The sequence below is a fragment of the Komagataeibacter melomenusus genome, assembly GCF_013155395.1.
Lineage (GTDB): Bacteria > Pseudomonadota > Alphaproteobacteria > Acetobacterales > Acetobacteraceae > Komagataeibacter > Komagataeibacter melomenusus.
In genome coordinates, this window is the sequence record NZ_JABJWC010000008.1 from 57,319 (window position 1) to 113,900 (window position 56,582).

At 57.4% G+C, this 56,582-nt stretch carries 55 protein-coding genes and 3 pseudogenes (2 of these 58 only partly in view); 19 read left to right on the forward strand and 39 right to left on the reverse strand.

Annotated features, from left to right (window positions below):
* From HNW77_RS17650 to HNW77_RS05165, 12 genes and pseudogenes are all read left to right on the forward strand, one after another.
* Nucleotides 1-109: the final stretch of a DUF2946 family protein gene (locus HNW77_RS17650; protein ID WP_228122168.1), read on the forward strand. It extends 263 nt beyond the left edge of the window; the window shows 109 of its 372 coding nt (coding positions 264-372); the start codon falls outside the window, past its left edge; the stop codon is at nt 107-109.
* A gap of 145 nt (nt 110-254) precedes the next feature.
* A complete protein-coding gene (locus HNW77_RS05120) occupies nt 255-2,435 on the forward strand; it encodes a TonB-dependent receptor domain-containing protein (protein ID WP_082770917.1) in 2,181 nt (726 codons plus the stop codon).
* Between the two features lie 126 nt (nt 2,436-2,561).
* A complete protein-coding gene (mbnA, locus tag HNW77_RS18060; RefSeq protein ID WP_172155839.1) occupies nt 2,562-2,660 on the forward strand; it encodes a methanobactin in 99 nt (32 codons plus the stop codon).
* Nucleotides 2,661-2,714: 54 nt separating this feature from the next.
* Nucleotides 2,715-3,536 (forward strand): methanobactin biosynthesis protein MbnB, encoded by an 822-nt coding sequence (mbnB, locus tag HNW77_RS05130; protein ID WP_010517450.1) that lies wholly within the window; start codon nt 2,715-2,717, stop codon nt 3,534-3,536.
* On the forward strand, nt 3,523-4,098 hold the full coding sequence (mbnC, locus tag HNW77_RS05135) for a methanobactin biosynthesis protein MbnC (RefSeq protein ID WP_010517452.1): 576 nt from the start codon (nt 3,523-3,525) through the stop codon (nt 4,096-4,098). Before mbnB ends, mbnC begins: the two co-directional genes overlap by 14 nt.
* Nucleotides 4,095-5,000: an MbnP family copper-binding protein gene (locus HNW77_RS05140; protein ID WP_157132976.1), complete on the forward strand. Its 906-nt coding sequence runs from the start codon at nt 4,095-4,097 to the stop codon at nt 4,998-5,000. The genes mbnC and HNW77_RS05140 overlap by 4 nt, the downstream gene beginning before the upstream one ends.
* Before the next feature lies 1 nt (nt 5,001).
* A complete protein-coding gene (locus HNW77_RS05145; protein WP_143221966.1) occupies nt 5,002-6,177 on the forward strand; it encodes a methanobactin export MATE transporter MbnM in 1,176 nt (391 codons plus the stop codon).
* On the forward strand, nt 6,174-7,514 hold the full coding sequence (locus tag HNW77_RS05150) for an aminotransferase class III-fold pyridoxal phosphate-dependent enzyme (RefSeq protein ID WP_172155841.1): 1,341 nt from the start codon (nt 6,174-6,176) through the stop codon (nt 7,512-7,514). Before HNW77_RS05145 ends, HNW77_RS05150 begins: the two co-directional genes overlap by 4 nt.
* Before the next feature lie 99 nt (nt 7,515-7,613).
* Nucleotides 7,614-7,991, forward strand: a complete 378-nt coding sequence (copC, locus tag HNW77_RS05155; RefSeq protein WP_010517558.1) for a copper homeostasis periplasmic binding protein CopC — start codon at nt 7,614-7,616, stop codon at nt 7,989-7,991.
* The gene (locus HNW77_RS05160) at nt 7,988-8,878 is read left to right on the forward strand and encodes a CopD family protein (RefSeq protein WP_034931184.1); all 891 of its coding nucleotides are present in this window, start codon (nt 7,988-7,990) and stop codon (nt 8,876-8,878) included. The genes copC and HNW77_RS05160 overlap by 4 nt, the downstream gene beginning before the upstream one ends.
* Before the next feature lie 179 nt (nt 8,879-9,057).
* Nucleotides 9,058-9,249 (forward strand): annotated as a pseudogene (locus HNW77_RS18145) (LysR family transcriptional regulator); the annotation flags it as partial.
* Between the two features lie 84 nt (nt 9,250-9,333).
* A complete protein-coding gene (locus HNW77_RS05165; protein WP_228120804.1) occupies nt 9,334-9,978 on the forward strand; it encodes a LysR family substrate-binding domain-containing protein in 645 nt (214 codons plus the stop codon).
* Nucleotide 9,979: 1 nt separating this feature from the next.
* On the opposite strand, the gene HNW77_RS05170 is transcribed toward HNW77_RS05165, so the two are convergent.
* From HNW77_RS05170 to HNW77_RS05225, 12 genes are all read right to left on the reverse strand, one after another.
* The gene (locus HNW77_RS05170; protein ID WP_007397926.1) at nt 9,980-10,219 is read right to left on the reverse strand and encodes a DUF2274 domain-containing protein; all 240 of its coding nucleotides are present in this window, start codon (nt 10,217-10,219) and stop codon (nt 9,980-9,982) included.
* A complete protein-coding gene (locus HNW77_RS05175) occupies nt 10,216-11,415 on the reverse strand; it encodes a TrbI/VirB10 family protein (protein ID WP_029329795.1) in 1,200 nt (399 codons plus the stop codon). Before HNW77_RS05175 ends, HNW77_RS05170 begins: the two co-directional genes overlap by 4 nt.
* Nucleotides 11,412-12,413, reverse strand: a complete 1,002-nt coding sequence (trbG, locus tag HNW77_RS05180) for a P-type conjugative transfer protein TrbG (protein WP_007397924.1) — start codon at nt 12,411-12,413, stop codon at nt 11,412-11,414. Before trbG ends, HNW77_RS05175 begins: the two co-directional genes overlap by 4 nt.
* Complete coding sequence (gene trbF / locus HNW77_RS05185) at nt 12,410-13,093, reverse strand: conjugal transfer protein TrbF (protein ID WP_007397923.1); 684 nt, start codon at nt 13,091-13,093, stop codon at nt 12,410-12,412. The genes trbG and trbF overlap by 4 nt, the downstream gene beginning before the upstream one ends.
* A 5-nt stretch (nt 13,094-13,098) precedes the next feature.
* Nucleotides 13,099-14,526: a P-type conjugative transfer protein TrbL gene (gene trbL, locus HNW77_RS05190; RefSeq protein ID WP_034933517.1), complete on the reverse strand. Its 1,428-nt coding sequence runs from the start codon at nt 14,524-14,526 to the stop codon at nt 13,099-13,101.
* Nucleotides 14,527-14,531: 5 nt separating this feature from the next.
* Nucleotides 14,532-15,335, reverse strand: coding sequence for a P-type conjugative transfer protein TrbJ (gene trbJ / locus HNW77_RS05195; protein WP_034933520.1), 804 nt, complete (start codon nt 15,333-15,335; stop codon nt 14,532-14,534).
* Nucleotides 15,332-17,785 carry a conjugal transfer protein TrbE gene (gene trbE, locus HNW77_RS05200; protein ID WP_172155843.1) on the reverse strand — a complete coding sequence of 818 codons (2,454 nt, stop codon included), beginning with the start codon at nt 17,783-17,785 and terminating at the stop codon, nt 15,332-15,334. The genes trbJ and trbE overlap by 4 nt, the downstream gene beginning before the upstream one ends.
* A 15-nt stretch (nt 17,786-17,800) precedes the next feature.
* Nucleotides 17,801-18,079: a VirB3 family type IV secretion system protein gene (locus HNW77_RS05205; protein WP_007397919.1), complete on the reverse strand. Its 279-nt coding sequence runs from the start codon at nt 18,077-18,079 to the stop codon at nt 17,801-17,803.
* Entirely contained in the window at nt 18,079-18,447 is a 369-nt protein-coding gene (locus HNW77_RS05210) for a TrbC/VirB2 family protein (protein WP_034933525.1), read from the reverse strand. The genes HNW77_RS05205 and HNW77_RS05210 overlap by 1 nt, the downstream gene beginning before the upstream one ends.
* Nucleotides 18,444-19,448 (reverse strand): P-type conjugative transfer ATPase TrbB, encoded by a 1,005-nt coding sequence (gene trbB / locus HNW77_RS05215; RefSeq protein ID WP_082770880.1) that lies wholly within the window; start codon nt 19,446-19,448, stop codon nt 18,444-18,446. The genes HNW77_RS05210 and trbB overlap by 4 nt, the downstream gene beginning before the upstream one ends.
* A gap of 145 nt (nt 19,449-19,593) precedes the next feature.
* Entirely contained in the window at nt 19,594-20,040 is a 447-nt protein-coding gene (locus tag HNW77_RS05220; RefSeq protein ID WP_010517994.1) for a hypothetical protein, read from the reverse strand.
* A 7-nt stretch (nt 20,041-20,047) separates the two neighbouring features.
* Nucleotides 20,048-22,039 carry a conjugal transfer protein TraG gene (locus tag HNW77_RS05225; protein WP_010517992.1) on the reverse strand — a complete coding sequence of 664 codons (1,992 nt, stop codon included), beginning with the start codon at nt 22,037-22,039 and terminating at the stop codon, nt 20,048-20,050.
* Between the two features lie 288 nt (nt 22,040-22,327).
* Between HNW77_RS05225 and HNW77_RS05230 the strand changes: the two genes are divergently transcribed.
* Both HNW77_RS05230 and HNW77_RS05235 read left to right on the forward strand, forming a co-directional pair.
* Nucleotides 22,328-22,582, forward strand: coding sequence for a type II toxin-antitoxin system Phd/YefM family antitoxin (locus tag HNW77_RS05230; protein WP_010517990.1), 255 nt, complete (start codon nt 22,328-22,330; stop codon nt 22,580-22,582).
* Nucleotides 22,582-23,010 carry a type II toxin-antitoxin system VapC family toxin gene (locus HNW77_RS05235; RefSeq protein WP_007397912.1) on the forward strand — a complete coding sequence of 143 codons (429 nt, stop codon included), beginning with the start codon at nt 22,582-22,584 and terminating at the stop codon, nt 23,008-23,010. Before HNW77_RS05230 ends, HNW77_RS05235 begins: the two co-directional genes overlap by 1 nt.
* A gap of 13 nt (nt 23,011-23,023) precedes the next feature.
* On the opposite strand, the gene HNW77_RS05240 is transcribed toward HNW77_RS05235, so the two are convergent.
* From HNW77_RS05240 to HNW77_RS05300, 13 genes are all read right to left on the reverse strand, one after another.
* On the reverse strand, nt 23,024-24,763 hold the full coding sequence (locus HNW77_RS05240; protein WP_172155845.1) for a relaxase/mobilization nuclease domain-containing protein: 1,740 nt from the start codon (nt 24,761-24,763) through the stop codon (nt 23,024-23,026).
* 289 nt (nt 24,764-25,052) lie between these two features.
* Nucleotides 25,053-25,730, reverse strand: coding sequence for a lytic transglycosylase domain-containing protein (locus tag HNW77_RS05245; RefSeq protein ID WP_241694312.1), 678 nt, complete (start codon nt 25,728-25,730; stop codon nt 25,053-25,055).
* A 43-nt stretch (nt 25,731-25,773) separates the two neighbouring features.
* Entirely contained in the window at nt 25,774-26,112 is a 339-nt protein-coding gene (locus HNW77_RS05250) for a DUF736 domain-containing protein (RefSeq protein WP_172155849.1), read from the reverse strand.
* A 1-nt stretch (nt 26,113) separates the two neighbouring features.
* Complete coding sequence (locus tag HNW77_RS05255) at nt 26,114-26,671, reverse strand: S26 family signal peptidase (protein WP_172155851.1); 558 nt, start codon at nt 26,669-26,671, stop codon at nt 26,114-26,116.
* On the reverse strand, nt 26,668-27,165 hold the full coding sequence (locus HNW77_RS05260) for a DUF2840 domain-containing protein (RefSeq protein WP_172155853.1): 498 nt from the start codon (nt 27,163-27,165) through the stop codon (nt 26,668-26,670). Before HNW77_RS05260 ends, HNW77_RS05255 begins: the two co-directional genes overlap by 4 nt.
* Nucleotides 27,162-28,247 (reverse strand): replication initiator protein A, encoded by a 1,086-nt coding sequence (locus HNW77_RS05265; RefSeq protein ID WP_196781822.1) that lies wholly within the window; start codon nt 28,245-28,247, stop codon nt 27,162-27,164. Before HNW77_RS05265 ends, HNW77_RS05260 begins: the two co-directional genes overlap by 4 nt.
* A 7-nt stretch (nt 28,248-28,254) precedes the next feature.
* On the reverse strand, nt 28,255-28,506 hold the full coding sequence (locus tag HNW77_RS05270; protein WP_007397904.1) for a helix-turn-helix transcriptional regulator: 252 nt from the start codon (nt 28,504-28,506) through the stop codon (nt 28,255-28,257).
* Between the two features lie 219 nt (nt 28,507-28,725).
* Nucleotides 28,726-29,274 (reverse strand): DUF2285 domain-containing protein, encoded by a 549-nt coding sequence (locus HNW77_RS05275; protein ID WP_241694306.1) that lies wholly within the window; start codon nt 29,272-29,274, stop codon nt 28,726-28,728.
* A gap of 19 nt (nt 29,275-29,293) precedes the next feature.
* Nucleotides 29,294-29,512, reverse strand: coding sequence for a transcriptional regulator domain-containing protein (locus tag HNW77_RS05280; RefSeq protein ID WP_039732312.1), 219 nt, complete (start codon nt 29,510-29,512; stop codon nt 29,294-29,296).
* Between the two features lie 139 nt (nt 29,513-29,651).
* Complete coding sequence (locus HNW77_RS05285; RefSeq protein ID WP_062272368.1) at nt 29,652-29,915, reverse strand: DUF2285 domain-containing protein; 264 nt, start codon at nt 29,913-29,915, stop codon at nt 29,652-29,654.
* Between the two features lie 129 nt (nt 29,916-30,044).
* A complete protein-coding gene (locus HNW77_RS05290) occupies nt 30,045-30,329 on the reverse strand; it encodes a helix-turn-helix domain-containing protein (protein ID WP_039732310.1) in 285 nt (94 codons plus the stop codon).
* 183 nt (nt 30,330-30,512) lie between these two features.
* On the reverse strand, nt 30,513-30,650 hold the full coding sequence (locus HNW77_RS05295) for a hypothetical protein (protein WP_165829200.1): 138 nt from the start codon (nt 30,648-30,650) through the stop codon (nt 30,513-30,515).
* Nucleotides 30,651-30,989: 339 nt separating this feature from the next.
* Nucleotides 30,990-31,313, reverse strand: a complete 324-nt coding sequence (locus HNW77_RS05300) for a DUF736 domain-containing protein (RefSeq protein ID WP_007396851.1) — start codon at nt 31,311-31,313, stop codon at nt 30,990-30,992.
* Nucleotides 31,314-32,181: 868 nt separating this feature from the next.
* Between HNW77_RS05300 and HNW77_RS05305 the strand changes: the two genes are divergently transcribed.
* Nucleotides 32,182-32,784 (forward strand): plasmid pRiA4b ORF-3 family protein, encoded by a 603-nt coding sequence (locus HNW77_RS05305; RefSeq protein ID WP_241694307.1) that lies wholly within the window; start codon nt 32,182-32,184, stop codon nt 32,782-32,784.
* 201 nt (nt 32,785-32,985) lie between these two features.
* Here HNW77_RS05305 and HNW77_RS05310 read toward each other — a convergent pair whose 3' ends face one another.
* From HNW77_RS05310 to HNW77_RS05330, 5 genes are all read right to left on the reverse strand, one after another.
* Nucleotides 32,986-33,921: a DUF2493 domain-containing protein gene (locus HNW77_RS05310; protein WP_172155857.1), complete on the reverse strand. Its 936-nt coding sequence runs from the start codon at nt 33,919-33,921 to the stop codon at nt 32,986-32,988.
* Between the two features lie 328 nt (nt 33,922-34,249).
* The gene (locus HNW77_RS05315; protein WP_172155859.1) at nt 34,250-35,311 is read right to left on the reverse strand and encodes a DUF7146 domain-containing protein; all 1,062 of its coding nucleotides are present in this window, start codon (nt 35,309-35,311) and stop codon (nt 34,250-34,252) included.
* Nucleotides 35,298-35,738 carry a hypothetical protein gene (locus HNW77_RS05320; RefSeq protein ID WP_172155861.1) on the reverse strand — a complete coding sequence of 147 codons (441 nt, stop codon included), beginning with the start codon at nt 35,736-35,738 and terminating at the stop codon, nt 35,298-35,300. Before HNW77_RS05320 ends, HNW77_RS05315 begins: the two co-directional genes overlap by 14 nt.
* 83 nt (nt 35,739-35,821) lie before the next feature.
* Nucleotides 35,822-37,024 carry a DUF932 domain-containing protein gene (locus HNW77_RS05325; protein ID WP_172155863.1) on the reverse strand — a complete coding sequence of 401 codons (1,203 nt, stop codon included), beginning with the start codon at nt 37,022-37,024 and terminating at the stop codon, nt 35,822-35,824.
* Nucleotides 37,025-37,162: 138 nt separating this feature from the next.
* The gene (locus tag HNW77_RS05330; RefSeq protein WP_172155865.1) at nt 37,163-39,241 is read right to left on the reverse strand and encodes a ParB/RepB/Spo0J family partition protein; all 2,079 of its coding nucleotides are present in this window, start codon (nt 39,239-39,241) and stop codon (nt 37,163-37,165) included.
* 342 nt (nt 39,242-39,583) lie between these two features.
* Here HNW77_RS05330 and HNW77_RS17655 point away from each other — a divergent pair.
* The 3 genes and pseudogenes from HNW77_RS17655 to HNW77_RS05345 all read left to right on the forward strand — a co-directional run.
* A pseudogene (locus HNW77_RS17655) lies at nt 39,584-39,739 on the forward strand (integrase); the annotation flags it as partial.
* 166 nt (nt 39,740-39,905) lie between these two features.
* Nucleotides 39,906-40,640 (forward strand): annotated as a pseudogene (locus HNW77_RS05340) (IS91 family transposase); the annotation flags it as partial.
* Between the two features lie 517 nt (nt 40,641-41,157).
* The gene (locus HNW77_RS05345) at nt 41,158-43,443 is read left to right on the forward strand and encodes an nSTAND3 domain-containing NTPase (RefSeq protein ID WP_172155867.1); all 2,286 of its coding nucleotides are present in this window, start codon (nt 41,158-41,160) and stop codon (nt 43,441-43,443) included.
* Nucleotides 43,444-43,580: 137 nt separating this feature from the next.
* Here the strand turns inward: HNW77_RS05345 and HNW77_RS05350 are convergent, their stop codons facing one another.
* The 5 genes from HNW77_RS05350 to HNW77_RS05370 form a co-directional block, all read right to left on the reverse strand.
* The gene (locus HNW77_RS05350; RefSeq protein WP_172155869.1) at nt 43,581-46,343 is read right to left on the reverse strand and encodes an AAA family ATPase; all 2,763 of its coding nucleotides are present in this window, start codon (nt 46,341-46,343) and stop codon (nt 43,581-43,583) included.
* Nucleotides 46,344-46,481: 138 nt separating this feature from the next.
* On the reverse strand, nt 46,482-47,477 hold the full coding sequence (locus HNW77_RS05355) for a restriction endonuclease (protein WP_172155871.1): 996 nt from the start codon (nt 47,475-47,477) through the stop codon (nt 46,482-46,484).
* Nucleotides 47,478-48,055: 578 nt separating this feature from the next.
* Entirely contained in the window at nt 48,056-48,901 is an 846-nt protein-coding gene (locus HNW77_RS05360) for a hypothetical protein (protein WP_172155873.1), read from the reverse strand.
* A complete protein-coding gene (locus HNW77_RS05365; protein WP_172155875.1) occupies nt 48,895-50,604 on the reverse strand; it encodes an ATP-binding protein in 1,710 nt (569 codons plus the stop codon). The genes HNW77_RS05360 and HNW77_RS05365 overlap by 7 nt, the downstream gene beginning before the upstream one ends.
* A 296-nt stretch (nt 50,605-50,900) precedes the next feature.
* Nucleotides 50,901-51,656: a TIGR02391 family protein gene (locus HNW77_RS05370; RefSeq protein ID WP_172155876.1), complete on the reverse strand. Its 756-nt coding sequence runs from the start codon at nt 51,654-51,656 to the stop codon at nt 50,901-50,903.
* A gap of 417 nt (nt 51,657-52,073) precedes the next feature.
* Here HNW77_RS05370 and HNW77_RS05375 point away from each other — a divergent pair.
* A protein-coding gene (locus HNW77_RS05375; RefSeq protein ID WP_172155878.1) for an IS3 family transposase occupies nt 52,074-53,260 on the forward strand; the annotation gives its coding sequence in 2 pieces (ribosomal slippage) (nt 52,074-52,344 and nt 52,344-53,260; 1,188 coding nt in all).
* 773 nt (nt 53,261-54,033) lie between these two features.
* Here HNW77_RS05375 and HNW77_RS05380 read toward each other — a convergent pair.
* The 4 genes from HNW77_RS05380 to HNW77_RS05395 form a co-directional block, all read right to left on the reverse strand.
* Nucleotides 54,034-54,999, reverse strand: coding sequence for a quinone oxidoreductase family protein (locus HNW77_RS05380; RefSeq protein ID WP_172155879.1), 966 nt, complete (start codon nt 54,997-54,999; stop codon nt 54,034-54,036).
* A gap of 45 nt (nt 55,000-55,044) precedes the next feature.
* Nucleotides 55,045-55,446, reverse strand: coding sequence for a nuclear transport factor 2 family protein (locus HNW77_RS05385; protein WP_172155881.1), 402 nt, complete (start codon nt 55,444-55,446; stop codon nt 55,045-55,047).
* 41 nt (nt 55,447-55,487) lie between these two features.
* Complete coding sequence (locus HNW77_RS05390; RefSeq protein WP_172155883.1) at nt 55,488-56,228, reverse strand: SDR family NAD(P)-dependent oxidoreductase; 741 nt, start codon at nt 56,226-56,228, stop codon at nt 55,488-55,490.
* Between the two features lie 89 nt (nt 56,229-56,317).
* Nucleotides 56,318-56,582 carry the 3' portion of a TetR/AcrR family transcriptional regulator gene (locus HNW77_RS05395; RefSeq protein WP_172155884.1) on the reverse strand. Its footprint extends 308 nt past the window's final position, so only the last 265 of its 573 coding nucleotides appear in the window; its start codon lies beyond the right edge, outside the window; the stop codon is at nt 56,318-56,320.

Below are 56,582 nucleotides of genomic sequence, written 5' to 3' on the forward strand. Positions count from 1 at the left end.
GTTTATTCGTTGGCAACGCCACGTCAACATCGTTAACCCCCGTGCTCCACCTGTCATCACACTTGGTGTTCCTTTCTCCTGTGGCCCCCCTGTGTCTGCGGTCTTCTAGCGCCCGCAGGCCGTTTAAGCTGTCATTCATCGACCGTACGCGTTCACTTAACGCATAGTGCGTCGCTGACGTCATAAACTAATGACGAAAAAGACAATGACCGTCCTGCTGGCTGAACGATATTCTCAGCTCAGGATCAGCTTCCATGTCTTCGACACATGTTTGCGCACACACGTTCCACCGCGCGCACTTACTTTCTGCCGCCGCAATTTTTCTTATCCCGTCCTTCGCGGCGCATGCCAATGAACTGCCCGGAAAAGAGCGTGAGAGTGCCGCATCAACCAGGCAGGCAGCGATTAAAAAAACTCCGGAACAGTCATCACGAAACACGTCAAAACAACTCGGCGCTCACGTAAAAACAGGAGCAGCCGTCCCTATATCCAGCAACGCAGCTGAGCGGCTCGTTGTCACAGCCACGCGAACGCCACAGCAGATCCAGGACGTTCCCGCCTCGGTCAGCCTGATAACACGTCAGGACATCCAAATGAGGCAATCTTCCACGATTTCAGATGCCCTCAATCGCTTGCCTGATGTCGATATGGTCGGCACGGCGCGTATGGAAGGTCAGGTTCCCCAAATCCGTGGGTTTGCGGGACGCGAGATCATTTTGATGGTCGATGGCGCACGGCGTAATTGGGATTCCCAAGGGATTGAAGCGCCGCTTTATATCGATCCCGCCTTTATCCAGAGTGTAGAAGTTGTCGCCGGATCAGCGTCCACTCTTTATGGAACAGGTGGTCTCGGCGGAGTTATGTCAATTAAGACTATTGACGCAAAGTCCCTTCTGAAACCGGGTCAAGGCTTGGGCGGAGAAATTGATGGCGGCTATCAAAGCGCCAACGGAAATGGGAAGGGATCAGCAAAAATATACGGAAAATGGGGCAAGTTCGATGCGCTTCTTGCTTATTCTGGGCAAACCTTCAACTCGATACGATTAGGGGGCGGCGAGAGACTTTCACCCAATGACGGGCAAAGCCACAGCGCACTACTTAAACTTGGATATGACATCAATGACCGAATTAGAATAGATTTTGGTCAGCAATTTTATCTTGATGAAAACTATAGATCTTCAGTGCCACAAAAAGGTCCTTCCACTTACCACTGTTCTACCTGCCAAGAGCAAAATGTCCGACAGGACGAGTCAACATTGCACCTCACAACACGTAACGAGCAAGGCGAGGAAGATGGAAGGCTGACCCTTTACAGAACGAAAATGGCCTCAAAGCAGGTGCCGAACAGCATGGACTCTAATGGCGGGTCCACTGTCCTTGAGACCTATGGTTTCGACTTACAAAAATCATACTTTCGTAATTTCGGATTGTTTGGAAGACATAAATTTACTGGAGGCGTAAATTACTACCGCGATTTTTATACGTACACCACATCTGGTTCAAATACACCCAACGCACAACAGCAGGTATATGGGGTTTACGGGCAAGATGAAATAAAATTTCGCCACCATGTCACTCTTTCCCCTAGCTTGCGTTACGATAGATACAATACCTTTCCTGAACACGGGAAAGGTCTCTCAAATAGCTCAAACGGTGCTATTCTTCCAAAAATAACATTATCGTGGCAACCAACACGCGAATGGATGATATATCTCAGTTGGGGGAAAGCTTATAATGCTCCCACCCCAGCGCAAAGCGACATGGATTTGACAGGCAATCAATGGTTCGCAAATTTTGTTTCTAACAAAAATCTAAAACCCGAATCTGCCAAAACATACGAAGGCGGATTTACTTATACAAAGAGCGCACTGTTTAGCGAGCACGATCGTGCGAGCGTCCGCGCTACAGGTTTTTACGAAGACGTAACCAATCTCATTCAAGAAGTTGCTATCGGGCGTTTTAATGGAAAATATGGGAAAAACAGACCCATTTATCAATATCAGAACGTTGGACACGCCACACGTTACGGTATTGAGCTACATAGTAATTACGACATAGGAAACTGGGGGTTTGATCTGAGCTTCAGCCACATAAGAGTCACAAACGCTCGGACCGGTGCTGGGTTGTACTCGCCTCCAGATAAAGTTGCCGCTGATATGCGTTACCGTTTTCCGAACATCGGACTGACTTTAATGTACAGCCTCATGGCCGTAGACGCTCAGAACTACGATGCAACTATTATTCGTCGGCGTCCCGGCTATATGGTGCACGACATACTCGCAACCTGGGCACCTCCTCGCAAGCCTTGGCGAATTAATTTTGCTGTTACCAACTTATTCGACAAGGAATACAGTATGTATAAAATGGCTTCCACAAACGTTGATTTTCCTGAAGTAGGTCGCAGCTTTCGCTTTGATCTATCATATAGATTTTGACAATCGCCAGGAGGTTATTCTGAAATAAATCAAATTATTACACGTAATTCCATTGATTTATTTCCTGTTTTTTACGTATAATTAGACGCCACATAGAATGTCTATTGTGGTTACTGGAGGTATGAAATGATTATTACTATAACTATACTTAAAACCAAACAAATTTCTGTACCTGTCCGGGCCGGACTGCAGTGTGGTTCGGGTGTCTGCGGTTATAACGCTTAAAACAATACAGAGACTGGCGCCTTTCCGCGCCAGTCTCGCCCTAGGAGGTATACGATGTGTAACGGTTCTATTGGCATAAATTTCACTGGCGGCCAATCTTACTCATCTATTATGTCCCTTATTGACGAGGGACATATAGATTACGTCGAACTCCTGATCGACAATTTTTTACATCTCAATCCAACAGAAATTGCAAAGAAATTTCCTTGCCCTGTCGCATTCCATATTATGCAATCCCGTTTTTTGGAGCGAGGTGAGGAAGAATTAAAGTATATATCAAGCAGAATAACGCAAATGTCTGAGGCGTTTCAGCCACTTTATATTTCCGATCATATCGCACTTTTCGAGCATAACGGAACTAATTTTTATCAACTCGCCGAAATAAATTATGCAATAGGGTCAATATATTTTGATAAAATTCGGCGATGGCAGGATATGCTTGGTCATACTCTATATTTAGAGAATTATCCTTCACTGCTCGACGGTTCTTATGAAGCTCCAACTTTCTTCGAGCATATATCAAAGAAAACTGAATGTAATGTGTTGTTTGATATATCCAATGCTGTTTGTGCCTCTAGGAATACGGGCGCAGACATAGACGACTGGAAGAATGTAATATCGAAAACGCTACACTATCATGTTGCAGGATACACTCCAGCACCAAGCGATAATAATATTTTAATTGATTCACATTCGGAGCAGATTTCATCAGAAACGGAGATCTTCATAGATCGTTATGCTGATCTGTTTTTTCGTGAAAATACTACAATTACTTACGAACGAGACGGAAATTTTGATTACGACCTTATAGTGGAAGATTTAAACAGCCTTCGCTTGAAATCGAAAAACCAGAGTGTATACAATGAACAATCATAGAAAATATTTGCGTGATATCGATGTCATAGACTTTATGTCGCGCCCAGATCAGTTTTCTTTGTTTTCTGACAACAGGCGCGCGTTGGTGCGATTAGATATTGCGTGGCGCGGTTATTGGCATGCTCTTTATGATCCATGTCCGTCCCTACTGGATTTTTCTGGTGATCAAGACGGATTCAATATTTTTCGGCCCTTTATGAGGTGGGGTTCTGAGCGAAAAATTTGTTTTGGTTGGCCATTACACCTCTGGGTTATCATTTGGTTGCAAGAAAATGAGATGCTGAATAGTTCTAATTCCGAAATCATTCTATCGGAATTGGCGGGAGCTGCAGCTGCTCGGTGGGCCATATCTGATCGCACAGAAGCACTAGGCATCGCCATTTACCGCGGTATCAAACAAAACTGGACTGTCGGCTGGAAGTGCCGTGCGGTAGATCTGCAACGAGAAATTCAAGAAATTGAAATTGGTGCGGATTTAAGCCCGGAAGATGATATTCCGTCGTATTTCCTTATTTTTGATAACAAAATTTCTGTATTCCCTGGATGGAGCCGCATACTGTGAGCAATTTGACCTATGCGCCGTCAGTGTATAGAATAAATTTTTTTTTGTTATTCATTGGGATGGGTCTATTTATTTTCCCGGCCTTTTCTTCAAACGAAGCCCACGCAGCACCAAAGCTCGGGCGCCTTACTTTCCAGGCGGCATTCGGAAACCAGCCGGTAAGTTGTGCTAGAACCATAAGCCCGGTGGGGACAAGCGACAATACGGTCCGCATCAACGATCTACGCTTCTACATCCACGATGTGGCGCTGCTCACGAAGGACGGCCGTGCGGTGCTGGTCAAGCCAGGGCCGTCCGGCCTCTGGCAGCGTGACGGGATAGCGCTGATCGACCTGATCGATCGCAATATTCCATGCAGCGATACGACTCCGTCGCCGAACTCGGCTATCAGTTTTGTTTGGCCGCAAGGCCATTTCACCGGCCTGCGCTTCACCGTTGGGCTGCCTATGGCCGCCAATCACGGCGATCCTACGATTGCACAGCCACCACTGAACATGACGAGCATGTTCTGGACCTGGCAGTCAGGATATCGTTTTTTCACGCTCGACATCACGATGATTCCGAAGCCTGGCGACAAAGCGCGACCGCACGGCTTCCCTGTCCATATCGGGAGCACCGGCTGTGAGTCCGCCAGCGCGGTCGAGGCGCCGAAGGGCGCGTGCACGGCCCCGAACCTCGTCACGGTCACGCTGCCGGAGTTCGATCCGGCGCATCAGACCGTGAAGCTCGACATAAGTCGACTGCTCGCTCTGAGTAATGTCAGCACCAACCAGATTAATAGTGCGCCAGGTTGCATGTCTGGACCGGACGACAAGGATTGCGCAGGTGTGTTCCGTGAGTTCGGCCTGCCATTCGGATCAGAGACCTCTCCGCCGGCTCAGTCGGTATTTCGGGGTCGATAAGATGCGCACGTTATTTCGCAAAGTTCTCCAGATGGCCCTTCTGGGTGGGGGGGCGCTGCTTCTATCGGCCGCAACCCGGCCCACGACGTGGCATTGGGACATCCCCTCCTGGGCGCCTGCGCCAGTCGTCCCGTCCGACAATCCGATGAGGGCAGAGAAGGTCGCACTGGGGCGGCGGCTGTTTTATGACAAACGGCTATCGGAGAATGGGACGCTCGCCTGCGCGTCGTGCCATCTCCAGAAACTGGGCTTTGCCTCTGGTGTCCCGACGCATGTAGGCGCGCATGGCGAGCCGGGACTACGCACGCCGATGCCACTGGCGAACGTAGCCTATCTGCCGAGCTACACCTGGGCCAATCCACAGCTCACCACTCTGGAAAAGCAGATGCTGATCCCGATGTTCAGCGACCAACCGGTCGAGCTGGGCATGGGCGGCCAGGAAAAGGCGCTGTTCGCCCGGCTCTCGGATGATCCCTGCTATGCGCGCCTGTTCCGTGTCGCCTTCCCCGAGGCGAAGGGCGCGATCACACTCTCCACGGTCACGAAGGCGATTGCATCCTTCGAGCGCACGCTGCTGTCCTTCGACAGTCCCTACGACCACTCGCTGCATGGCGACAAGACGGCGCTGTCCCCGGCCGCGCAACGAGGCGAGGCGCTCTTCTTCGGCGAGAAGCTCGAATGTTCGCATTGCCATAATGGCCTGAATCTGACCGACAATATCCGCGCGGCTAACATGCCCTTTCCAGAAACAGGCTTTCACAATACCGGCTTGTATAACGAGGACGGCAAGGGGGCCTATCCTGCCAGTGATCACGGGCTGCGGACAGTGACAGGCAATGCCGAGGACGAGGGGAAATTCCGCACGGAAAGCCTGCGCAACGTCGCTCTGACGGGTCCCTATATGCATGATGGCTCCATCGCCACGCTGCACGACGTGCTGGCAGCACATTACTCGAAGGGAGGTCGGTCGGCGACAGGGCCACACGGAGAGAACCCGTTGCGCGACCAGTTCATAGAGCCGTTCGATATCAGCGAGGCGGAGATCGCGGACGTGATCGCCTTCCTGAACTCCCTGACGGATCAGAGCTTCCTCACCAACCCGGCGTTCTCAGATCCGGGAAAGACCTGCCCTTTGGCTCTGCCCTCAGCCTCTCCCTCTGGTAAAGGCGCACAATGATGACTTCGCGACTGGTGTACGGCTTATCGCATCTTAGCAACTCCGCCATGTCATCAGGCGTCGATATGGTATCTGGATCTGGTGTCTTCGTCTTCGATTCTTCGGGTAAAGACTATATCGACGCGGTGTCGGCACTGTTTTGCGCTACGCTCGGCTTTCATAATGAACGCCTGATCGAAGCCGCCACACGCCAGATGCGAGAGCTGCCAGTCTATCCCACCGCGCTAAACCGGACGGTCCCTGTCGTCCACGCGCTTGCGGACGCGCTCAGCGCGGCAGCGCCGATACCGGACGCTCACGTTCTTTTCGCCACAACCGGATCGGAAGCTATCGAAACTCTCATTAAAACGACTTGGTATATCAATAAACAACGAAATCCAAAACGGCATAAAATAATCACGCGTCGGGGGAGCTACCATGGATCGACGATATTTGCCACGAGACTTGGCGGGATCGAAAGCATTATCAATTCATTCGATCTGACGGGTGACGATATTCTGTATGCTGCGCAACCCCGCTGGCCACGTGACGCGTTGGCTGGAGAAACAGAAGAAGATTATGCACATCGCCTGGCGCTGGAACTGGCAGAACTGATAGATCACACGGGTGCCGAAAATATCGCGGCCTTCCTCTGCGAGCCAGTCTCGATTGCTGGCGGCATGTACCCAGCGCCGGAAGGATATTTTGAAGCAATACGCAACGTCTTGTCGATGCGCGATATTCCTCTTTATTTCGATGAAATCGTGACGGGCTTCGGTCGAACCGGAAAGATGTGGGGAAGCCAGACCGTCAACCAGACGCCCGACTGCCTCGTCGCATCGAAGGGGCTTTCAGCGGCCTATCAACCGATTTCGGCGGTCGTCATGAATGATGATTTTCACTCCGCATTGGTGGACTGCTCGATTATGCACCATGGGTTTCATCATGGCGGCACATATCACGCACATCCTGTTGCCGCTGCCGTCGCCCTTGAAACGCTAAAAATCTATGAGGATGAAAGAATAGTAGATCATGTGCGGGATATTTCAGAACATTGGATAAAGATGATTTCGAAACTTGCGGCACACGAACTGGTCCGATCCACACGGACAATCGGATTATTAAGCGCGATTGAAGTCGGATTCCGTAGCTACAGGGAGCTTGATTTCCGAAATGATGAGAAGAGAGACATCAAACGGTCAGTTGTGAAAGCATGTATGGAACACGGCGTCCTGATAAGAATCTCACACGATAGCATAATTTTAGCACCACCTCTCATTATTTCTAAAAAAGACATTGATGAGCTTGAGCAACGCATGGCGAAAGCTTTCAATACTATTCTGTTTTCAACAGCATAGCTGCGTCGAAGGTATCCTTTTCGTTGGTCAATAAGAGACTTTTTTCTCTGAAAATATTTGTCTTTCTGCTGTAATTCACACCAAGCAAGGAAAGTAAACATGACTTCTATCCGTAAAATCGTTGCCTCTATGTGTCTCGCAGGGAACTTCGTTCTGCAGATGGCGGACCCTGCCTATGCACATGCCCACCTGAACGCCGAAATACCCGCTGCGGATAGCACGGGAACGGCGCCGCAGAGCCTGACGCTAGGCTTTACTGAAGCAGTAGTTGTCAAGCTCACCGGCGTCGTTGTCACTGGCCCCAAGGGTAATGTTATAGAAACAGGAAACGTTTCCCTGTCGGATGACGGCAAGACTCTGACGATCCCGCTCAAAATTGACCTCGTGCCTGGACGATATTCCGTAACCTGGCACGCCCTTGCCGTCGATGGACACAAGACTCATGGCGTCTACGGGTTCACAGTTACTAACCGATGACACCGGATGCTTTCCTGATCCTATGTCGCGCCGCACGAGACAGCCTGGCGCTCTTTCTTACAGGTAGCCTGCTTTTTGCAGGGTGGCTGGCTCCGCGCAAACTCGGAAACGCACTCTCTGCCCGCCTGGGAAAGTTTTGGGCATGGGGGAGCGTTTTTACGACGGTAATCGTCGTTGCAACACTGCCAGCCGAAGTCTCCGAGGTCGGAGATGGATGGCAGGATGCCTTCTCGCCGACTTTAAGCAAAGCCGTGCTTGTTGACACCACCATTGGACAGGCATGGATCATTCAGGCCGTAGCTGGCGTCTGTCTTCTACTTCTAACTTGGCGTAAATGCGGCGCGGTCCTGTCGGTCATACCCGCATGCGTGCTTCTGACGGCGACAGCCTTGACAGGTCACGTGCGCATGATCGGTGTGGGCGCGATGTTCTTCCAGGCCGTGCATTTGCTTGCAGGTAGTTTCTGGTGCGGGGGCCTCATCCCCGTTGCCATGCTTGTCAGTGATACACGAAAAAAGAAGTGGGATTGCTCCATGCAAGTGGCGTTAGCACGGTACTCGGCTGCGGGGCATATCGCGGTGCTTCTGGTCCTGCTTACCGGCTCTGGACTCGGCCTGAATATCCTGGGGGGATGGCCGAAGCATGTCACTGTCTATTCTACACTACTCATTCTCAAGCTGGGATTAACGAGCGGTATGGTCTGTATCGCCTGCGTCAACCGCTATGTATACGTGAAAAATCTACGCCAGAAAAGAAACATTACGGTTAGCCTTAAATATCTTCAACGCGGAACAATAGCCGAAATTGCACTTTCTATTGCTGTTATTGCAATTGTTGCCGTTGCTGGGAGAATGGACCCGACAATCTTATCTCTGCCTACAAACTAGAGTCATGCGCGCATATCTATAGATGCGAATAAATATATCTAGGTATTAATTGTGGTATATAAGACACATATAAATATTACATTATATTTTTCATGTATACATAAATTATATTATTGTGCGTTACAACACTCACACTACAAACTGTCGAATTTTAATTTGTATGAGAGGAAAGAAATGGAATGGTAAGACACCCTCCTCTTGATCTACGGGAACTGCAATGCGTATGCGCAATTGCTCTTCAAGGAAGCATCCATGGCGCGGCACGCGCTCTAAATTCCAAACAGTCCGCAGTCAGTCGTTCACTTCGGCTACTTGAGGAGCGCGTCGGAATTCAGCTTTTCCGCAGGACATCATCTGGCACAACGCCTACGCCAGTCGGCGAAGCATTCCTCCGACAAGCTGAGGCTCTGTTGCACGACACAAATGCTCTTTATGAATATACTCGGAGATGCGCCTTGGGTGAAAGCGGTATCGTATCAATAGGAATACAAAGTAATGTACCGCCAGGACGGGTGTCGGCCTTCATCGAACCGTATAGAATTCTTTATCCCGGTATTTCGTTTATATATCGTGACGTATCCAAGAGAGATGTAATTTCGGCTCTTTTCGACGGTATCGTTGATTTAGTAATTATAGCCCTTCCGCTGAACGAATCTTGCGCAGCTACCTTACCACTGTGGAGCGATCGAATTGTCGCTGTGACACCGACAAACCATCCTCTTGCTTCGTCTGTCACGACATGTTGGAGCGATTTACGGGAAGAAACTTTTGTCTTCGGTAACGATGATACAGGAGAGGACATGTCTACACTGTTAAAACGCAAAGCAAGCATTGCTGGCTTTCTACCAACAGTGTGTAGGGAAGAAATCATAAGTCTGCGGACGATCGCTCTCGTCATTAACGGACATGGTATTACGCTCATGCCGGCTGGCTGGCTCGCATTTTTTCCAGGTACGATCCTTGAGCAGGTAACTGTGCTAGAAGTGCGCGACGGCGACGGTTTTTCACATCTTGATTACGGCATTGGATGGCGCGATAGAAATTTGTCGACCGTCGCACATAAAATACTTGTTTTCTTGGGAAAGCAGAATCTCGAATAGACTAAGTTTCTCTGCTTACTATCTGCTTAGCTCGCGCACGCTTAAGCTTCGCGAAAGCTCGATCAGATGCAATGAATCCACGGATCATGTGCGGCACGAGACGGGTTGGATCGACGGGCTGACCATTCTGGCTGACCAGTGCTGCGTAAGTCACCAGATCACGATGGAGGTCCGCCGGTAAGTCCACGGGCATGCGGACCGGCTTTTCATCCGGAATTTCAGTGATGCGCAGCGTTGTCATGGTGCTGTTTCCTTTGCGTGGCGAGGTTGCAGGACAAGGTCGCGGTTAAGGATCAAGGTGAAAGGCAGCCCCGGCCGGTCGGTTAGGGTCGGCTGGATGTTGAGGCTGCGATCAACCAACCGGTTACCAACCATGGAAAACCCATTGCTGGCCCCAGAACGGATGGCCTGCGCCAGATTGTTCTCGCTCTGACTGGTTCCGGCCTCTGATCCGACGCTCAGGAGCGTGGTCACGATGGCAGCCCTGAAAAGCTGGCCCCAGTGGTTGTTCACTTCATCGGACAGGCCGGACTGGCCGATGGCGTCGCCACCGGGCAGTTTTTCCAGCACCAGGCTCTCGCCGTTCGGGTAAATCAGCCGGGTCCAGATGATCTGGGTACGCTGCTGCCCGAAAGAAATGCCGCTGTTATAGGCCCCGAACAGCAGGCTTCCCTGCGGGATCAGCAGGAAACGACCGGTCGGGCTGTCATAGACGTTCTGCGTGACATGGCCAGTAATCTGACCCGGAAGGTCAGAGCTGATTTTCGTGTTCAGCGCCCCCGCGATGACAGTGCCCGCCTGAAGGATATAAGGCGAAGCTGACGGCATGATGCGATCCGGGCTGGTCGTCGCGCGGTCAGGCTGGCCTGCCAGAAAGGCACGGTTGCCTGATTGGGCGTCGGTCGAAGAAGATGGATTTGCCTGGGACGCAGATGCACCCGATGTGGGCGGAGTTGCCTGGTCGGTACCCCGGTCGCGTTCTCCCGTCTGCACGAACAATTTGCTGGCGATTGCGGCCTCGACCTCCTGCGCGGCACGGCGGTCGTCGCCACCCGAGGCTGCCTTTCCCTGCTCCTGTGCGTGGAGGATGGTATGCCCCAAATCACCGGGCAGCGCTGGTCCCAGCTTCGGCACATCCTTGCCGACATAGTCGGACGGCAGTCCCGCCAGCCCGTCGGCAGAGGGACGCACATCCGCGTCCTGCGCGGCAGGCGTGGATGACACCCGATGGCTTGCCTGAAGGGCATAGCCCAGCGCGAAGGCCACCGCGATCATGCCAACCCCGCCCAGCGACCAGACCACGGTGCGGGAAAGCCGCACGACACGCGGTCGTTCCGTCCGCAGACGCAGATCAGGTGGCGGCGGTGATGCTGCGGAATTTCCCCCTGTGGCCGGAGCCGCAGAATTTTCTCCCACTGTGTGAGCCTGCCCGGTCATGACTTCCTGCCGTCAATGCGGACAATGCGCACCCGCTGCTCGGAATGCTTATCGCCCAGCCGCAGTTCAGCGGCGGCGAACAGCCGATCCACGATCATCCAGTTCTGCCGCACCCGGTAATTGACCAGTTCCGGGCCGCCATCCGCCCCCAGCACGAAGAGCGGCGGCAGTTCCCCCTGCCCGATCCCGGATGGAAAAGCGATATAGACCTTGTGACCGTCATCAAAGGCCCGGCCGGGTAACCAGGGCGGCGTGCCGCCTTTCACCGGCTGGATGGCATAGCGGAAATTCAGGGTATCGAGATTCAGCCCCGCGTCCACTGGGGCAGAGTCATCGGCCGCGTCGTCCTGCCGGTGCAGGGCAATCAGATCGTCCTCGGGATAGTTCCACGAGACCGACGCCATGTATGTGGGGGGTGTTGACCTCAATTCCGCCAGATAAGTCCGTCGGTCAGTATTGATGATCAGATTAGTGGTCAGATCCGGCCGGGTCGGCTTCACCAGGATATGGATGCGTTTGGTCGCCCCTTCTCCGCTTTCGGTGTCACCGATGACCCAGCGCACCGTATCCCCAGCAGCAACTGGGCCGGTGCCCACCAGTTTTTCACCCTGCTGGAGCATGATGTCCGTGATCTCGCCTGGCGAGGTATAGACCTGATAGAGGGCACCCGGAGAATAGGGATAGACCTGCACCGCATTGATGAAACCGGCCCGCGTCGGCTGGATGCGCGCCGCCAGATTAGCCTGGGTCACGCGCGTGGTCGGATCAGTAACCTCGGGGACCGGATGGGCCGTGCGTCGTGACGGCAGTGGCTTGAACTGGCCCGGCAGAGGAAGTGGCTGTGGCACCTCCACCACCTGCACGGGCTTCGGTGGATCGGGAATTCTCGTCGCGCGCGCGGCGTCATCGTACCGGATGACGGGCGGATGGTAACTGCCCGCGCAACCGGCAAGCGAGAGCAGCGCCACAGGAAGGGCTGCGAAAATGAAGCGCGTCATTGACCAAGCTCCTTCGACCAGTTGATGGCGGAGACGTAGATTCCGAGCGGATTTTTCCTGAGATGGTCGGCATCGCGTGGCGTGTGCAGAACGACCGACACGATGGCGGTCCAGCGTTCGGTGCCGGTGAACGCGCCGTCGCGGTAATGGCGCTCGCTCCAGGCGACACGGAAGCTGCCGGGAGACGCCCGGATCACCGAGGCGATGTCCACCTCGACCTGCTCATGCCCGATGCGCGAGAACGGATCATTGAGGCGGGCATAATCGTTAAGCGCCTGAGCGCCCGACGTGGTGGTGAAATCATAGGCGCGTAGCCAGTTCTGCCGCACCACCACAGGGTCCGACGACAGAGCGCGCACGTCATGAACGAACTGCGCCAGATACCAAGCGATCTGCGGATCGGCGGGCATATAGCCCGCTATCGCGGGGGCCACGACCTGCGCCTGCCCCAGCCGATCGACCTGCACGACCCACGGCGTGATGGTACCGCGCGCGGACTGCCAGACCAGCCCTACGCCAAGGCCTGCGGACAGAAGCAGAGAGCCGAACGCCATCAGCCGCCAGTTACGGGCCTGTACACGGGCGGAGCCGATGCGCTCGTCCCAGACTTGCGCGGCTTTCTGATAGGGCGTGACAGGCTCGGGCGTGGTCCCGTAGCGGGTGGTGGAGCGACGGAACATCGTCCTCATTCCTTTTCCGACAGATCGATGGAGGAAGATCCGCCCCCGCCATCGGCGGAGCGGATAACATGGGCGGCCTCAGCAGCATGAGCGGCGGCATTGCGGCGCTTCATCTTCTGAGCCCAGCGGGGCGGTTCGCCGGAACCGCCACCATCTCCACCAGACGGACCCTCACCGGTAGGGCCGCCACCCGTGGGGCCATCCCCTTCTCCGGCAGGACCACCGCCTCCAGAAGGTGCCGGTCCGTTATCCCCGGCTCCGCCTTCGCCTCCCTCCCCCATCCCGCGCGCGGCCCAGCGTCCACCGGCGGCATAGCTTTCCTTGAGGGATGAACCGGCACGCGAAGCCGCCCCTTTGACGGCATTCGCGACATTTCCACCGACGGCCCGGCCCATGCCTCCGATCCCGGCGGCCATGCTGCCCGCGCCGCCAGACGCGCCTGCGGCTCCGGCCGAATAGGCGGAGGTAGCAGCCCCGGCAATCGCGGCCCCTCCCCGCGCGGCGGCAGCCGTGGCGCCGAGGGCTGCGGCACCACCGGAAGCAACAGCCCCGACACCGGCCGCCGCAGCAGCACCCATGGCGCCAACCGCCATGCCGGTACCGACTGCCGCTCCCGCGCCAAGCTGCGGTGCGCCGGAAATCAGCCCATTGGCGATGCTGCCGCCAAAAATGGACAGGCCGACAATTGCAAGGGAGGCCAGCACCACCGAGACGGACTGCCCGATCGTGGGAACGTCGCTGCCGTAGGAGGTTGAGAACTGGGCGAACAGAACCGACGCGATAGCGGAAATGACCGCCAGCACCATGATCTTCACACCCGACGAGACGACATTGCCCAGCACCTTTTCCGCCAGAAAGGCGGTGCGGCTGAACAGGGCGAAGGGGATCAGGATGAAACCCGCCAGCGTGGTCAGCTTGAATTCGATCAGGGCAACAAAAAGCTGCACGGCCAGAATGAAGAACGCCGCGAGCACGATCAGCCACGACAGACAGAGCACAAAGATCTGAATGAAGTTCGTAAAGAAGGCGACAGGACCAAGGAGATTATGGACTGAATCCAGAAGCGGCTGGGCTGCATCGAAACCCGTGGATGCCAGTCGGCCGGGCCGCAGGAAGTCTCCGAGTGCCAGATTGCCGCCACCGGCTCTCAGGCCAAGGGCCGCAAAACTGTCAAAGACGGTCTTCGACAGACTGGAGAAATTGCTGATCAGAAAGGAAAAGAATCCGATATAGAGCGTCTTCTTCACCAGACGCTGGATGATGTCCTCATCAGCAGCCCAGGCCCAGAACAGGCCAGCCAGCGCCATATCCAGCACGGACAGTGTTCCTGCTAGTGAGATCACATTCCCCTTCACCAGACCGAAGCCGCTGTCGATGGTGGTGGTGAAGGTATTCAGGAAAGTGTCGATAACGCCCACATTGCCCATCGCCATGGCGGTCAGTTCCCGCTGCTGCCGAAAATGGACACCGTGCCGGGCACATAGGCGTCATGCTGTGAAAAATGCTGATACTGGGCTTCACTTTCCGCTTCCGTCGCAGCATCGCGCGCCTGTTGCAGGGCTGTGGCGCGGCCATTGGCAGCAAGTTCGGCCTGAATGTCGGATAACTGACGGGACTGTAGCGCCAGAAGCTGGTTTCCTGCCTGCGCCGCCTGCAACGCGCCCGTGGAGGTCTGGCTGGAAGAGACAAGCTGGGTCATGGCCGAACTGTCGCTGGGGATGTTTCCTACCACCCGAGCCTGAAGCTTCAGGGCATCTTCGAACCCGCCCACGGAATTCTGCCACCGTGTCTGTGCCTGGCTGAACAGGGCACTGTCTGACATGCCGGACGAGATTGAGGTGTACGCCTGCTGGTATTGCTGCTCGACCGAGGTCACCGAATAAGCGATGTTCTGTGCCTGCGCGAGCAAGGCTGTTGTCTGGGAAATCGTTGATTGCAGCGTCGACAATGTCGACAGTGGCAGGCTCGCCAGATTACGGCCCTGGTTGACCAGCATCTGCGCCTGATTGGCAAGAGATGTGATCTGGTTGTCGATCTGCTGAAGCGTGCGGGCCGCGATCAGCACGTTCTGGACGTGGTTCGCCCCATCATAGACCGCCCATTGGGCACGGGCCGGTCGTGAAAGGTCGAACGTTGCACCGAATGCCAGCGTAACAGAGGCGACAAGAGCAGTGCGATGGAAATGTTTTTCTCTCACACGCGCAAAAAAATCGGTCCGAAGCTGGCAATGTCTTTCCGTCATGGCACGTCCTCCGCCCCGCGATCGTCGCGCAACAGATCCGCCGCCCATGACACGCCCCGCGCGTCAAACCACGCGAGGAGAAAACCGTCCCGGCCGTGTTCCGCCAGCACTGCATCGATCAGCTTGTGATCGTCCTTCCCTGATGCTGCGCATAAGGCGAGTGCGACAGGCCCGAGCCCCAGTTCGAACAGGCGATTGCCGCGTTGCGTCTGGCAGTAATAGTCCCGCTTCGACGCGGCCCGCGCGATGATGGCGATCTGTCGGTCGTTCAGGCCAAAATCCCGATAGAGCGCCATGATCTGCGGCTCGATCGCCCGCTCGTTAGGCAGGAATATCCGTGTCGGGCAGCTTTCCACCACCGCCGGAGCAATGCGGGAATTGGCAATATCCGACAGGGACTGGGTGGCGAAGATGACGCTGGCGTTCTTTTTGCGCAGGGTTTTCAGCCACTCTCGCAACTGGCCGGAGAAATCCCCGTCATCGAGAACCAGCCAGCCCTCATCGATGACCAGCAGGGTCGGCCGGCCGTCCAGACGGCCTTCGATGCGGTGGAACAGGTACGACAGAACGGAGGAGGCCGCGCCCGAGCCGATCAGACCTTCGGTTTCGAACACCACCACATCGGCATCCCCGATACGCTCGGCATCCGCATCCAGGAGGCGGCCGTAGGGACCACCGAGGCAGTAGGGCGCCAACGCCTGCTTCAGGGCGTTGGACTGGAGAAGCGCGACCAGGCCGGACAGGGTCCGCTCACGGGCAGACGACGATGCCAGCGAATTCAGAGCCGACCAGAGGTGAGACTTCACCTCCGGGGTCAGCGCCACCCCCTCGCCGACAAGGATCTGACCGAGCCATTCACTGGCCCATTTGCGCTCATCCGGATCATCGATCCGCGCCAGCGGCTGAAGTAATACGCCGCTGCCCTCTTCTCCAGACAGATCGGCATCTGTCAGTCCACCCCCGAGATCGCGCCAATCGCCTCCCATCGCCAGCGTTGCCGCGCGCATCGACCCGCCAAAATCGAAGGCAAAAATCTGCGATCCCGCATAGCGACGGAACTGGAGCGCCATGAGCGCCAGCAGCACGGATTTACCTGCCCCGGTCGGTCCCGCGATTAGCGTATGACCCACATCGCCGACATGCAGGGAAAACCGGAACGGCGTGGCCCCTGCCGTTTTGCCATAAAACAGCGGTGCGGCCTTGAAATGCCCATCCATCTCCGGCCCTGCCCACACGGCGGAAAGCGGAATCATGTGCGCCAGATTCAGGGTCGAGATCGGGGGCTGCCGCACATTGGCGTAGACATGCCCCGGCAGAGATCCCAGCCACGCCTCCACCGCGTTCAGGCTTTCCGCCATGCAGGTGAAGTCACGGCCCTGAATGATCTTTTCCACGAGGCGAAGTTTTTCCGCCGCTATGCTGGCGCTGCCATCCCACACCGTCACCGTGGCCGTGATGTAAGCCTGCCCGACATCATCCGCGCCCAGCGACTGCAACGCCAGATCGGCATCGGCTGCCTTGTTGGCGGCATCGTTATCCACGAGAACTGACGCCTCATTGGTCATCACTTCGCGGACAATGGCTGCGATACTCTTGCGCTTTGCGAACCACTGGCGCCTGATTTTCGTCAGCACCTTGGTGGCGTCGGTCTTGTCCAGCAGGATGGCGCGGGTGGACCAGCGATAGGGCATGGCCAGCCGGTTCAGGTCGTCCAGGATTCCGGGGAAAGTCCGCGACGGGAAACCCGTAATGGTCAGGGTTTTCAGGAAGGCATCGCCCAGCCTTGGCTCCAGACCACCCGAAAGCGGCTGGTCCACCAGCAGGGCATCCAGATGCATCGGAATTTCCGGCACCCGGACCCGCTGGTTCCGGGTGGAGATGGTACTGTGCAGATAAGTCAGCATCTCACCGTCATCCAGCCATGCCGCCTCGGGCATGAAGCCATCCAGCAAGGCCAGCATCCGATCCGTGCGGTCCACGAACGTATGGAGCATGCCATGCGGATCGGGACCATCGCGTTCCCTGCCTTCATAGAGAAAACGCTCGGCGCGACCTGATGATTCCGCCGGTGGCAGCCAGACCAGGGTCAGAAAATACCGACTCTCGAAATGCGCGCCCTCATCCTCGAACTGCTCCCGGCGCTCCAGGTCGACCATCTGGCTGGCTGCGTCGGGAAAGTCACCGTCAGGATAGAGTGTCGCCGGGACGCGCTGCGCTTCCACGAACACCGCCCAGCCTGAGCCAAGGCGACGGAGCGCATTGTTCAATCTTCCGGTCACACCGACCAGTTCCGCTGGTGTTGCGCTATCGAGATCGGGACCACGTATTTTTGCGGTGCGCTGAAAACTGCCGTCCTTGTTCAGGACGACGCCCTTTTCGACCAGCGCGGCCCAGGGCAGGAAATCAGACAGCAGGGAGTTTCGGTTGCGATATTCGCCAAGGGACATCATGGCCCTGTCCTCCCTCTACGCACGAAGCCAGGCGGGATAACGGAGATGCCGTCGTCCCACCTCGATGAAGACCGGATCGCGTTTCGCACCCCAGACCGCGAGCCCATGGCCGACGATCCAGAATGCGGCCCCGATCAGCCACAGCCGCAGACCAAGGGCGATCGCTGCCGCCAGCGTGCCGTTGGCGATGGCAACGGCGCGGGGCGCACCACCGAGCAGGATGGGATCGGTCAGCGAGCGATGCACCGGGACATGGAAGCCCGGCACGGCATCATCGTCATATCCCACGGCCATCAGATCAGCGCCCCACCGGAGAACGAAAAGAACGACAGGAAGAAGCTGGACGCGGCAAAAGCAATGGATAGACCAAAGACAATCTGGATCAGGCGGCGGAACCCGCCGGATGTTTCCCCGAAGGCCAGCGTCAGGCCGGTCACGGTAATGATGATCACCGAGATGATTTTGGCGACCGGTCCCTGCACGGATTCCAGAATCTCGTTGAGCGGGGTTTCCCACGGCATGCTGGATCCTGACGCCCATGCCGACGACGCGAAAGCAAACGACAGCAACAGGGACGTTCCGAATACACGGAGATCCCGCACATGCCAGTCAGGACGTGCGACAGCGCACACGACGGCGCGCAGACGTGAAGGCGGCCTCATGATGACTCTCCATTGGCAGAGCAGGATGTTTCGGGAGACGAGAAGCTGACCGGACGGATGCGATAGGCACCCGTCACGGGATCTAGGCCATCGATTTCTGCCAGTTCGGACAGGTGGCGGGCCGTGCCGCGTCCGGACAGGACCGCGATGACGTCGATGGTTTCCGCGATCATGGCGCGTGGCACTGTGACCACCGCCTCCTGGATCAGTTGTTCCAGCCGATACAGGGCCGCGAGCACTGATCCGGCATGTAGTGTACCGATACCGCCGGGATGGCCGGTGCCCCATGCTTTCAGCAGGTCCAGCGCCTCGGGGCCGCGCACCTCACCAATCGGGATACGGTCGGGCCGCAGGCGCAGGGCGGACCGCACCAGTTCGGACAGGGTTACGACACCATCCCTTGTACGCATGGCGATCAGATTGGGGGCTGTGCATTGCAGTTCCCGCGTATCTTCGATCAGCACGACGCGATCACCGGTTTTCGCGACCTCGGCCAGCAGCGCATTGACCAGCGTGGTCTTGCCGGTCGATGTCCCGCCGGCGACCAGGATGTTTTTCCGTTCCGCGACCGCGCGGCGCAGAAATACCGCCTGCCCCACCGTCATGATTCCGGCGGCGACATAATCGTCGAGGGTGAACACGGCCACGGCGGGCTTGCGGATGGCGAAACTCGGGGCGGTCACGACGGGCGGGAGCAATCCCTCGAACCGCTCACCGGTTGGCAGTTCCGCCGATACGCGCGGTGCTGCCTCATGCACCTCCGCCCCGACATGGTGCGCGACCAGGCGTACGATGCGCTCGGCATCGGCCGGCGTAACCCTGTCGCCGGTATCGCCCAGCCCCTCGGACAGGCGGTCGATCCACAGCCTGCCATCGGGATTGAGCATCACCTCGACAATGGCAGGATCAGCGAGGTGCCGGGCAATCGCCGGTCCCATCGCCGTGCGCAGCATGGACATGCCGCGTACCGTGGCCCTTTCATGGATGCTGGAAACTGACATGATTTTCCCCGCTATGAGCCGAACACGATGCGCGGACAGCAACGGGGCAATTAAGAAAGGCAGGAAACCACGCGGTTCAACAGGAATTCATGCGTCGTAGGGCGGTGGGGAAACGTAGGGCAAAAATACTTGCAGGGTGCGGAAATTACGAATCCGGTTCATCCTGTAAGGCAGGATCGGAAACATCGTCTGGAATTTCCTGCTGGAGTCTCGGTCCCTGGGCCAGCCTGCGACCGAGGGCCGAGACAAAATTATCGTAACGCGCCCCGGCCTGCGCCCGTGCTGCCCTGGCAGCCGGTTCAGGCAAGGGCGGGGTCGTGGTGAGCCAGAAGCGGATGAACAGCGCCAGGGTCTCCACCGTGATGCCGATATCGCGCTCCAGCCGCGCAAGACGCCGGTCCTGCCGGTCGAGGCGCTTCGATGTTGCAGCCTCGCGGCGCTCCTCCCCGTCGGGCGACAGAAAGGAAGCGACGGCAGCCTCCACGATCAGGGACATCGGCTGCGCACGTCGCGCGGCATAGGCGGAGAGGGTCTTCATCACATCAGGGTCGAGATAGACGGAGATCTGGGCTTTCTTTTTTGCCATCACCATACTTTCCTCACAGTTCCAGCTCGTCGCCACAGTCGAGCGATGCCTGCCGGGCCACACCGCGCATGAGATCGTTCATCCGGTTGTTACGGGGCGCGATGTCGTCGAATTCGTCAGTCGGGTCGGGTGCGAATTCATTTTCCATCGGCTCCTTCTTCTCGACCGTTCCCTCACCCAGTTCTGGCTGACGGCGGCGGGCAGACTGTTTCGGGTCTTCATCCCCCTCGTCCTCCGTCGGCTCCGCCCCGGCATCCGGCGCCGGTGGGCGTGGCGGCAACGGTCGCGTGCTCCAGTCGTCGGGACGGCCATCTTTCGGGCGCGGAAGATCAGGCGGAGGAAGAACGCGCTCGCGGAAGCGGTCATCCTCGAAATAGCGGGCCTTCTTCGCGCGGATCGGATAGAGACCGGAGACCATGACGATCTCGTCCGCTGGCGGGAGCTGCATGACTTCTCCCGCCGTCAGCAGCGGGCGTGCCGTCTCCGAGCGCGAAACCATCAGATGGCCCAGCCAGGGCGAAAGCCGGTGCCCCGCGTAGTTCTTCATCGCCTTCATCTCGGTGGCAGTCCCAAGCGCGTCAGACACACGTTTCGCCGTCCGCTCATCGTTGGTGGCGAAGCTCACCCGGACATGGCAGTTGTCGAGGATCGAATTGTTCGGCCCATAAGCCCGTTCGATCTGGTTGAGGGACTGGGCGATCAGGAAGCTTTTGATCCGGTAGCCCGCCATGAAAGCCAGCGCCGATTCAAAGAAATCCAGACGCCCGAGGGCCGGAAATTCGTCGAGCATCAGTAGCAGGCGCCGTCGCTGTGCCGCAGCCTCCAAGTCTTCCGTCAGCCTACGGCCAATCTGGTTCAGCACCAGCCTGATCAATGGCTTGGTGCGGCTGATATCCGAGGGGGGCACGGTCAGGTAAAGCGTCACTGGGCGGTCCCCTCCAACGATGTCGGCAATGCGCCATTCGCAGCGCCGGGTGACTTCCGCCACCACCGGATCACGGTACAGGCCAAGGAAGGACATGGCAGTGGAGAGCACGCCCGAGCGTTCATTGGGCGATTTGTTCAGCAGCTCGCGCGCGGCCGATGCAACAACAGGATGTGGCCACTTCTCACCCAGATGGTTTGTCCGCATCATGACCGACAGCGTGGTGGCGATCGGGCGCTTCGGGTCCGACAGGAAATTGGCGACACCGGCGAGGGTTTTGTCTGGCTCGGCATAGAGGACATGCAGGATGGCGCCGACAAGCAGGGAGTGTGAGGTTTTCTCCCAGTGATTGCGCTTCTCCAGACTGCCTTCCGGGTCCACGAGGATATCGGCGACATTCTGGGCATCGCGGACTTCCCACTCTCCACGCCGGATTTCCAGTAACGGGTTATAGGCGGACGAGATCGCATTGGTCGGGTCAAACAGCACGACGCGACCGAAACGGGCGCGAAATCCCGCCGTCAACTCCCAGTTCTCGCCCTTAATGTCGTGGACAATAGCTGAGCCAGGCCAGGTCAGAAGCGTCGGGATGACCATACCGACACCCTTGCCACTGCGCGTTGGTGCAAAGGTCAGGACGTGCTCCGGTCCGTCATGGCGCAGATAGGCCTTGCCATACCGGCCAAGCACCACCCCATCCGGGTCAAGCAGCCCGGCTTTCGCGATCTCGTCCGGGTCCGCCCAGCGTGCCGACCCGTAGGTTTCGATTTTCCTGGCTTCACGGGCGCGATGGACCGACAGCGTCACGGCGGCGGCGAAAGCCAGCACCCCACCCGATCCGGCCATCCACGCCCCGCGCGCAAAGACGTTCGGGGCATAGGCGTCGAATTCGAACCACCACCAGAAAAACAGCGGCGGCGCGTAGACCGACCAGTGATGGAACAGCACGAACCAGGGCCGACCGAGTTCAGGCTGGAAGCCCAGTTCCCAGGCCGTCCATTGGGTCGCGGCCCACCAGGACAGGACGACAATGGACAGGACCACCGCGACCTGTCCCCATTGAATTTTGGTTCCCGGCATTTTCGATTCCTCCTTGCGCAGGAACAGGTCGGGCGGCCATTTTCCGTTCCGCAAGGGCTTTTCCCGCGTCGTCGCATCCCGGCGCATGGCAGGGAAAAAATACTTGTCCGGTGCGGCCCAGACCGTCATCACATTGAGCGAAGGTCGCGGGAGTCGAATGATAACCGGGTCTTGTGGCTGGACGGGTGCTGCGGCCAACGATGATGCGAACCCCGACCAGACATGGATTTTCTGGCACTCCCTCTCATTATGTAGTAATGTTCCTACATTGCAGTCTGGAGGCCGGACATGAGCATCACCACACTTTCAAGCCGCGAGTTCAACCAGGACACCAGCCGGGCCAAGAAGGCGGCGGCCGAGGGACCGGTGTTCATCACCGACAGGGGACGCACGGCCCATGTCCTGCTCAGTATTGAGGAATACCGCCGTCTGACACACCATCCGCGCAAGATCGCGGACGCTCTGGCGATGCCGGAAGCTGCGGACATCGCATTCGATCCGCCTCGCGCCAATATCACACTCCGCCCGGCCGATTTTTCCTGATGTTCCTGCTGGACACGAACGTCGTTTCAGAACTGAGAAAAATCCGTGCCGGGAAAGCCGACCCGAATGTCGCGGCATGGGCGGATAGCGTGGAGGCAGAAGATCTGTATCTCTCCGCCATCACCGTCATGGAACTGGAAAACGGCATCCTGCGCGTGGAGCGCCGCGACGGAGCCACTGGCACGATCCTGCGGACCTGGCTGGAACAGCATGTCCTTCCTGCGTTCGAAGGGCGTATTTTTCCCGTCGATACATCCGTAGCCCTGCGCTGCGCCCGGCTCCATGTCCCCGATCCCCGTTCGGAACGTGATGCCCTCATCGCCGCGACCGCGCTGGTTCATGGCAAGACGGTCGTGACCCGCAACGTCGCGGATTTCCTGCCATGCGGTGTCCCCCTGCTCAACCCGTGGGAACCCCAGCCGGACTGACAGGAGCGCTGGTTCACAAACCCAGCCCCCTGTTCCGGGTGAAGCTCCAGTCAATCCCGCCATTGTCGCGCGCGACACCGGAGACGTGCCTGCCCTGCTGCTTCTCCAGCGATGGCGTCCAGGGCACAAGCTGGAACTGAAGCCCGTCATCAATCATCGCATAGCGACCCGAGGCCAGCACCATGCGCTGACGATAGGTGCCGGTGACATACTCCCCCGAACCCGACTGGCTGAATGTCCGTCCCGTCTCGACGGCCAGCCGCTCTCCAACTTCCCGGACCTCCCGGTCCCTGAGCGTCCCGATCAAGTTGCGCGCCAGAACCACCCGCTGCGTGTGACGTTCGGCAAGACCCTGCTCAATCAGTTGCTCCGCCCGGCGCTCCATCGCCTCACGGACCTCGGCGCCAAAGCCCGCCTGCCCCAATGCAACAGGGTCGCGCGCCACTGCCTGCCGGTCGAGCCAGGTGGCCCCTCGCGCCATCACCTGATCCTCGATCGACAGATCAGACCGCACAGCCAGCGCCACACGCCGTTGCCCCTTCCGGTCATCGAAGGTGCGCAGTTCCACCACCGAACCCATTACACTGTCCCCGGTCGCATCGAGATCGGGAAAGCGGATATGATGCGTACGCCCGTCCACGCCGTCGATGACCGCATAGGCCGTGCCTTTCAGTTCATCGTCCAGACCACGATCAACCAGCCTGCCGATGACGGGAACATCCAGGCTTTCGCCCGCCAGCACATAACTCGACGTGCTCCGCTCGATCCCGCGCTCGGCCAGGGAACGGTGAATGCGCTTGATGATGTCGCCGCGTTCGCCCAGTTCACGCAGCGTCGCCTCGGCCGTCTCATCCAGCAACCATTGCCCCTCTCCAACCTGATGGGCGAGACCAAGCCCTTCCAGCCGACGCAGGCGTCCGACCTTCAATGCCCCGAACGGATCGGGCTGCTCACCAGGCGAAGGCGCCGTGTCGATGACGCCATCGCGCCCCGCATCGCGCTGAAGCTGCCGGTCAAGCTGGGTCCAGTATTCGGCATCGACCTGACGTTCGAGGGCGCGGTGAATTTCGATGTCATTGCGCTGCCCGAGTTCCTGCGTCACCAGATCCTGGGCACGGGCGCGCAACCCGTCTTTGATATAATCCCGCGAGATGACAAGGTCGCTGCCATCCTCGGCTACACCGCGCACGAGGATATGGACGTGGGGGTGCTGCGTGTTCCAGTGATCCACCCCCACCCAGTCCAGTTTCGTGCCGAAGTCTTTTTCCATCTGCCCGACCAGTTCGCGGGCATAGCCCTTGAGGTCGGCCATGTCGGGCGCGTCCTCGGGCGAGACGATGAAACGGAAATGGTGACGGTCGTCCTCGCAGCGTTCGGCGAACGCCTTCGGGTCGGCATCGTCGATGCCGGGACCAAAGAGCCGTGCCTTCTCACCGTCCTTCGTGACCCCTTCCCGGCGCAGGTAACGCAGATGGGCGGCGAGCGGCGCCTTGCGCCCGCTATGGCGTACGACACGGGCCTTGACGGTCACGCGGCGGGCTCGGCTGGTCAGCAGGCGATTGGCCCTGGCTGCCGCGATGCGGCCACGCCCGAAGGACGAACGGGAACCACTGCCGTTGCGGCCCGAGCGGAACCCGCCGCCACCGGCACGCTGGGCCGAAGCAAGGGCCTGGGCGACGAAGGGCTTGAGCCGCTGGGCGCGCGGCGAGCGGATGCGACCCAGACGGGGCCGGAAGTCATTCTCGCGGGCCATTGGACCCTCCAATGTGCGAAAAAGGCTGGTGCAACAAAGGAAAACAGGGTCGGCAAACATTGCCAAAGAAGAGGAAACATTGCTGAAAGAACGAAAAAACGCAGGAAAACCGACACCCCAACCGAGGCGCAATGTGCGCCCTTTTATCTCGCCTCTCGCCTCTCGTTCCCCCTGCCCCAGAGCGCCCATTCTCCCTTGCCAGCACCCACCCTGCGATGATGTCCGCTGGCCTGGGCACTACCCATGAACCGTGAAAAACCGATAGAAGCGAGAGCTGCAAAGCGCGCATTCATGGCATTGCTCCCGATGCGGAAGAGACAACGAACAACCCATCCGAAAGCGGCCTGACAGGCGCGAGACCATGCGCGATGATGTCACTTCGAACACCATGCGACGGCAGCTTCATTGCAACCGGAACGCCTTTCCTCGCGTCGTCCGACTGCGCGGCAAAAATCGGCGCACGGGTCCAGAACAGCGGGTCGGGATGCGAAACTGACAGCAATGAATCAGTCCCGCCCTGACCGATCAAAGGCAGCAACCCGGCGACATAGGCGCGCGTTTCGGGTGGCAGCGGACGTTGCCGATCACGGTAATCCTCATAACGCCCCGGTCCGGCATTATAGGCTGCCAGAAAGCCCGGCGAGCCGTAACGATCGTGCATCTCGCGCAGGAACGCAGCGCCCGCGAGAATGTTGTCATGCACATCGAACGGATCGCTTCCCAGACCGTAGCGAGCACGCAGATCGTTCCAGGTCGCAGGCATGATCTGCATAAGCCCGCGTGCGCCCTTTGAAGAAATCGCGTCGGTATCGCCCCCACTTTCTGCGCCCATGACAGCCCGTATCCACGTAGCGGGAATATCGAAACGCTGCACGGCCTCCGCAATGGAAGCCGCATAGGGATCAGCACCGCCGGACACCGAAACAGTTACACTCTGCGCGTGAAGAGCGGCCACAGGGATACCCATCGACGAGATGGTGACAGCGAAGAGAACCGTGCATCGCATTGCCTTACTCCCCACGTTCGGCACGTTTTGACGGGCGCGTCCAGTTCAGCACCCAGACCGCACGCTCCCCACCGGCACGAAAGAGATTGGCCCGGATCGGTTGTGCAAAGGCGGGGTCGTCGAGGGCTACGGCGATGTAGTCACCAGCCCTCTCGCCGGTGCGTTTCCAGCCAGCACCAACCTCCGGGCCATCGGCATCGGTGAGATGGATGCGGTAATCCGGCGCATGTTCGGCGTCGGAAAACTCGGCCGGAACGAGAAGGATATCCTGCACCACGGAGAGGGTACGGATGCGCCCGGCAAAGCCGGTTTTCGTGCGCGTGAAAAGACCGATCTGTGCCATTTCATTGACCTTTCAGGGACGGATTGAAGGTCACGGTGGCAGGCTGCCTGCTCCCGGACGGAAGCCAGACTGGAGTTGCGCGCCCGATGACGGTGGAGAGGGACAACGGGCCGAAATATCGCCCGTCGAGACTGCGTGGCTCAGCCGGGTTCATGACGAAGACCTGGCCAGGAACGAGGTGTTTGCACCCCTGCCAGACGGGCAATGGACAGCCCCTGTGATCGAGGGATTGCGCGTCGCCAGTGAATTTTCCGTCGATGGTTACGCGCTGCCCCGTACGGCACACGGACTGCCCTGCGATAGCCGCTACGGGCTTGAGCAGTGGCACACCGAGAGGGAGATAGCCGCGCGTTGCCAGCAGCATCGCCTCGCGCTCGGGCAGACGGACAGCGACCAGATCACCGACATGCGGCGCGGGAACCGGGTGCAATCGGTACAACCCGACGGGCACGCTTGCCGTCTCGTTCCAGATCAGGCGTGGCGCAGGATGAACGACCATCGACGCGCCCACACCGAGCACGGCGAAATAGGTCGCAAAGAGCCAGCCACGCCGGGTCATGACGTCACCTGCCGCCGCTTGAGCCATGCTGAATGCTGCGCGCGCGTATAGGCACGGGGCTCATGTCCGGCAGTGATGCGATGGTGGAGATGCCGCCAGTATTCGGGCGCCGCGTCCGCCGGATCGAGACCCAGCGCCTCAATGGCATCGACCGCCCGGAGCACATGTTCGACCCTTGGCCAGCTATCCACACGCAGGAGGATTTCGCCGCCAGGACGCACGAACGGCAAAGTCTGGAACACTTCGCCAGCCCTGACCGCGCGCACGATATCCAGCCGGGAGATGGTGATACCGAGGTCATTGGACGCCCAGCGCACGAAGGCGAAAACACTTCCTGGCGCAAAGCTGGAAATGCGGCGGCGGTCATCGAGTATCTGCTCGTCACTGCAATGCCCGAAGCGCAGCCAGTGTTCGATGCGCCTATCGATCCAGGTCAGTTCGACATGTGTCAGTGCCGCCGGATGCCGATGGGAGATGGGAGAGTGCCGGGTCATGGCCCGTCTCCCGGCCCCTTGAAGGGGGCAATGGACGGGCAAGAGGGGTTATCCGCAGAACGGCGCTTCCCATCAACATAAGAGTTAGATTCTAAGTTAGATAAGTTAAGGGCCGGAATCGCCGTTTCAGGCCAAAGACTTAGCTGGGGTTTGTGCGTGTGAAGTCCCGATAGTCCTGCGTGTGATGTCCCGATAGTGGATGCGTGTGAAGTCCCGATACCATTCACATAGTTATCCACAGGATGTGTGGATAAATCAGTTGGCAGGATGCGCAGCAACTCGCGCGCGCCAGCATGCTCAATACCCAGATGATAGCCCGGCAAGGGCTGGGAGGCGGCGGCACGCCGGATCTGAATGGCAAAATCCGAGGGACGCATCAGGCTGCCGGATTTCTGGTGCAGATGCCCGATCTCGAAAGCCCAGCCCGCCTGCTGTCGCCCTGCGTGTTTGCGGGCGACACGGTAGAGCCATCGCTCAATGCCGCCGGTAAGCCGGAAATAGGCCGGGTCGATGGCCAGCACCAGCGACCGGTCGATCACGCCACGATAGAGCCATTCCGGAATGACGATCTCGACGCCAACGGCGCGACCGTTGCGGCTGGCGCAGATTTCCCACTCGGTAATCCAGGAAAACTGCTGACGTCGCCAGTTCTGGCCGTTGCGGATCGTGGTGGCGACCACGGTGGACTGGAGCCGGGCGAGTGCCGCCCTGAGCAGCCGGTAATCCCGTGCCCCGGTCTGTCGGCCAATGCCGGTGAGCAGCTGATAGGGAGTGAAGCGCAGGAAGCGTGACGTTGTCAGGCCGAGATTTTCCGCCTCGACAATCTGGCTGGCGGCCCAGATCAGCACGTCAGCGTCCCAGATCGTCGCCATGCCGTGCTCGGGCATCCCGAACACCTCAACGCGCGTGTCCCCTATTGCGTAGAGGATTGGCGTCGTGCGCTTCGTTTTGGACAGGGAGAAAAACGGTCGCTCCATCAGATCGCGCTGGTCGCGCGGACTGATCTCGCCGCTGGAGACAACGAATGGCAGGAGCCTGCTGCGCTCGCTGGCCGTGAGGGTGTGGCGGGCCTGCATGTCCATCCCCCCCTCACCGGCGATCAAGGCCGGCAGAGCGGGCCTCGTCATAATTCGGATCAGACGTGGAACGGCAGGCGCTGGCGGTAGCCCAGGCGTCGAGGTCGTCGATCAGGTAGACGACACGACCGCCAAGCTTGCGGAAGGTCGGGCCACTGCCATGGCAGCGGTATTTTTCCAGCGTGCGGGGAGAAAGGCCAAGAATCTGCGCGGCCTGATGTGTGCGCAGGTAGCGCGCCGGTGACGGCGCGTGTCGGTCGAACATAGTACGCCTCCATCTGGTCTCGAAGCGCCGCGGGGATGGTGCGGCGGATCGGGATGACGGTGGCGGAGAAAGCAGGCGTTGGGGGTGGACGAAGATTTTTCGATGTCAGTGTCCACCCCCACGCGTCGGAGCGTATGCCCGAGACGCCGGGCGCAGCCGGGCATATGGCAGCGTTGAACTGATGGGAAAACGCAGCGCGAAGAAGCAAAAACGACTATGTTACCGACCGCGTAAGAAATCCAGGTAGCCGCCGCTGACCCGGTTCCGGGCGTCAAGAATCAGGCGCTCCGCATGGCGCCGCGCCGCCGTGTTGCGCCATTCCACTGCCGGTAAATCCGCCTGCCATGAGCGATTGGCCGCAATGGCGATATCGCGGGTGGTGCCGCCAGCTTCGTGAATATCGAAGGCGAGCAGGAGCAGCATCTGCCGCGCGCGTTGCAATGGGGTGAGCCGGAGGGCGCGCGGAAGCAGACCGACACGCTGGCCGCGCTGCCTGCGGAAAAAACGCAGCGCCACGTCGAGACGCAGTTCGGCGGCGTCATCCATCGGCAGGAGCACGGCGGGTCTACCGATGGCCAGCGGGTTCAGAAGCCGAAGGTAAAGATCGCCCGCCACATCGCCGATCACCAGCCACGTGTCGTCTTCCGCATCATGACGGGCCAGAATAGTTCCGAGCACCGCCGGATTGATCGGGGTCACGATGGCGAAATCCGATGGCGCGGATGTCAGAATCAGCGTGGCCGGTGAAACCTCGGGCCGCCAGACCATGTGCCCCTGACGGGCGGGTTCATCGGGTGCATGGACAAAAGCAGAGCCCCCAGCGTCGGGTGAACGCTGCACACTCGGCGGCAGAATCCACGCCACGGCGGCCAATCCGCCGTTGCAGGCGGGCATAATCGCAGCGATAGGTGGTGTTACGACGGAGAAATTCGACGGCGAAACCGGAGCGGTCCAGACGGCTGATATGGTCGCGCAGTTCCGGTGAACGCCAGAAGGATGTCGGCATGCGGGCCTCCCTGCCTGTCCCCCCATGCGGCGAAAGGGGGAGCTTCCATCAGCCAGATTGGGAGCGTGAATGCATAGACCCTGATTTTTTATCGGGGAGAGAAGCGCAGGGCGCATGCGGGAGCCGGGGCGAAGCCCGGCTATTGCAGGCGCGGTTGCAGCAGATGCTGGAAACCTGCTTCGGTCATCCAGCGCGCCCGTGCCAGATGCCTATCATGCACCACCTTGGCGCGTTCGGGTTCACAGACGGGATCAAGGCCAAACAGCACCGCAACGACCTCGCGCCAGTCCGCCCCTTCCTCGTCCGCGACCAGAAGGCGCAGATAGAGCCCTAGATGCGCTTCGTCGTAGGCGTTCACCCGTTGGGTGAGAGGGGGATGATCGAGGAAAGACGGCTCCGTCATGACGGTTCCTCATGATACCGCTGCCAGATCGGTTCGATAACAAAGATCTGGATTGCTGACCGGCCCGGCTCGCATGCCCCGCCAGAAATCAGCGCGCCCAAGGGGGAAAAATGACATGAACGGAGCGGATCAGGACGATTCCACCCGGCCACGCCCCCTACCCTGCCGCGTCTGGATATCGGAAGTCTCGTTTAGAAACATGACGCCGCGTCCCTGTCCGGACTCGATGAACAGAATGCCCGCCGCTTCCAGCGCGCGACGGACCTGATCGATCGTACCCTCGTGAACGCCCAGACCGCGTTCGGATTCAAGGCGCTTGAGCGCGGTCAATGCTACGAGGGCCTTTTCAGCGAGCCTTTCCTGTGTCCAGTTCAGAAGTGCCCGTGCCGCCCTTACCTGTCGGCCAGTGATCATCCGCGATCACATCCGACACGCAAGGCCTGCACACCAGAAATACGACTATAATAGTCGCTTTGTGGATATTCAACATTGTTCTTTCCGGGCGAAGGCAAAAAGGAATCGGCGTCCACGCACCATTCAGGCGGCTTCAGTGCTGTCGGAGAAGACCGACGGGCTGACCAGAAAAAAAGCCCCCCGTCAGGCGGGGGGCTCGGCATCGCGTCGGGCAAGCGCCTCCTTGAGTTCGCGCTCGATCTGTCGGCGCTCGCGTTTGCTGAGATGAAAGCTGGTCAGTTCGGCCCGCAGCATCTGGATGTGGTCGTGTAACGTGGTCATCGTCCTGCTCCTTTCGTTTCTCGAAGACAGGACGGACGGCTCATGCCGGGGCGGACCGGGTCAGGGATCGCCGCAGGCGACCGGCTCGCCGGCGCGTGGGGGAGCCGATTTTGTCTGGCGCGCCCGGCACGGGTGCGTCGGGCAAAATTGGGGGGACCACGCGTCCTTGACGCGGTGCGCCCTCGCGCATGGTACAATGGGAAGGCTGAGGGAAAGCCTCGTATTCCGCCTGCGTCTCACGTCGGGCGACCAGCACGATCGCCCGCGCCCGGGAAGAGCCCGCCAGAAAGCCCGGAAGGCCCCGCCCGGAGAGACCGGGCGGGGTTGGTCGTGGGAGGTTCAGTCCCCGTTCCGGCTGCGCGGCCGGGTCCAGATCAGGGAGTAGCCCTCGCCGTCCTCGTCGGTGAACAGGTTGGCGAAGATCGGGGCGGCGAAAGAGGGATCATCCAGCTTCAGGCTCAGATAGGTGCGCCCTTCGCTGGAGCGGCGGGTCCAGGCCGCACCGAGTTCAATCCTGCCCAGATAGACGCGGTAGTTGGGGGCGTTGTCGTTGGGACGGTTGGTTTCGGCCACCAGCCGGACGTTGCGGGCCTGCAGGGCCAGGGTGACGATTTCGCCTTCGAAGCCTTCGCCCACCTTCTTGAAGGAACCGATGTTAGCCATTGTCGTGTCTCCATGCTGTTATCGGGCCGCGACCACCGTGGCCTCGATGGCGATCGACCAGCCGGAGGCGAGCGGCAGAGCACCCCTCGGGGCCGCAGCGCAGCGGAGGACGGCAGGGCCGGAACTTTCTTGTCCCGCGAGGAATGACGGCGCAGCCGTCAGGGGAAGAAAGTTCTGGCACGCCGTTGCGGCCAGCCGATCGAGGCGTAGCCGGTCTTCGGCTAGATCAGCCATCAATCAGAGGCCATGGTGTGCGGACCCGACAGCCCCTCGGAGATACGATGCCGGCATGACTGGTCCTTCAGAGGGTGACGATGCAATCTGGCGCGAGACTGTCACCCTGCCACTGTGGGAAACTGGCCCCGTCCGGTGGTCGTGTTTCCGTTCCCGATGTTACGCCCCCTTTCCTCGCTCATGGGCAGGGTTGCGTCGTGCGGTGCGACAGGCCCCACTCCCGGCACAGGCGCATCCCGTCAAAGCGATCCGGATGATTCCTCGTTCGCAGCCTGCCGTCCCGGCCCTTTCGCCGATGGGGATGCCATGGGCTTTTCATCCATGGACCGTCCCCGCAGGCGCACGGGGCTACCACCGAAATCCGTCCCGCCGGTTCTCCGGGCGGGGGCCGACCAGGGGTGGACGAACGTGTCTCCAGCCATCAGACTCGCAGCGGCTGGGGAGCCCGACGTCATTGCGGATCAGGCGTCAGATTGGCTATTTTCACAGACCATCGTGGAAATCACGCCCACCACGCTCTGTAAAAACCGTGCCGAGAAATCAGCACTGATCTTACACCCCGCCACACGCAACTTTCTTGACTTTGTCAGGCATTGCCGATTTTTTTGGAACCATGTTTGGACCTCCCAACGCTATGCAGCTCAGAGTCTCGATCGACGAGATCGAACCAGCCGTCTGGCGGCGTCTCGTCGTGCCAAGTGAATGGAACCTGGAGCAGCTTCACCTCGCTATCCAGGCGGCCTTTAACTGGTGGAATTATCATCTCCATGAGTTCGAGATCGGGGGACTGCGTTACGGAAATGCCATTGAGGCTGCGGAAGGATCGGCCATCGGCGATCCCCAGGTCTTTGACGAGCGCCAGGTCCGGTTGCGCGATTTCCGCAACGCGGGCACGGCGTTCACCTACGTCTATGATTTTGGCGACGACTGGCACCACACCGTAGAAATCGAAGATCTGCTTTTCCTCGAAAGCGCTCCCCACCACGCGACCTGTGTTGACGGCGCGCGTGCCCGCCCGCCCGAGGACGTTGGCGGCATTTCAGGCTATGAGCGGTTTCTGGAGGTACTCGGCTCCCCCAAGGATCCAGAGCATCGGGAAACCAAGGCCTGGTGTGGTGGCCATTTCGATCCCGAGTGGTTCGATCTTGCAACCGTCGACAAGGATGTCCGAAACGCATTGAAGCCGAATGTGAAAAGAAGGCTGCATCAGCCGAAACCGAAAAAAAGCAAGTTATAGATATCACTAAGTTAATCAGGCGTGTTTTAAGGTAAAGGTCAATATTGTCGATCGGGATCGACGGCAGAATATGCTACAATCCGTCATTGGATAGCCGGATTGGACGCGTCATGCCTTATTTATTTTAAGCACTGAAAAGCAGTCAACGCGCTAGCTCGATGCTACCATGCCGATTTCTCGGCACGGTTTCCGCACTACCTGTCAGATGCCACTCTCTTTCTGGAACCTCCAGACCGGGATACCCATCTGCTTCGCCTTGTCGGCCAGATTGTCCTGAATGCCCGATCCCGGGAACACCATGACCCCGATGGGCAGGGCTTTCAGCAGGGCGTCGTTGCGCCGGAACGGGGCCGCCTTGCCATGCCGGTTCCAGTCGGGTTTGAAGGCAATCTGCGGAATTTCGCGGTGGTCCGCCCAGCGAGAGGCAATGAATTCCGCGCCCTTGGGTGAGCCACCGTGCAGCAACACCATGTCGGGGTGCTTCTCGCGCACCTTGTCCAGACGGTTCCAGATCAGATGATGGTCCTCGTAATCGAGCCCGCCGGTGACCGCGACCTTTGGCCCCGGAGGCACGAGCAGTTCGGTTTCGGCCTTGCGGCGGGCACTGAGGAAATCACGGCTGTCGATCATGGAAGCCGTCAGGGTGCTGCGGCTGACCAGCGAGCCGGAGCGCGGGCGCCAGGGCGACATTGTCAGGCGTTCGAACTGGTCGCAGGCCAGGTCGCGGAAAATCTCGTAAGCGTTGCGTCGCTCCAGCAAAGTCAGCCCCTCGGCAATGAGGCGCTCCAGTTCCACCGAGCGGATTTCGCTGCCGTCCTGTTCCTGCTGGCTGCGTTTCTGTGCCGCTTCGTTGCGGTCAAGATCGCGCTCCACCTGCCCGACCATGCGATGGAAGACATTGACCGTGGACCAGAGCAGCGGTTCGAGATCGGGTTCCAGCCGGGTGTCGGTCAGCGTGGCGGACAGGGCATCGAAGATGTCGACCACCGCGCCCTCGATCTGGCTGGCGTCGGGCAACGGCCTCGGGTCTGGCTCGTCCTCGAAGGGACGGTGGCCGTAAAGCTGGAGTTCCGCCAGCACATGGGCGGTGGAAGAGGTGGCGTGTGCGGGTTCGAAATCGTCCTGTGTGCGGGTCATGGGCTTGTCCTCCGGTTCTGGCCGCGCCCCTCGCGGCCTTTCCGGGGGCGGACAGCGGCAGACGAAGACCGGGCCGGAACCGCGCGCGGCACGACGCGCGGCCGGAACGCAGTGGAGGATGGCAGGGAGACGGCTATTTTGCTTCGCGATGCAAAGCGCGGACGCAGTCCCGCGCGGCGGAAAATAGCCGTCTCCGCCATTGCAGGCCCGGCCTGGCTGACGCCCGCTCCCCTTCCTGAAAGGCTGCGGGCGCGCCTCATCCGGATACAGGACAACCCCGCGCCACACCGGAAAGAAGACGGACCTCACACCCCCTTCCCGGCCCGCCTCAGTACGTGACCGGATGCAGGAACCGCGCCACGTCCTGCGGGGCAAGCTGGGAATGCAGGATCGCCCGCATCGCGCCACGCCCGAGATAGCGGAGATCATCGTTGAAATCCGCCAGACGCGGTGACAGCACGAGGCACTCGATCCCGGCCTCCTGCGTCCGAGCCTGCAGGATCGTTACCGCATGGTCCCCGGCCAGGTCGTCATCGCGCAGCACATAGAGGCGGCGCAGCGTATTTGGAAACACCATGGCGGCGAGATGCGCCGAGGACAGGCAGGCGGCCAGTGGCAGATCGGGCATGACCTCATGGAGCGAGAGCACCGTCTCGATACCCTCGCCCGCCGCCAGAACGTCGGATGTCGTACCAAAACGCACGGCGTTACCGAGCAGGTCGCCCATCGCCCGTCGCGGCATTTCGACAGGCGCCTTGCCGCGCCCGTCGTGCGCCAGCCAGGTGCGATGCACGCCGGTCACGCGACCTTCGAGGTCGGTCACGGCGGCAATCAGCGCGGGCCATGTCTCGGTCGGACTGTCAGTGTCGGCGCGATAATAGCAGTCGAGGTGGAAACGCAACGCGGCCAGCCCCGAACGGTCCGTCAGATCGCGGCTTCGCAGATAGACGTCTGCAATGCCCGACAGAGGTCGGCTGGCATCCCACAGACGGCGTGCAGCGTCCGTACTTGTGCCACCCGTCTCTGCTCGCCGCGATGGGACCGTCCGCAGGCGATCCCCCGCCCGGTCAGGTTCGGGATGCGGTAACGCCAAAAAGCTGCGCGCCTCGTCGGCGACATCACGAAAATCGGCGAGACCAAGGGCTTCACGGATCAGATCGAGCAGATCGCCGAATTCACCCGTGCTGGCATCGGTCCAGCGACCAGCCGCGCCCCGCCCTTCCGAGGGACCATGGAGGCGGACATAGAGCGACCGTCCTGGTGTATTGCGCACATCACCGACCAGCCAGTAATTACCATGCCGCCGCCCGGCCGACAGGTAATGACGGCACACCGCCTCTGCGTTTTCCGCCAGACGACGCGCGAGATCGCCCGCATTATGCACGGTCATCGCCCTCCCCTCCTGTGTCGGGATCGCCTCCGTCCAGGGCGATCGCCAGCCAGCGATCGGTGGTCATCCATGAAATCGTCCTGCGCCGGCCAAGGTCAAGCAGATGCGCGCCACCGCTGAAGGCCCCGATCCGGGGACGCGAGGCCGTATTGGCCCACTGGAATCCCCATCGGCCCCGCAACCGGAATGTTCGCGCACAGCGTAGCACGAATTCCACGACCTGATGCGGATCGCCGGTCACCTCATCGTGCATCCAGAGTTTCGTGCCCCCATATTCCGGCACGATCGACAGGACAAAACCGTCAGATGGCGGATCTTCCGCCGCCAGTTCGTCCATGAATTCATTGTAGAGATCGAGCGCCTTGGCCGCGTTTTCCACTGTGCCCACATCAAGCACGCAGGAAAAATGCGTGAAGAAATCAGCCATCGGAAGAACTCCCGAAACGAAAAAGCCCGGCGCAGTGGCCGGGCTCGTAAAAACGTATTGGCGGAAAGACAGAAAAGCGGCTTTCAGGAAGCACGCTCCATCAGCCTGCGGGCCTTCTCCTCCAGATCCAGCCGCGTGTCCTGGTTGGCCTTTGTCCGCGCCAGCGCTGTAATCCCCTGCACGAAATCGAACACGCTCTCGGGCTTGCGTCCCTCCTCGTTCAACACGGTTTCAATGATCTTGCTGGTTTCCGGTTTCGAGAACCCGCGACGTCGCAGGAAACTTTCCCGATCGTCATCGGTTCTGGCCACCAGCGCCTGACGCGAGGCCTGAATGCCCGAGACGAACGAGGCCGGGCTGGCCGTGGCGAAATTCCGCAGGGCGGGTGTCGCCTGATGCACGAAACGCGAGGCTGCAAACTTGCTATGCCGGATCGTAATCTGTTCGAAATTTTCGATGCCCCACAAAAGGCGGTTTTGACACACTCCGCGCAGGTAGAATGACGCAATGCCGAGGCTCTTGCTGCCAACTTCCGAATTCCAGGCATAGAAGCCCCGGAAATAGAGATCGGGGTCGCCATTGGGCAGGCGTCCGGCCTCGATCGGGTGCGTATCGTCCACGAGGAATAAAAAAACGTCCCTGTCTGATGCGTAGAGCGTGGTCGTTTCCTTGGTGATATCCACATAGGGATTATGGGTCATGGTAGCCCAGTCGATGACGCCCGGCACTTTCCAGTTGGTATCGCCTGTGCCGTCACCAGCAATTTTCCGCACCGCGCCGACCAGTTCGTGATCCCAGATGCGGCCGTAATCCGGACCGGTTACGGCGCGCAGTTCCACCCGCCCGTCCTCGGTTTCCAGTGTCTTGACCAGTTCGGCCCGATGCGACAGCAGCCCGTGCTGCAGGTTGATCGCCGCCAGCGGAGCCGGAAGGTTTCGAAGATACGCGGATGGTGCGCCAACCAGGCTGCACATCTGGCCGAACGACCAGTGCGTGGGCGCGATCGGCTCATGCTGCCCCGGCACGGTCAGGGCCAGACGTTCGGCATTGTCACGCGAAGCCTCAACGTGGATGGCGCGGCTTTCCACCGTGCGGGCCGTGGCCCGGTCTGCCCGCGCCAGGGTCGCGGCATGCAGGTCGGACAGGGACAGGTAACGCTCGTCGTCGGGGCGCGAGAACCATTCGGACGATACGCGGGTATTGCGGCCGCCACGGGAGGGATCGATCCGGAAGCCGCCGGACGCGGCGCCACGGGACGCAGGGGGCAGGATGTTGATCGTGGTCATGGAAAACTCTCCTCTGATGCCGGTTATTCGGCACCAGAGGCGAAGCCGACCTCTCCCTCTTTCCGGGATGCCGGACATGAAAAAAGCGGCTTCCGGGCACCGGAAGCCGCTGTCTCAAAGTTCCAGACCTCATAAGGGCTACTCGGCGGCGATGGCCTCCATATCCCCGCCTGCCGTCACTGTTTCAGCCTGTGCCTGATCGGCCAGCCCTACGGTCCGCAACGCCTCGGGCAGCCAGCCCGAGCCATCCAGCAGCCGCTCGGCCTCGCGCGCCATGTCGGGCTTCTTCAGGTGGGCGATGCGCTCTGCCGCCTCAGCACCGCGTGCTTCCCGCACCGCCTGAAGGATACGGGCCTTGGTCACCCGACCGAGATAGTTCTCGACCGTGGGCTGCCAGCCTGCCTCGACCAGATCGAGGCTGAGGGCGGACGCCAGACGGTCTGCCCGTCTGAGGCGCTCGGTGACGCTGCGCTGGGACACCGCGCCATAGGCGGGCATGCGCTCGTAGAGCGCATTGACCCCGAAGGACAGGCAATGCGCCAGAAGCGCCATGCGACTGGCGTCGTCCAGCCCGTCGATCCAGCGCCACAGCGCATCCTCGTCATCGGGCAGGTCGTGTTTCCAGCCCTCGTTGCGCTGGCGCAGCGCATGCGCCGGTACACTGCCCGGCATGTCGGGCGAATGGACCGGCAGCGGGATTTCGCGGACATAGGCTTCCAGGCAATCCGCGCCTGGTGTCTGCCAGTAAACATCGCGCACCAGCGTATGCAGGAATTCAGTCAGGGCAATATGCGGGTTGCTGGCAAACGCGTCCCGCAGGGCCAGCGTACGCCAGGCTGTCAGTTCGGTCAGCAACCGGTCAGGCAGTGGTTTGATCCCGTCTTCCTCCTCGGGTTCGATGTCGGGAGAGATGCTGCCGTCCTCCCTGTCCTCATAACCTTGGCCTGTGCTATCGTCGTCGTGCCGATCATGCGGACGATGACCGTATTCATCGACACTGCCAGCATCATCAGCCTCCTCCGGCTCGACCGGCATGTCCTCGGGCAGTACGAAACCCCGCTCCACCTGCAGCGTGCCATCGCTGTCGAGGCTGACGAAGGCGCCTGCCCGCGCCATGTCAGCGGGATCGAACGCCAGTGGCCGTTCTTCCAGGGCAAGAATGGCCTGTTCTATCTCGCCCAGTCTTGCATCGACCTCGTCTGGATATTCATCGGCCTGGGCATATTCAGCCTCGATGGTTTGCTGCTCGGCACGCAGGACTTCGAGACGGGCTGTCTCTTCATCGGTCAGGGGCACTTCCCTGCCATCGATCTCGACGAACTGCCGTGTGTGTCCCCATGGGAACGATAGCGCCGTCTCGACCCATTTCCAGCCCTCGGCGCGGATATCTTCTGCGGCTGCATGCAGCTTTTCGATGACCAGCTGGTCCAGAATAGCCGGATCCTGCAGCCAGCCGCCGTCATCGGCCTCGAACAGGTCGCGCATGACGTGGCCACCCGCTACGATATAGGCCTCCAGCCCGACGAAGCGGGCGCGGGCATCCGAGGCCCGCACGGTCTTTTCCGTCAGCATGCGACGGATGACGTAGGGTTCGCGGTTATGGCTCTGGGACACGATGTCCCAGACCTGTTCCTGGCGGGCATGATCATCGCTGATGGAAAAGGCCATCAGCTGTTCCAGCTTCATGCCATCCTGCTCGTAGATATCGAGCAGTTTGTCGGACACCGTCATCAGCCGCAGGCGCTGTTTGACCACGGCCGGTGCGACAAAGAACGCGGCAGCGATTTCTTCCTCGGACATGCCTTTCTCCAGCATGTCGCGAAAGGCCCGAAACTGGTCCAGCGGATGCAGGGCCACCCGCTGCACGTTCTCGGCCAGGGAATCATCCTCGGCGAGAATGGCCGATCCGGCCTCGCGCACGACGCACGGCACGGGTGCCGTCTTTGCCAGTTTCTTCTGCTTCACCAGCAGTTCAAGGGCGCGAAAACGTCGCCCACCGGCTGGCACTTCATAGCTACCGGTTTCGACACCAGCATCATCAAGGATGGGGCGGACATTCAGGCTCTGCAGCAGTCCGCGACGCTCAATGTCGCGGGCCAGTTCCTCAATCGACAGGCCGGACTTCACACGCCGCACATTGGACTGGGACAGCACCAGCCGGTTGAACGGGATGTCACGGGACGAACTGAGGCTGATTTTGGGAATAGTGGTCGCCATGGCGAAAAACTCCATGACGGGCGGACAGGAGACTCTCTCCCATCCTCTCAACCCGTCACGAAAATCCCCGCAGCCCTCTGACTCTAAAAGCCCCGAACGCGCCCAAAATCCGCAGCCTTTTCCCGGCAGGAAACGACGGCAATGGGGGGGAAGAACGAACCCGCTGCGCGGGATTGGTGCGATGTGCAGGTCTGTCACCACGGCGTGAGCGATCTGTTTTATTTGGAACTGTCCTGATCGGGCCAAGCACTCTGGCTTCTTCCCACCAGAAGGAGCCGGATGATGACAGAGTCCCTGTGCATTGCTGCAATCAGTCCCCTTCGCCAGCGCCTGCTTGATGACATGGCGGTGCGGCGGTTCTCCCGGGAGACGCAGCGCAATTACCTTCGCGATGTCGGCCGTTTCGCCACGTTTCTGGGCCGCTCACCCCACACGGCAACAGTCGAGGATGTGCGCCAGTTTCAGATTGCGCAGAACGCGGCTGGCATGCCGACACCGACCATGAACGCCATCGTGTCGGCGCTGCGGTTTTTCTTCACCCAGACGCTCGACCGCCCCGACCTTGCACGCAAGTTGGTCCGGGTAGCGCAGCCCCGCAACCTGCCCGTCGTGCTGAGCCGTGATGAAGTTGCCCGGTTGCTCAACGCGACGTATGCCTCAAGCATCGGCGCTGACCCACCATCCCCATGTGCACATGATCGTGCCGGGTGGCGGTCTCTCGCCCGATGGCCAGCGCTGGATCTCGTCGCGCCCGGCCTTCCTCCTGCCCGTTCGCGTGCTGGGCAAGCTGTTTCGCCGTCTGTTCCTCACCCGGCTGCTCGCACTTTTCGATGCCGACCGGCTGGTCTTCCGGGGGCAGCTTGCCCCTCTCGCAGACCGTCGTACCTTTCTGCGGTATCTGGCCCCTGTGCGAACCAGACCCTGGGTCGTTTATGCCAAACCACCTTTTGCCGGTCCCAAAGCGGTGCTGGCCTACCTGTCGCGCTATACCCACCGCGTCGCCATATCGAACCGCCGCCTCCTGGCGTTCAACGAAAAGGGCGTGACGTTCCGCTACAAGGACTACCGGCGGGACGCGGCCCACCAGCAGCAGGTCATGACACTCGCCACGGATGAGTTCATCCGCCGCTTCATGCTGCATGTCCTGCCACGGGGATTTCATCGCATCCGCCATTATGGCCTGTTGGCCAGTTCCAGTCGCAAGGCCAGCCTCGCCCGGGTGCGGGAACTGCTGAATGTCATATCCACACCAGCGCCAGAAGTCCCGGAAGCCGAACCGGTCACGCCACCGCCGTGCCCATGCTGTGGTGGTCCGATGGTCGTCATCCAGATCCTTCCCCGATGGTGCCAGTCCCGAGGGCCGCCACAGGCGACTGATCCGGCCGGGGGATCACCATGACAGCCCGCAGAGACCACAGCATGACCGATCCCAATGCCGAAGTGGCTGCACTCCGGCAAACCGGGGCTCCTGTACGCATCACCGGAAAAACCGGGAAAATCGCTGTCTGCACCGCCAGTTCTGTCATCGCGTCATGCAGATCCGGTCATAAAAACCCGTTCCAGTTCCACAAACGCACCTGTATGCTCTGGCTCAGGCTCTCCCCCGGGGTGGCGCCAGTTGCAAATTCCCCATAACTGAGTCCCGGTGTCGCGGGTTCGGTCTTCCCAGACTTTCGTACGCCTCGCGGCGCCCGAAACTCTTCAGGGCAGCGGAATGTCGGGTATTGGAAAGATATGACCGAAAACAGTCCTTTGTGCCATTTGTGCAAATGACGGCTACCGACCAACTCGAGCCACTTCGCTTGGCGGTAGAAAGCGACCACCATCAGGATATGCTATCGTTCGAACTAACTTGATCAGATACCATTGGCGACGCTTCGCTGCGTATCGACCTAGACACATTTAGCGGTAAGATCGTGACATACAGTTTCACCTCCCTCTCTCCAGCCGATTTTGAAGATCTTGCACGAGACCTGTTGGGCGAGGAATTAGCTTGTCGATTTGAGGGGTTTGGCCCTGGTCCCGATGGAGGTGTTGACGGACGCCACGCAAAATCTGGAGCAACCACAATCCTTCAGGCGAAGCACCTTCGCATGTCAGGTTTCGCAGCATTGGCAAGGCAAATGCGGAATGCTCGCCCATCGATCGATCAAATACAGCCGGACCGCTATATTCTCGTCACTTCGGTTTCTCTCACGCCCGCTAATAAGAAGGCGCTCGCGGATATCATAGGCCCAAGCCTGATCAACGCATCTGATATATTGGGTTTTGAAGACCTGAACTCGCTTCTTCGAAAGCATGACGATGTCGCTAAAAGCCACGTCAAACTTTGGCTATCCGATACGGCTATCCTCGAACGAGTTTTGCAGTCTGCATCACATAACTTCACGACAGTCACCCGAGCGGAGATCACCGCAAAACTAAACGTTTATGCCGAAAACCCGAGCTTTGGTCAGGGACGAAAAGTTCTCGAAAGCCAACGCATTTTGATCATTTCCGGGCCTGGAGGCGTGGGAAAGACAACTTTGGCCGAAATGCTGGCGTATGCCTACATCGGGGAAGATTGGGATCTCGTCGCGATCCGAAGTCTCGACGACGGATTTGCGCGGATAAATGACAGTCGCCGGCAGGTGTTCTTTTTTGACGACTTTTTGGGTCGCATCGCGCTCGACGAAAGAGCCTTATCTACCCAAGACACCGAGCTTGGCCGGTTTATTGCGCGAGTACGTCGTACGCCCACAGCAAGGTTTATCCTCACGACCCGTGCACCAGTTTTTCAACATGCAAAACTTGTGTCCGATGTCCTTGCCGATCACAGGCTCGACGTGGCGCAATATCTGCTTGATGTAGGTATTTATACTCGCCGAATACGGGCTCGAATTCTTTACAATCATCTCGTCGTCGCTGGCGTACCAATCGAACATATTCGAGCACTCTATGATACCGGAACGATCAAGAAAATTATTGATCACAAGTTCTATAATCCACGAATCGTAGAATGGATGACTGACGCATCGCATATCGAAGATGTGGCAGCCGAAGATTATCCTGAAATATTTATTAATAAGCTAAATGATCCAGAGTCAATCTGGGACAAGCAATTTCAGCATCACATACCACGTCGGTGTCAGCATCTTTTATTTGCTCTCTATTTTGGGTCACAATACGGCGCAGAAATTGAAGATATTCAGGAAATATTTGAAGGGCTGCATCCACTTTTGTGCCAGAAATTCGGCATAGCCTGGGACGCTAAGGATTTTGAGAACAGCGTAAAAGTGCTGGAAGGCGGCTTTATCGCCGTCGCAAACGGCCGCATATCATTTATTAACCCGTCCGTTCGTGATTATCTCTACCGCTATCTGCTCGACAGAAAATTGTTGGTAACGATGGCGGCAGGAGCCCCCACGCCCTCGTGCGCGATGCAAATAGTCGATCAGTTCAAAAAGTTATCCGACCTAACGCCTGATAACTGGAGGACATTCTTGGCGGGTTTCTCGGCGCTTGTGCAACGGCTCAACACGATACCGAGATGGAAGCGTATTTCTTCGAACCCTACCAATTTCCGTGCCTATAACACGACAACATCAGACCGTATCAATATGCTGCTTCAATGGTGGAAGTTGAGCGGACTTGAGCTATTTTTGGAAACGGCGGTCGCAATCGCAACCAACCCAAAAGACCAATTCAAGTCATGGGATGATGCTCGGACGCTGCCCACCATCCTCGCCAACCTACTATCTGCACCTCAGAACGAAAAAAAAGATACAGGCCCGTTGGCCGTCGCTATCGAGAGCGCCATTCGCAAAATGCTCGGCGGCTCTCTCGATCCTGATGACCTCGAACGCGTTGTGACATCGATCGACACCAACAAGGCCAATCTCGGACATATGTTCGATGGTGAAATAAATACGGCAATTCCTGAAATGATCGAGAATGTAAGTGACAATCTCGGGCATGTGGACTCAGATTCAACTCTCTCTGACTACATTTCGACTGTTGAAAAACTCGCCAATCGTATCGGGTACAACCCACAAGCAGTGGAGAGCGCTAAACGTGCCATTCAAAGCCGGATTGAAGAGGTGAATGAGAATGCCGCGCAGGATGAAGAGTTGTCCGTGACCGGTGAGGATGTGCAGGAAGATACTTTCGACGATCAAGATTTGAAAAATCTCTTTGAGCCTCTTCTCGCCGAAGAAGATTAGGTCAGTGAAGGGGGGGGGCTTGCCGGCCGCCTGTTTTGGAGCAATGGAGTTGGAAAAGCAGCCACTCGCCTGCAACACGCCTTCATTCCTGCCGCGCAAGTCCCTGTCCGATTTCCCAAAAATTCCGTTCGCATGCCTCACTGCTGCTGCGACAGCGTCTTGTAATATCGTCGGGGCGCGCCAGGCGCAGGCTCGAAGGTGAAGCAATCACAATAGTCGTCAATGGCTTGCATCACGCCAAGCAAGGACGGGCCGGAGAACGCTGCAGTTTGGCCAGTACCCCAATGACTTAGGAAATTTCCGACAATCGTTATCATATTGGTGTTAAGACCAACTTCCTGTGCCGAGGCCAGCGTGAGTATATTGGCCGCCTTGTGCAGCTTAACCGCAGCTTCGATCGCTTTCAGAAACTCATGTGACAGGTGCTTGTCGTCGTTAAAGGCGATATCGACCGGCACAGGGATCCGGAGTTTGCTGATGAGATCACTTAATCGGTACTCCAGGTATTGCCGCACTCCTTCCTTGGCAAAGTCGACCTGACCAGCCTGAAGCATTGATATTGTGCGGTCCCGGACCTTATTGACTGCTCCGGCTTGCGGAAGGACGGCCACTTGGGGCGATCCTTCTATTCGTTGATGCCACCACGTTCCTGTGCCGGTGTGCTTGTTAAAAAGCTTCTCAAGCATGGTGTCATGGCTCAAGAGTATGACCTGTGGGCCTGCGGCGTTGCCAGGCCGCGCAAATGTTGTCCTGATAAGTTCAACAAGAAAGTTCTGATGACCGGCATCAAAGCTTGACGTCACGTCGTCGAGCACGATGAATTTCGGCAGACCGCCGTAGAGTGATGCGGCGGCCAGATAGAGCGATATAGCGAAGGCGTTCCGAAAGCTCTCGGAGAGGAGCGCCTGCGGAGAGACATTCGTCAGCCCATAGAACTGGGCAAGGTTAATGCGGAGTTCCTCGCTGTTCACCTTCTTAGAGACAGCTGGTTCCACTCCGTAGAACGACATCTTCTTGAAATAGCTTTTGAAGATGGGTTCGACTGCCGCAAGCCGGGCGCTGCTCATGCCAGCCTCAGCTGTCGCAAAGGCGCTGGATGTGCCCTTCAAGAAGCTCCTGATCCGGTCGACGCAATCTTCCCTCGCTTGCTCAGCAACCAATGCCTTCTGTGACAGATCGAGCTTGCTCCAATTCTCCTGCAGACGTCGCGCGGTCTCCACCTTCTTGGTAACTTCCACCGATGACGGTGGCAGTTCCCTTTCGAACTGGGCCTGTTCCCTCTCGAGCTGCTCATCAAGCTCCGTTGCTTTCGAGCGCAACGTTGCCAAGTATTGCACCAAAGTCTCTGCTTCAGCCTGTGTGATTGTGCCAGATCCGGCACGGGCCTGGTGCCCTGCGAACAGGCGTTTTTCTGGAACGGTCTCAACGACTGCTTCAAGCTGTATTAGCTCTGTCCACCCGGCTTCATTCCATTCGGCCGCAAGAAAGGCGGTTGCTTTGTCCAATGCTTCAAATTCGAAAAGCCTGAAGGCGAGGTGTTCTTTCAGGCTACGGGGTGCCTTTCCATCACAGAGCGGGCAAAGGTGCGTGTCCTCCCACTGTCCACTTTCGATAACGTTTGTACCGGCTTGATAAAGCTGGAGCATCAAGTCGCCAGCGGTTCTTTCCAATGCCTCCGCCCGTTCGGCCGCGCGAGTAACCAACAGCTCGGCACGTGCCGTGTCGGGAGCGTCGTGGTTGACCTTTGCGAGGCTTCCACGCTCGCGAATACAGGCACCGAGCCGTTCGCGCTTCGGTCCACCCTCGGCATCTTTGATAGCCTCAATACAGGCATCGATGTTGATGGTATCGAACGCCTTTCCCTGGCACACCGGTTTGAGCGGGGCGATCTGGGTCAGCGCTTCATTACACTTTTCTTTTGCAGTCGTCGCATCCAATGTTCCGATGGCGGTACCAACCAGTGTTTCGTAGTCGTTGGCGATCGCCCTTGATAACTCGCCTACTGCCCGTTCCTCACGGGTTTTAGCTTGTGTATGGGCAGTGATGCCGAAATGACTGTTGAAGGCGCGAGTGTTTGCCAACCCCGCCAGTGCTTGGCGAAGGTCGCTGTATGCAGATAGGCCGAGAAGCCCAGAGAAGGTACGCCCGCGAGCCAGCGGTGCAGCCTCGATGAATTTCTGAAATGTCGGACCGTCAAGAAATACGAACTCACGATTGAGCCCAGCCAGTATCGCTGTCGCGTCCCACGGTGTGGGGGCACTAACCGCGCGCTGCCCCAATGAGTTCCGAATTACCGTGATCTCGCACTTTTCGGAGCCTGGTTCAGCGACGAGTTGAAGCTTGATGGTTGATTGCCCGGTAGAATGAAAGCGATTCTGGTAATAATCCTTGTCCCGTTCGGTAGCAGGAAGGTCGTCGAGCCAAGGCAGCTTTCCGGTAATCGCATAGCGCACTGCGTCGTAAACGGACGACTTTCCAACACCGTTGACCGCAGAAATGCTGTTGACTTTGGTCGGGTGAAGTTTGAGTTCGAGCGGCTGACCTTCGTTGTTCACGCCTCTGAATCCCTCGATTAAGACGCCTTCGAGGAGCCAACCCGTCACGGTTGGGGGCGGAGTGGGCAAAGATTGCACGACCGCTGGCGCATTGGGGTTTGCTGCCGCGGTTTGCTCATGAGCCGTAGCAGCTGCTTCCGTTGCTGGCGGTGTGACGCAGATATCGAGTAATCGATCCCATATTTCCTCGGCCTTGTACTTTCCATCGAGCAAGATCGGAAAGCGGTCACACAGATCTGCGGCAAGCGCCGCATCCAATTGGCTGATATGGCTTCCGAATGCAGATAGATTTTCGTCAAGACTTGCATTCTCGTCGAACTCAAAAGCGCCTTCGCGTGCAGTCATAACAGCCCCTAATTTCCCGAAAATATTGTGGTATTCTCGATCTATACGCATGCGTTCTATCATATATACCGGCGAATGACCTGCAATTTTTGTGATTGCGTCTCACTGAAACAATACAAAATGTCGATATGTGGCAATTTACAACGAGACAGCAGCGTCCCATGTCTTTGCCAATACTTGAGAGAAATTCATGTTCCGAACTGCTTCACGTATGTCATGACCTGTAAGCGGTATAATCAATGTCTCTTCACGGCTACCTCTTAGCATTTCCTTTGTGATCGTTTCAGAAAACCCGTTCCACGAAATCAGAAAACCTAGTGTTGCTCTCCGACTACGATTTTCAACTTTAGAACGAAATACGACAAATTCATTTTTTCCGCATTTCCCGGACCAATTCTTACACTCAGCGAGAATAATTGCTCCTTCCCGTTTGAAACGGGAATCTTCACTTCCATTTACAATAGAAATATCAATTTCCTCAGTCTCAGTAAGTATGCGCTGAGTGACTGACATGCCAGGAACTGTTTCAAATAGTCGGCTACAAAGTTCTTCTAAAGAACGCCCCTTATCCTGATTTGTCGATGCGGTTTCTACAGCGTCAACAAGATTATCTAGACTTTCTGATCCCCAGCCTGATAGGCGGGCGGCTATTTCTGATATCCGCTTGCCAACTTCGTCCGACGCAGCAGTTGCAGCTTCTTCGACTTGATGGCTAACTTTGAGTATAGCAGCGTAGGCCAAACTCAAATTGGTTTCGGTTGTCATTATTTCGAAACGTAGCGCGATATACGCCCCATCGTCATCTTGATAGGTTATCGCAACGTCGCCACAAGATTTTTGCCGTGCCTCTACGGCTCGACGGACAAGATCAAGATACTGTTCCAGACCAATCGGAGAATACCAATACTTGCGCGTCCATGTATGATCGGCTTCCCCGACCAAATTCGCGCCACGTCGGTAGATGGTGCCATTCCACTCGATTTTATGGATGCTATCTTCGATAGTACCGATTTGAAATCCGCAACCATCTGGAATATCATTTACATTAAGATTTTTTAGGACAGAAACTGGCAACACTGCCGGTTCCTCCTCATCCAATCCCCGTAAAATCTGCCGTGCTTGCGCCGCGTTCATTTGTATTCCTTTTGAAAGTCAATCAAATACCGATCGTGAAACGTGCCGAGATTAACTACTATCTTTTTGAGAAAATTACGTGGCCAAGACGATTGGATCCAGAGAGAGGACATCACGTCAACTTCTTTCGAGACGAGTGCTGAATCGCTCGTGTCCGCTTTGCGAGAATGGGTTCTGAAGTCCATACGTCCGAGATGAAGCGGAACCCTCCTGTCTGCTTGACTCTCGCTAAGCGGACCAACCGCTTCCGCCCTCTTCTCAGACATATTTTTTTGAAACGAACTTCCACATAGCGGACGTAATTCGGCTAAATCTGAGAGCCGGATTACCGAAGCGCAGGAAGCGTACGTCGGACCGCCGATCAACTTGCATTTCTAAACAGGCTTTTAGGCTCAGGACCCATTGATTTGATTGCGGAAATCTGATTCAGCCTCTGTGAGGAGACTGAATCACAACCTGCCGCTCATATCAATGGGTCCTGACCCTAAGCCGGCCCATTATGGTCTGCCTGTTACCGACCCGTCCCCTTCCTGATTTTGCCGCATGCAGCGACCCCAAATGCATAAGACAAGTTGCAATTATGGCAATGGTGTCAATGGCCCGCTGACAAGGTGAGCGCGATAGGCGTCATTTCTCATGACGGCCTCGTAAAACAAATGTTGCCAACTGTTTGGCGTTGGATGGGCCTGACCTTTCTGCCAGACTTCAATGTTCTGGATGACATCCAATTCCTTAGCGCGCAAGTTGGTCACATTGCGGAGCAAGCGCCGGTGTTCATTCCGGAAAAAGCGGATGTAACGGCGGGCGATTTGGAGTTTCTGCAAATGCGATTCAACCAATTGTTTTTCGACAGTCAGCAGGTCGGGGTGAGGTTCAAGCGTAAAAGTTGGCGTCGTGAACGGAGGATCGATAGTCAGTTGGATAATCTGCTCCAGAGAAAAAGTGTCGAAATAGGGATGGATGAAAAAGCGAGGTGTTGCCGCGTTGCCAGTCTTTTCTCCCTTACGGCGTTGGCACGGGTCACACATCGGCGTCAGATTGGCTGGCGTTACCGCGAATTGAGGATATTTTCCTTTTGGAAGATAATGGTCGAGAGTTTCCGTCACTGCAGGACTCCCGCATGACGGACAAATGTCCAGATCGTGATCCCGCAAACTTTGTAGCATCTTGCCCTGTGATGACCCATCAGCAGGATGGCTGTATAGGTTCTGGAATGTTTTTGTCTTCTGCATGATCGCAGACCATTCGCGAATGTGCTCTGGCGAGCCTCCGTGGGTCAAATAGTCTTTGACGCGCTGCTTCCACTCGTTGGCGATACCGTTAAAAAAGGTTTTGTTTGGTTCGTGTGTGCGTTCCGCCACGATTTCATCGATGAGAGTAAGATGGTCAGCGGCGGATACGGGTAGTGGTAGGTGCATCACCATCCCTCGCGCTCCATGCCCTGAATCTGGATCGCGAGCTCCTCGTTGATATCATTGCCAAGCGCCGCAATGAGAGCTTCGGCCGAGCCGAGCTCTTCCAGTTTGTTTTCGATCCAGCGTTCAAACGGCTTGGAGGCTTCGCTGTCGCCGAAGACATAGGAACTGATACGTTGCATGTCACCGCCAAAGGTTTGGAAAGGCGGGGTGCGAATTGAGAGACCATCTTTGGTTCGTGCTAAGACATGCACACACTCGCTTGGAACTTCACGGACTGTGACGAGTGAGTGCGTAGCAAGCAAAGCTTTAGAGTTGAAGCGATCAAGGATCGTCTTCAGCATGTCGATAAACTGGATTTCCAAGGTCGGATGGAGGAATAACTCAGGTTCGTCGATGAGGATCAAGCTGTCACGCCGGATTGCCCCCAGAATATTGATGACAATAAACGAGAATAGCTTTTGACCGGAGCTTAATTGAACGATTTTGCTATCGCGGAAAAATGTCACGCCGTCGGCGGCGTTAAAGGCGCTTCTGACCTTATCTACGTTAAGTTCGTTGATCCGGTCAGAGCTGATTGGAAGATAGCGCCGGTCATCGAGATCAAATGACAGATCGTCGATGGGAGTGCTGTCGGAATAGAATTGCTTAGCGGGTCCAACCGCTTCGCCCACATTGATAGCGGCATAGTCGAAGGCGAATGCTGTTCGAAGCACGCGCTCGACAGTCTCCAGCTTGTTTGCCCAACTACGAAGTCCTTTGTAGCGAATATCGTCTGTCAAGCAATCAAGCAATGAAGCTGCTGCGTTTTTCTTCGGCGCCTGATGGGTTAGGGAAATTCCGCCTAAACGTCCAGGCTTTCGACTGACAGATCGGCCACGGAAGCCGAAATATCGATAGATATCTTTGTCTTGCAGTTCTTGTGTTTCCAGGTCAACTGGAAAGCGCTCAAACGGACTATAGGAAACGACCACCACCTGACTAAGATTTGGTTTCTCAACGAAGCCTACTTTACTTGCCTGCTTTTCAGGCGTGGTGTTAAGCCAGTCCTCAACCATCTGATGCAGGATCTGGGATTTTCCGACGCCATTGGGACCGATCAGGACATTAACATTGTGCGGGAGAATGCTGATCTGTTTGAATTTCAGGCTGAGGGTAGACGTATCGCCAAACACATCTTTGAACTCGAAACCGAGATCCAGGACAGACATGGCTTCAGCCGAAAATAGCTTCCAGCCATCGAGATAGGATTTGGTCTCGCCTCGTTCGCGTAGAAGTGAATCCTGGAATGGTTGGCTGTCAATTAGGCTGAGGGCAGCCGGGTCTTGTTGAAGGTGGATGAGGTAGCTGGCATCGCGCATTACGACAGCAGCGTCTCGCGCGGTGTCTAAACTCAGTCGATCTCGCAACTGTTCATAAAAGGCGACTTCGTTTGGAAGCGAGAGATAATTCGTATTTGGGATCGGAAAGACTCCGTCCCAGTTCCCTTTCAAGAGCCCGTCGAGGTAGGTTTGGCTGGTGGAAGCACCCTCAATCATTAGTTTCAGGGGACCGAGTTTAACGATTTCCCCCGATATTCGGCAGGTTGTCGCAAAAGTAGTCTTGTTGCCATAATCGTCCCAATTATTAGCTAATAGTTCGATTACGTCACCTGCAAGCTTTGGCTCAGGTGTGTGACGCTGACTTGGCCTTCCAAGATAGACTATCTTCATGAATTCTTCTGCTTTTCCTCAATCAATATACAGTTTACGAAAACCTTGGTGATTGGTCCAATTATAGCATAACAAGGCGGCCATGCTCATTGGCTCAACCATTTCGACCAGCCATGTGAGCATTTACATCGGGAACACTTTGGTCAAGATGAAGGCATAAATCAGACGCGTGGCATCTCGAGCCATCAATATACTCCAGGACGCGGCGCGCAGCGCAATCGACGATATTTGTTTCAGTTAGGCCTGCGCCGCAGGATATGAACCAGGTCAATCATATTATGATATAATTTAAAAATCTATTGTGTATGTAATAAATTATCTAAGATGCGCAATAAATTGTTTGCAAATAAAATTACTTCCATGGCTTCATTTGAACTTGGCAATTCGATCTCTCTGTGAACAGCCGGATTCCTATAATATCCAACCGCACCAGAAAAAAGAAACATGACACTCTCCTGCTCAGATTTCGAAGAGCTGTCACTTTCATTGAAATTTGAAAGTTTTAATTTTCCCCTATCTACAGAAAAAGCTTTTTTCATTAATGATGTTGAGGTATCCGATGGCAATAACCCTGATTTCTCTCTAACTTTTATCTCAACCCACTTCATGGATTCTGTAATGGCATTTATATAATTTCCGTTTTCCCATAATGACCACACGTTATCCTGCAATACATCATGCAAAAAAGATTTATTAATACGAAAGCTAGAAATATAAGTAGAAATATCTGACTCAAGATCAAGAGAAAGAGCCCTTTCTCCCAACTCCCTCTCCTCACTATGGCTATTCCATTCTATTCCGGCATAACGATCTATGTATCTTACTATTAAATAGTTGCTTTCCAAAAACGTCCAAGAGTTACCAATTCTTTTATTATAATCAATTCTATTTTTTGAGTAAGAATCAGACGTGGATATTTTCATCATCAATTCGTGAATTGTAAACTTATTGGTTCCGAAGTGTTTGTATATGAATTTTAAAACAGATTCGGCAACCTGCTCCAGCGTTGCATTTAGAAAGAAATCTGAATTAAAGACATTCTTCGTTGACATTTAATTTGCGCCACAACCGGTTTCTGATGAATAGTTTAGAATTATTATACTACTATGATTAACACCATCATTTTTCTAAGTTATTTTTCCCAAAATTCTAAGCACATACAAAATCTATATACAATAGATCGATCATAAAAATATCCGCTTTTCTCATTCAATTATCGAATAGAAGAGTTTCCATTTTGTCTTCATATGACTGCCCGGTTGACTTCTTATCCAGTCCGACAGCCGACATTCCGCAATGCCTCCTGAACTGCCCGTCTGCTCAGTGATGCCGGAGCAGACGGGCGGCATACGCCTCATTCGAGACCTGTAGAGATCTTTTTTGTTTTCCGTATAGCAGACATGAGAAGTGGTCCCCATTTTTCGGACAGGGCGATAAGCTATCATCTGGCCTGAACGAGGACGGGTTTTATGGGCAAGGTTACGCGGAAACGGTATGCGGCGGAGTTCAAGTCACGGGTTGCCCTGGAGGCGATCCGTGGCGAACTGACACTGGCGGAGTTGGCGTCGAAACATGGCGTGCATCAGACGATGATCGCCCAATGGAAGCGCCAGGCGATCGAAGGCATGGCAAGCCTTTTTTCTGGTAAGTCAGTAACGGAACCTTTAGTCAGCCCTGCTGATGTAGAGAAACTGCACGCCAAGATCGGCCAGTTGCTGGTGGAACGGGATTTTTTGCGGGATGCCTCTGCTCGGTTGGGCGTGATCAGAGGCGGCAGATGATTGACCCGAAGCGAGCGCGTCTGCCGATAATCCGGCAATGCACGCTGCTGCAACTCAACCGGTCGGGCGTCTACTATCGGCCTGTGCCACAGAGCGAGGCCAATCTGGAGCTGATGCGGCTGATCGACGCCCAGTTCCTGGAAACGCCGTATTATGGCTCACGGCAGATGACATGGCATCTGCGCCGCCTGGGACATGAAGTGGGCCGCAAGCGGGTCCGGCGGCTCATGGCGACCATGGGCCTGCGGGCGATCTACCAGAAGCCGCGCACGACCGTGCCCCATCCGGAACATCGGAAATATCCATATCTGCTACGGGATCTGGTCATCAATCGGCCTGACCAGGTCTGGTGTTCCGATATCACATATATTCCCATGAAACGGGGATTTCTCTATCTTGTGGCGATCATGGACTGGTTCACGCGCAAGGTCCTGTCCTGGCGTCTGTCGAACACGATGGACGTGGAGTTCTGTATCGAGGCGCTACAGGATGCCCTCATGCGCTATGGCGCCCCGGACATTTTCAATACTGACCAGGGGTCGCAATTTACGACACCCCGTTTCACCGGGATACTGGAAGAGCGTCAGATCCGCATCAGTATGGACGGGCGTGGGCGATGGCTGGATAACGTGTTCATCGAGCGTCTGTGGCGGTCGCTGAAATATGAATGCGTCTACCTGCACGCGTTCGAGACCGGATCAGAACTGAGGGCCGGGCTTGGCAGATGGATCGCCCACTATAACGAAAGGCGTCCGCATACGGCGCTGGCTGGACGAACGCCCGATGAGGCGTATCATGACGTGCCGACGCCATCTGGTCCGGGGTTAACCCCGGACCAGATGGCCAACAGCAACGCCGTCAGAATGGCGGCATAACAACAACCGGGTATAGCTTATCAAGCCCACAAAACTGTCCGAACGGACGGGACCATGTGTATGCGCAGTTTATTCGGAAGTGCAGGCTCTTGTCGCTCTTTCATTCGCTATGTGGGTCATTACCATGCAGAGCTATAAGTCATTCTTCAAAATCGTCAGTTCCATATTTGCTTTTGGCCAGATTATACGTCAGATGAGTTATGTGAACATTCTGTTCATCATATGCTTCATTATTACTATCTATTCGGTCCCGAGAGGGCTGAAGCATTTTATTCTTTGTTCCCGGCAACAGAGCAGGATTTTCGACCGCAGCCTTCTTATGCGGTCTTCGGCAAAAGGCCATTGATCGTCATAGGCCTTTTCCTAAAAAAGATAAGGGAGATAAGGGAGATAAGGAGGATGTTGTCCCGCTACGAGTAGAATAACCTCTTCGATTCAACGAAATTTAAACACCATTTTCCGAGTTTTTCGTGACAAAATGCGAGGAGGGTCTGGAACTGATCAGGAAGGAATAGAGGGACGAATGATCTTCATTTCGGTTATTTATTACTTTGTTTCAGTGCACCAAACGCTGACATGGATTTGACAGTTCTTTCCTGTTTGCTCCGATGAACTGCATGACGCAGTATGAAATGGTCATAGTATCCGTTTTCTTACGATCAGGGTATTCCGGCTCAGAATCACAGGTCCCATAACGTGACCTGATATAACGCAAAGAAGCATTCAGGAACGCTCTACTCCGCATCCCTGAATAATCCCGGCTTCTCCATTTTTTACGGAATCAGCAGGAGCTTGCCGGTCGTCTTGCGGCTTTCCATGTCGGCATGGACGCGGGCGGCGTCGGCCAGCGGGTAGGTGCCGCCGATGTGGATCTTCATCTTGCCTTCGATGATCCAGTTGAAAAGCTGCGCCGAATGGGCACGCAGCAGGTCCGGCGTATGGATGTGATCCAGGAAGACCGCATAGCCGATCTTGATGCTCTTCGGGATGCTGGTGATCTCGATCGGGCCGGGACCACCCAGCACCGGACCAAACCAGCAGAGCGTGCCGGAGCGGCGGAGAGCATCGAGCGACGCCCGCCACGTCACAGGGCCCGTGCCGTCATAGGCGACATGCACGCCTTCGCCGTCAGCCAGACGCACGACTTCTTCGGCAAAATTGCCGCCAGCATCCACGATGATATGATCGGCACCGGCCTGACGCGCGATCTCGACCTTCTCCTGCGAGGACACCCGGCCGATGACCTTGCCGCCCCGGATCTTGATGATCTGTGTCAGCAGCAGGCCAACCCCGCCAGCCGTCGCGTGGACCAGAGCAAATTCACCCGGCTGGATCGGATAGAAATCGGTCGCGAAATGGCTGGCTGTCAGGCCCTGCATCATGACGGATGCGGCTGTCTGATCGTCAATCGCATCGGGAACGGGCACGAGTGCCGCCGCCGGAATCACGGTGCGATCGGCATAGCTGCCGGGGGAATAGACCCAGGCCACGCGCTCGCCCGGCCGAAAATCCTCAACATCTTCGCCGACGGACAGGACGCGGCCCGCGCCCTCGACGCCGAGGATCTTCGGATCGGCTTCTGTCCAGAACATCCCGCGCCGGACGCCGGTATCCATGAAGTTCACGCCGGCCGCGGCCACATCGACCAGAACCTCACCGGGCCCCGGCACCGGGTCGGGCCTTTCGACCAGTTCAAGAACCTCGGGGCCACCCGGTTCGCGCATTACGATAGCGTGCATGTCAGTCTTCCTTGGAATGGTTCAATAAAAGGGATGTGTGTCAGGTCACGACTGCGGAGCCGCAAGCGGCTTCGTGGCGTTCAGGGCCTCGCGGGCGGACTGGCCGTCGCTGTAATCGTGCCAGAGAACGATCCGGCCATCGCGGACCTCATAGGTCGCCATGTTGGGGATGGCGGCAGATTCGCGACCCGGCAGGGCCAGGTGATGGATCTGTTCAGCCAGCACGATCGCGCCGTTGACGGCCTGATGGATCGTCTCGAAGCGCACCTGCGCGAAGGTCTCGAAGACCCGCTTCCAGACCTTCACGACGTTCTCTTTTCCGCGCACTTCAGGATCGCCGTGGTTGGAAAACACAATGGTGTCGTCAAAGAATGTCCCAATCAGGTCCGCATCCCTCTTTTCGAAGGATGCGACGAACTGCCGGACTGTTTCTCCTGCATCTGACATCTGGACTGTCCTTTGCTGGGAATGGTTCCGGTCGGCCGGGATCAGGCGGAGTAACCGCCGTCGATCGTCAGCAGGGAGCCCGTGATGAAGCTGGATTCAGGGCTGGCGAGATAGGACACGAAGCTCGCGACTTCCGTATCCGACCCCAGACGGCCGAGTGCCATGCGCGGACGCAGCATGTCGCGCATCGCATCGTTCTTGATGTTGTCGGTTTCGGTCGGGCCGGGCTCGATCGCATTGACGGTGATTCCGCGCGGTCCGAGATCGCGGGCAATGGCGCGCGTCATGGAGCTGACGGCTCCCTTGGTCATCGCGTAGGCAAAGGAGCCAGGGAATGCGGTGTAATGCGCGACCACGCTGCTGTTATTGATGATCCGGCCGCCTTCCTTCATGTGCGGAGCGGCTGCCTGAATCGCGACAAACGTGCCGCGCACATTGACGGCGAACATCCTGTCGAAGGTGTCGAGCGCGAATTCGTCCACCGGGCCGCCGAGCACGATGCCGGCGTTGTTCACCAGAATATCGAGACCGCCCAGCTCCGCGACCGTGCGGGAGACGGCAGCCCTGATTTCGTCGGCACTGATGTTGTCTGCCTTGATGGCGAGGGCCTTGTCCCCCGTCGCAGTGACTTCGGACGCGACCTTGTTGGCTTCATCGGCTGAGGCGGCATAAGTAAAGGCCACGGCTGCACCGTCTGCCGCGAGGCGTCGGACAATGGCAGCGCCGATCCCGCGCGATCCGCCGGTAACAAAAGCAACTTTTCCGGTCAGTGAAAGGCTCATTGTTGAAAACTCCTGGTCGATCTGCTGGCTGTTCATTTATGGTTATGGAACGAACAGTCAAATAAAGAGCAAAAAAGGGGGGCTTTCGCCTAGCCAAGACAGCGCAGGGCCATCTGTACGGTGGCGCGCAGGTCGTCGTGTGTTGCGCCCCCCCGTGCCATGACTTTCAGCCCGATGAACGTTGCATTGATGAACCGTGCGGCATCCTTCGGGTCGATCTCCGGCGGAATTTCGCCAAGATCCTTGCCGCGCTGGATCGTTGCGGCAAAAATGTTCTGCAGGCTCGCGGCCGATGATTTGCCAATTGCGGCCACTTCCCGGTCACGTCGGCCAAATTCGCATATTGAGCCTACG

Excerpts from the sequence above, each read along its gene's own strand:
- trbJ (WP_034933520.1), bottom strand. The coding sequence starts at position 15,335 with ATGACGGAAAGACATTGCCAGCTTCGGACCGATTTTTTTGCGCGTGTG.
- HNW77_RS05160 (WP_034931184.1), top strand. The coding sequence starts at position 7,988 with ATGACACCGGATGCTTTCCTGATCCTATGTCGCGCCGCACGAGACAGC.
- HNW77_RS05260 (WP_172155853.1), bottom strand. The coding sequence starts at position 27,165 with ATGACCCGGCACTCTCCCATCTCCCATCGGCATCCGGCGGCACTGACA.
- HNW77_RS05230 (WP_010517990.1), top strand. The coding sequence starts at position 22,328 with ATGAGCATCACCACACTTTCAAGCCGCGAGTTCAACCAGGACACCAGC.
- HNW77_RS05365 (WP_172155875.1), bottom strand. The coding sequence starts at position 50,604 with ATGAAGATAGTCTATCTTGGAAGGCCAAGTCAGCGTCACACACCTGAG.
- HNW77_RS05380 (WP_172155879.1), bottom strand. The coding sequence starts at position 54,999 with ATGCACGCTATCGTAATGCGCGAACCGGGTGGCCCCGAGGTTCTTGAA.
- trbE (WP_172155843.1), bottom strand. The coding sequence starts at position 17,785 with ATGATGTCCCTTGGCGAATATCGCAACCGAAACTCCCTGCTGTCTGAT.
- HNW77_RS05265 (WP_196781822.1), bottom strand. The coding sequence starts at position 28,247 with ATGGACATGCAGGCCCGCCACACCCTCACGGCCAGCGAGCGCAGCAGG.
- HNW77_RS05245 (WP_241694312.1), bottom strand. The coding sequence starts at position 25,730 with ATGGGTATCCCTGTGGCCGCTCTTCACGCGCAGAGTGTAACTGTTTCG.
- mbnC (WP_010517452.1), top strand. The coding sequence starts at position 3,523 with ATGAACAATCATAGAAAATATTTGCGTGATATCGATGTCATAGACTTT.
- HNW77_RS05290 (WP_039732310.1), bottom strand. The coding sequence starts at position 30,329 with ATGATCACTGGCCGACAGGTAAGGGCGGCACGGGCACTTCTGAACTGG.
- mbnB (WP_010517450.1), top strand. The coding sequence starts at position 2,715 with ATGTGTAACGGTTCTATTGGCATAAATTTCACTGGCGGCCAATCTTAC.
- HNW77_RS05145 (WP_143221966.1), top strand. The coding sequence starts at position 5,002 with ATGCGCACGTTATTTCGCAAAGTTCTCCAGATGGCCCTTCTGGGTGGG.
- trbG (WP_007397924.1), bottom strand. The coding sequence starts at position 12,413 with ATGACGCGCTTCATTTTCGCAGCCCTTCCTGTGGCGCTGCTCTCGCTT.
- HNW77_RS05120 (WP_082770917.1), top strand. The coding sequence starts at position 255 with ATGTCTTCGACACATGTTTGCGCACACACGTTCCACCGCGCGCACTTA.
- HNW77_RS05170 (WP_007397926.1), bottom strand. The coding sequence starts at position 10,219 with ATGACAACGCTGCGCATCACTGAAATTCCGGATGAAAAGCCGGTCCGC.
- HNW77_RS05240 (WP_172155845.1), bottom strand. The coding sequence starts at position 24,763 with ATGGCCCGCGAGAATGACTTCCGGCCCCGTCTGGGTCGCATCCGCTCG.
- mbnA (WP_172155839.1), top strand. The coding sequence starts at position 2,562 with ATGATTATTACTATAACTATACTTAAAACCAAACAAATTTCTGTACCT.
- copC (WP_010517558.1), top strand. The coding sequence starts at position 7,614 with ATGACTTCTATCCGTAAAATCGTTGCCTCTATGTGTCTCGCAGGGAAC.
- HNW77_RS05275 (WP_241694306.1), bottom strand. The coding sequence starts at position 29,274 with ATGGTCTGGCGGCCCGAGGTTTCACCGGCCACGCTGATTCTGACATCC.
- HNW77_RS05310 (WP_172155857.1), bottom strand. The coding sequence starts at position 33,921 with ATGACCCGCACACAGGACGATTTCGAACCCGCACACGCCACCTCTTCC.
- HNW77_RS05330 (WP_172155865.1), bottom strand. The coding sequence starts at position 39,241 with ATGGCGACCACTATTCCCAAAATCAGCCTCAGTTCGTCCCGTGACATC.
- HNW77_RS05220 (WP_010517994.1), bottom strand. The coding sequence starts at position 20,040 with ATGGTGATGGCAAAAAAGAAAGCCCAGATCTCCGTCTATCTCGACCCT.
- HNW77_RS05370 (WP_172155876.1), bottom strand. The coding sequence starts at position 51,656 with ATGTCAACGAAGAATGTCTTTAATTCAGATTTCTTTCTAAATGCAACG.
- trbL (WP_034933517.1), bottom strand. The coding sequence starts at position 14,526 with ATGGCGATGGGCAATGTGGGCGTTATCGACACTTTCCTGAATACCTTC.
- HNW77_RS05350 (WP_172155869.1), bottom strand. The coding sequence starts at position 46,343 with ATGACTGCACGCGAAGGCGCTTTTGAGTTCGACGAGAATGCAAGTCTT.
- HNW77_RS05270 (WP_007397904.1), bottom strand. The coding sequence starts at position 28,506 with ATGTTCGACCGACACGCGCCGTCACCGGCGCGCTACCTGCGCACACAT.
- HNW77_RS05360 (WP_172155873.1), bottom strand. The coding sequence starts at position 48,901 with ATGGTGATGCACCTACCACTACCCGTATCCGCCGCTGACCATCTTACT.
- HNW77_RS05205 (WP_007397919.1), bottom strand. The coding sequence starts at position 18,079 with ATGGCCGTGGGATATGACGATGATGCCGTGCCGGGCTTCCATGTCCCG.
- HNW77_RS05235 (WP_007397912.1), top strand. The coding sequence starts at position 22,582 with ATGTTCCTGCTGGACACGAACGTCGTTTCAGAACTGAGAAAAATCCGT.
- HNW77_RS05325 (WP_172155863.1), bottom strand. The coding sequence starts at position 37,024 with ATGACCACGATCAACATCCTGCCCCCTGCGTCCCGTGGCGCCGCGTCC.
- HNW77_RS05210 (WP_034933525.1), bottom strand. The coding sequence starts at position 18,447 with ATGAGGCCGCCTTCACGTCTGCGCGCCGTCGTGTGCGCTGTCGCACGT.
- HNW77_RS05315 (WP_172155859.1), bottom strand. The coding sequence starts at position 35,311 with ATGACCGTGCATAATGCGGGCGATCTCGCGCGTCGTCTGGCGGAAAAC.
- HNW77_RS05280 (WP_039732312.1), bottom strand. The coding sequence starts at position 29,512 with ATGCCGACATCCTTCTGGCGTTCACCGGAACTGCGCGACCATATCAGC.
- trbB (WP_082770880.1), bottom strand. The coding sequence starts at position 19,448 with ATGTCAGTTTCCAGCATCCATGAAAGGGCCACGGTACGCGGCATGTCC.
- HNW77_RS05300 (WP_007396851.1), bottom strand. The coding sequence starts at position 31,313 with ATGGCTAACATCGGTTCCTTCAAGAAGGTGGGCGAAGGCTTCGAAGGC.
- HNW77_RS05385 (WP_172155881.1), bottom strand. The coding sequence starts at position 55,446 with ATGTCAGATGCAGGAGAAACAGTCCGGCAGTTCGTCGCATCCTTCGAA.
- HNW77_RS05320 (WP_172155861.1), bottom strand. The coding sequence starts at position 35,738 with ATGGCTGATTTCTTCACGCATTTTTCCTGCGTGCTTGATGTGGGCACA.
- HNW77_RS05255 (WP_172155851.1), bottom strand. The coding sequence starts at position 26,671 with ATGACCCGGCGTGGCTGGCTCTTTGCGACCTATTTCGCCGTGCTCGGT.
- HNW77_RS05225 (WP_010517992.1), bottom strand. The coding sequence starts at position 22,039 with ATGCCGGGAACCAAAATTCAATGGGGACAGGTCGCGGTGGTCCTGTCC.
- HNW77_RS05285 (WP_062272368.1), bottom strand. The coding sequence starts at position 29,915 with ATGACGGAGCCGTCTTTCCTCGATCATCCCCCTCTCACCCAACGGGTG.
- HNW77_RS05295 (WP_165829200.1), bottom strand. The coding sequence starts at position 30,650 with ATGACCACGTTACACGACCACATCCAGATGCTGCGGGCCGAACTGACC.
- HNW77_RS05175 (WP_029329795.1), bottom strand. The coding sequence starts at position 11,415 with ATGACCGGGCAGGCTCACACAGTGGGAGAAAATTCTGCGGCTCCGGCC.
- HNW77_RS05150 (WP_172155841.1), top strand. The coding sequence starts at position 6,174 with ATGATGACTTCGCGACTGGTGTACGGCTTATCGCATCTTAGCAACTCC.
- HNW77_RS05390 (WP_172155883.1), bottom strand. The coding sequence starts at position 56,228 with ATGAGCCTTTCACTGACCGGAAAAGTTGCTTTTGTTACCGGCGGATCG.
- HNW77_RS05250 (WP_172155849.1), bottom strand. The coding sequence starts at position 26,112 with ATGGCACAGATCGGTCTTTTCACGCGCACGAAAACCGGCTTTGCCGGG.
- HNW77_RS05305 (WP_241694307.1), top strand. The coding sequence starts at position 32,182 with ATGCAGCTCAGAGTCTCGATCGACGAGATCGAACCAGCCGTCTGGCGG.
- trbF (WP_007397923.1), bottom strand. The coding sequence starts at position 13,093 with ATGTTCCGTCGCTCCACCACCCGCTACGGGACCACGCCCGAGCCTGTC.
- HNW77_RS05355 (WP_172155871.1), bottom strand. The coding sequence starts at position 47,477 with ATGAACGCGGCGCAAGCACGGCAGATTTTACGGGGATTGGATGAGGAG.